Consider the following 57,671-nt stretch of genomic DNA (forward strand, 5'->3'; position numbering starts at 1 on the left):
CGTCGGCGAGGGCGAAAGCCTGGAGGAGGGCGAACACGTCACCTTCGTCGACGTCATCACCAAAGTCGATCTGCGGTGGACCAACCGCACTCCCAAGCGCGAGTACATGGTCGTCACACTCGGGAACCGCAAGCCGAAGGTCACCGCGACGTTCTTCAACGTGAAGTACCTGAAGAAGTCGTTGACCGAAGGCGTTCGGGTGATGCTGTCCGGTGAGGTCGGATACTTCAAAGGCACATTGCAGCTGACTCACCCCGGTTACCTCGTTCTGCACGAGGGCGGCAAGGTGAGCGGCAGCAAGTCGCTCAAGACCATCGCGACGGCGTCAGGCGCATCCGGCGACGAGTTGTTGGCGGAGTTCGAGCGGGAGTTCTTCCCGATCTACCCTGCCAGCAAGAAGGTGCAGAGCTGGGACATCTACGCGTGTGTGCGACAGGTGCTCGCCGTACTGGATCCGGTCGAGGATCCGCTCCCGGAATCGTTTCTGCGCGAACACAATCTGATCTCCGAGGACCGTGCGCTGCGGGCCATCCACACCGCAGAGAAGGCCGCCGACCGCGATGCCGCGATCGCCCGTCTGACCTACGACGAGGCGCTGGGCCTGCAATGGGCTTTGGTGCGAAGGAGATTCAGCGACCGCAGCGAGTCCGGTCCTGTCGCCCTGCCGAGAGGCGACGGCCTGGTCGCGGCGATGCGTGGGCAGTTGCCGTTCGAGTTGACCGACGGGCAGAAGGACGTCCTGGATGTCTTGACCACCGAGTTGGCTGCCAGCAGGCCGATGAATCGGATGCTGCAGGGCGAAGTCGGTTCCGGCAAGACCATCGTCTCGGTGATGGCGATGCTGCAAATGGTCGACGCCGGCTATCAGTGCGCACTGCTGGCGCCCACGGAAGTCCTTGCCGCGCAACATGCCCGATCAGTGCGTGACGTTCTCGGGCCGCTGGCGATGGCGGGCCAGCTCGGAGGTAGTGACAGCGGCACCAGGATCGCGCTGTTGACCGGATCCATGTCGGCTGCGCAGAAGCGCGCGGTGCGCGAAGAAGTGGCCGGCGGCGAGGCGGGCATCGTCATCGGCACACATGCGCTGCTGCAGGACGCCGTCGAGTTCCACCGCCTCGGCATGGTCGTCGTCGACGAACAACACCGGTTCGGTGTCGAACAACGAGATCGGTTGCGCAGCAAGGCTCCCGACGGCGTGACACCCCATCTGTTGGTGATGACCGCGACGCCGATACCGCGCACCGTGGCGCTCACCCATTACGGGGACCTGGAGACCTCGGTACTTCGCGAACTGCCGAGGGGACGGCAGCCCATCGCCACCAACACGATCTTCTTGAACGAGAAACCCGCCTGGCTCGAGCGGGCGTGGCAGCGCATCACCGAAGAGGTCCGCGACGGCAGGCAGGCCTACGTCGTGGCGTCGCGCATCGACGAGAACGACAAGACCAAGGACGACAAGAACAACGGCGGTCCGCCGGCGACGACGGTCGTCGAATTGTTCGATCACCTCAGGTCGGGGGTGTTCCCGCGGCTACGGCTCGGCCTCATGCACGGGCGGCTGCCCAGCGACGAGAAGGACGCGGTGATGGCCGCGTTCCGCGCCGGAGACATCGACGTGCTCGTGTGCACCACGGTGATCGAGGTCGGCGTCGACGTGCCGAACGCGACGGTGATGTTTGTGATGGACGCCGACCGGTTCGGTGTCAGCCAGTTACACCAGTTGCGCGGACGCATCGGCCGCGGACAGCACCCCAGCCTGTGTCTGCTGGCCACGAAACTGCCGGAGAGCTCGAAGGCGGGAGCGCGGCTCAAGGCGGTCGCCTCGACCCTGGACGGCTTCAAGCTCGCCGACCTCGACCTCCTGGAACGTCGTGAGGGCGATGTGCTGGGCTACAGCCAGTCCGGCCGGCCGATCACGCTGCGATTCCTGTCGCTGTTCTCCCATCTCGACGTGCTATTGGCCGCACGCGAGTTGTGCGAAACGCTCTACGAGTCGGATCCGGCGCGCCCGGGGATGGCGATGCTGGCAGCGCCGTTCACCGACACCGATCGCGTCGACTATTTGGACAAGGCATGACCCATAAGCGGATCTATTGGCTGGCGGCGTTCGTGGTGCTGGCAGTTCTGGTCGCGGTGCAGGTGGTCACCACCTCCGCCGACCGGTTCGTTGCCAGTGCCGATATGCCCACCGTCGCACCGGGTGTCGACGTGCTGGCGGGTATCGCCGTGGTGCCGTTGCGCATTCGGGCCTACGACTACCGCAGAGATGCGTTCGGGGAATCGTGGACCGACGACAACTCGGCGCCGGGCGGCCGCAACGGCTGTGACACGCGCAACGACATCCTCGACCGCGACCTGGTCGACAAGACATACGTGTCGATCAAGCGGTGCCCCAGCGCCGTTGCCACCGGAACCCTGTACGACCCGTACACCAACGCCGTCATCCCGTTCACCCGCGGCAACCAGGTCGGCGCGGCCGTACAGATCGACCACATCGTGCCGTTGGCGCTCGCCTGGGATCTCGGGGCGCGGAACTGGACAGACGAGTTGAGGGTGCGGTTCGCCAACGACCCGGCCAACCTGCTGGCCGTCGCCGGTCATGTCAACCAGGACAAAGGTGATGACGAACCGGCGACCTGGTTGCCGCCCAACGCGGCGTTCCACTGCCAGTACGCCGTGCAGTTCGTCGCGGTGCTGCGCGGGTACGCGTTGCCCGTCGACGCTCCGTCCGCCGATGCGCTGCGTCGTGCCGCCGCGACATGCCCCGCTGCCTGAACCTCGTCGGCGCAACGCGGCACGCGACGCTCAAGCGTGGCACTGGCACGACGATCGCCGGTCAGAGTCCGTCTCGGCGTGCGATGCCACACGGTCGGCGTGCGGGCTCCATTCGAAGGGGAAGTGCTTACTGGATCCACCCACATGCTCGTGCGACCAATCGAACCCGACCGCGTGGTCGCGCTTGACCACACCCCACGTCGCGATCTGCCCCGGACCGACTTCGGCGCCGGGAGCGTTCGTCGTCGTGACGCGCCGGGCCGGATCCGACGTCGGCCCGGTCAGTGCCTCTACCCGCAGATCGACCTTGCCCGGGATCTCGGCGCGCCAGTACGCGAGGTCATCGGCCGCGTCGAAGGTGATCGGTGCGTACTCGATGCCGCGCAGATCGTCGATCAGGCTGGCGAACTCGGCCGGCCAGCCGCCCTCCTTCCCGGTGAAGATGCGTTCCAACGCTTGACGTTGGTCGGCATCGGCACCTGCGTCGATGTAGAACATCAGCTTCATCGTCGCGTTCGGATCGCCGATCCACATGTTGCCGGCGAACTCACCCAGCGCCACGACGGACAGTCCGGTCAGATCGACGTCGCCGTAGTGTCCTTCGCGCACGTGCCACACCAGCGTGAACAAGCAGTCGCCGTGCGTCGGTTCCTGCGCGAAGCTGCAGGGGCAGGGCAACTTGCAGCTACACACGTCGAACCAGTCGCCGCGCAACTGCCAATCGTTGGCCGTCATGGTGGTCATCCGTCCTCCTTCATATACCCCGGGGGGGTACCCGGTAGGGCGACGGTAGCACCGGCACGGCGATCGATCAAGTACCCCCGGGGGGTATAAATTCTGGTGCGGCTTCAATCGCCGCCGTCGAAGGCGCGCGGGGGCGACACCACTGGCGCGGTGCCGACTCCTAGGTGCCGGTGTAGGTTTCCGGGTCCGGACGGAACCGTTTGTCCTCGTCGAGTCCGTTGAGTGCGGCCATCTCGTCGTCACTGAGCTCGAAGTCGAACACGTCGAGGTTGGACGTGATCCGCTCAGCGGACTTCGAACGCGGGATCACGACATTGCCCAACTGGATGCTCCACCGGATGAGCACCTGTGCCGGCGTCTTGTTGTGCGCCTCGGCGATAGGAGTGACGGCGACGTGGTCCAGCAGCCTGCCGACACCGAGCGGGCCGTAAGCCTCGGTGACGATGCCGTATCCGGCGTTGATCTCGCGCAGCTCGGCCTGGTTCAACAGCGGGTGCAATTCGATCTGGTTGATCGCCGGGGTGAAGAACGACAGGTCGATGATGTTGGCCAGGTGCTCGGCATGGAAATTGCAGACGCCGATCGACTTCGCTTCGCCGACCTCTTTGACCTTCATCAGGCCGCCCCAGGTGTCGACGTACTTGCCCTGCTCGCCAGCCGGCCAGTGAATCAGGTAAAGGTCGACGTAATCCAGGCCCAGCCGCTCGAGGCTCTTCTTGCAGGCGTCCTGCGACGACTGGAAGCCCAGATCCGGAGTGGCCAGTTTCGTGGTGACGAAGATGTCCTCGCGCGGTACGCCGGACGCCTTGACGGCCCGACCGACGGCCTCCTCATTGCCGTATGCAGCCGCGGTGTCGATCAGGCGGTAGCCGGCGGCCAACGCCGCCGACACCGCCGCCTCGGTCTCGGAATCGGACAGTTCGCCGACGCCGAGGCCGATCACCGGCATCGTGTTTCCGTCGTTGAGAGTGACGGTGGGAATCGCTGCCGCGCCGGTCATTTCACCTACCCTGTGAAGTTGAATGTTCGGGGATCGGGACCCAACCGCGTGCCGTCGCCGAGTGAGGAAACGGACGCCATGTCCTGCTCGCTCAGCTCGAAATCGAACACGTCGAAGTTGCTCACAATTCGTTCGGGGGTCACCGACTTCGGGATGACTATATTGCCGAGCTGGATATGCCACCTAATCAGTACCTGTGCCGGTGTCTTGCCGTGCGCGCTCGCGATCTCGGCCACTGTCGCGTTCTGCAGCAGCGAGCCCTGCCCGAGCGGGCTCCACGCCTCCGTCGCCACGCCGAGCTGAGCGTGTGCTTCGCGCAATTCCTGCTGCTGCAGCAGCGGATGCAGCTCGACCTGATTGACGGCGGGAACGATCCCCGTGGCGTCGATCAGCGCGCGCAGATGCTCGGGCTCGAAATTACTGACCCCGATGCTGCGGACCCGGCCCTGGTCGCGAAGCTCTACGAAGGCTTTGAACGTGTCGACGAAGGTGTTCTTCTCGGGCATCGGCCAGTGGATGAGATACAGGTCGACGTAGTCCACGCCCAGGCGCTCGACGCTGGCATCGAACGCGGCGAGCGTGCTGTCATAGCCCTGGTCGGCGTTCCACAGCTTGGTCACCAGGTAGACGTCCTCGCGCGCAACAGACGAGTTGGCGATGGCGCGACCCACTTCGGTCTCGTTGCCGTACGCTGCCGCGGTGTCGATGTGTCGGTAGCCGGCGTCCAGCGCCGTGGCCACCGCGCGTTCGGTGTCCTCCGGAGGGGTCTGCCAGACACCGAGTCCGACCTGGGGTACCGAGTTGCCGTCGTTGAGCGTGATCGAGGGAGTCGCCATGGCGTCGAGTCTGCCAAAAGAGCCGGCGAAGGCTCCTGCCCGCAGGGAGGCGATGGTCAACGCCGCCGCGGGCATGTCGCTGCGTGCGATGCCGCGCATCCCCGACCCGGTCAAGCGCCTGCTGCTGGGCGGTCGGTCACTCACCATCGACGGAAATACCCTGGACACCACGCTGCATCTGATGCTCACCGCACAGAAGGTCGCCGGGCTCGACGGCTTGGTGGGTAGCGACGATGTCGGCACTGCGCGGGCGCAACTGGAGGCGCTGTCGGCGGGCTTCAAGCAGAACATCGCGGTCGGCGCGGTGACGAATCTCTCCATCCTGGGACCCGCCGGCGACATCCGTGCCCGGCATTACCGGCCGCCGCACGACGCACACCGGGGACGCGAGCGCGGCACGGACCCCCTGCTGGTGTTCTTCCACGGCGGCGGCCAAGTCATCGGAAGCATCGAAACCCACGACGACTTGTGCAGGCAGATCTGTCGTACAGGCGGCATGCACGTGCTGTCGGTGGACTACCGGTTGGCGCCCGAGCACAAGGCACCCGCGGGTTCGGCGGACGCCTTCGCCGCGTACCTGTGGGCCCTCGAGAACGCCGCCGCGTTGGGGGCGGATCCCTCACGGGTCGGCGTGGGCGGTGACAGCGCGGGCGCCAACCAGGCGGCACTGGTCGCCCACCGGGCCCGCGACGAAGGCGCGCAACGCCCAGCGCTGCAACTGCTCCTCTATCCGGTCACCAATTACCGCGACGAGACGCGCTCGCAGACGCTGTTCGCCGAGGGCTTCTTCCTCACCAAGCGCGATCTGAACTGGTTCCGTGACCACTATCTCGGCGGCGCCGAGGTGGACGCGTCCGACCCGGCGGTCTCGCCGCTGCTGGCAGACGACCTGTCCGGGTTGGCTCCGGCGATGGTGGTCACGGCCGGGTTCGACCCACTGCGCGACGAGGGCGAGCAGTACGCCAGGGCCATGCGGTCGGCAGGGGTGACCGTCGACTACCGGGAGTTCGGGTCGTTGGTCCATGGATTCGCCAATTTCTTTCCGCTCGGCGGTGGCAGCGCCACGGCGATGGCTCAGGTGATCTCTGCGCTGCGTGCCCATCTGTGCCGCGGCTAGCAATGCGACCCCGATGACCGGGCGGGCCGCCGGTACCCTGTATGCCGTGGCCACCAAACCGAAGAAGCAGGCGAAGTACGACCTGAGGGCAGCTGACCGCAAGCGCAATCTGGCGATCCAGATCGGACTGACCGCGGTCGTCGTGGTGTTCGCCGCCGCTCTGGTTCTCTACATCGTGATGTCGGCGGAAGACCCGGTCGGTGAGGGCGAGGCGAGAGCCATTCGGGTGACGTCGAACTCGCTGATCACCCAGGAGGGCAACACCGAGCCCAAGGCGGTGCTGTCGCTCTACGAGGACTTCCTGTGCCCCGCGTGCGGCAACTTCGAGAAGCAGTTCGGGCCGACGATCAACAAGCTGATCGACAGCGGCGCGGTGGCCGCCGACTACTACATGGTCGCCATCCTGGACCGCCAGGGCGACGGCTACTCGTCGCGGTCGTCGAACGCGGCGTACTGCGTGGCTGATGAGAACAAGGACGCGTTCCGTCGCTTCCACGCCGCGCTCTACGCCCAGCAGCCTGAAGAGGGCGTAGGCCCGTTCCCGGACAACAAGCGACTGATCGAGGTGGCGCGGCTGGCCGGCGTCACCGGGGGCGTGCCCGAGTGCATCAACAGCGGCAAGTACGAGGAGATGGCCAAGGGGATGGCCGCCGCCGCGGAGGTGAACTCCACACCGACCATTCGCATCAACGGCGAGGACTACACGCCCTCGACACCGGACGCGCTGATCACCAAGGTCGAAGAGATCGTCGGTAACGTGCCCGCCCTCGACGCAGGGGCGCCTGCACCGTCATGACCGTGACCGCGCCGCAGGCCGTTGAGCCCGGCGAACCCGCAACCGAGCAGCCGGCGGAGGTCGCTCGGCTCAGCGCGGTGTGGGTGCTGATCGCGGGCATCGTCGGCCTGGCCGCGGCGGTCACGCTGACCGTCGAGAAGATCGCCATCCTGATCAACCCCGACTACGTGCCGTCGTGCAGCCTCAACCCGGTGCTGTCCTGCGGGTCGGTGATGATCACCCCGCAGGCCTCGGCGTTTGGCTTCCCCAATCCGCTGATCGGCGTGGTGTCGTTCACGATCGTCGTGGTGACCGGGGTACTGGCGCTGGCCAGGGTGCGGCTGCCACGGTGGTACTGGAGCGGCTTGGCCGTCGGCACGCTGCTGGGTGTGGTGTTCATCCACTGGCTGATCTTCGAGAGCCTCTACCGCATCGGCGCGCTGTGCCCCTACTGCATGGTGGTGTGGGCGGTGACCGTCCCGCTGCTGGTGGTGGTGGCGTCGATCGCCGTGCAGCCGCAGACGTCCAACGGCGCCGTACGCTTACTGCACACGTGGCGGTGGTCGCTGGTCACGCTGTGGTTCACCGCACTGGTTCTGATGATTCTTGTGCGTTTCTGGAGCTACTGGTCCACGCTCGTCTGAGCGAGACACGTCCAGCGGCGGATAGGGTACGCGGGTGATTTCCAAGGTCCTCGTTGCCAATCGCGGAGAGATCGCGATCCGGGCGTTCCGTGCCGCCTACGAGATGGGCATCGCCACGGTCGCGGTGTATCCGTACGAGGACCGCAACTCGCTGCACCGGCTCAAGGCCGACGAGTCCTATCAGATCGGCGAGACCGGGCATCCGGTGCGCGCTTACCTCAGTGTCGACGAGATCATCCGGGTGGCACAGCACGCTGGTGCCGACGCGGTGTACCCGGGTTACGGCTTCCTGTCGGAGAATCCGCGACTGGCCGCGGCCTGCGCCGAGGCGGGCATCACGTTCGTCGGACCGAACGCCGAGGTGCTCGAGCTGACGGGTAACAAGTCGCGTGCGGTGGCGGCCGCGCGTGCGGCGGGTCTCCCGGTGCTGTCGTCCTCGGCGCCGTCGGCCTCGGTGGACGAACTGTTGGCCGCCGCCGACAGCATGTCGTTTCCGTTGTTCGTCAAGGCGGTGTCGGGTGGCGGTGGCCGCGGTATGCGGCGGGTGAGCGAGCACAGTGCGCTGGCCGAAGCGATCGAGGCAGCCAGCCGGGAAGCCGAGTCGGCGTTCGGCGACCCCACGGTGTACCTCGAACAGGCGGTGATCAACCCGCGTCACATCGAGGTGCAGATCCTGGCCGACACCCACGGCGAGGTGATGCATCTGTTCGAGCGGGACTGCAGTGTGCAACGCCGGCACCAGAAGGTCATCGAACTGGCGCCCGCGCCGAACCTGCCCGAAGAGTTGCGGCAGCGCATGTGCGCCGACGCGGTCGCGTTCGCCCGCCAGATCGACTACACCTACGCCGGCACCGTGGAGTTCCTTCTCGACGAACGTGGCAACTACGTGTTCATCGAGATGAATCCGCGCATCCAGGTCGAGCACACGGTGACCGAGGAGATCACCGACGTCGACCTGGTCGCCAGCCAGATGCGTATCGCCGACGGTGATAGCTTGGAAAGCCTTGGGCTGAGTCAGGATTCGTTGACCGCACGCGGTGCTGCGCTGCAGTGCCGGATCACCACCGAGGATCCCGCCAACGGTTTCCGGCCCGACACGGGGCGTATCACCGCCTACCGATCGCCGGGCGGTGCGGGTATCCGACTCGACGGTGGCTCCCACCTGGGTGCGGAGATCAGCGCGCATTTCGACTCGATGCTGGTCAAGCTGACCTGCCGCGGACGCGACTTCTCCACGGCGGTGGCCAGGGCCCGCCGAGCGCTGGCCGAGTTCCGGGTGCGCGGGGTGTCGACGAACATCCCGTTCCTGCAGGCGGTGGTCAACGACGCCGATTTCCGCGCCGGGCGGGTCACCACGTCGTTCATCGAACAACGCCCCTACCTGCTGACCGCGCGCACGCCTGCCGACCGCGGCACCAAGATCCTCAACTACCTCGCCGACGTGACGGTCAACAAGCCGCACGGCGAGCGGCCGTCGACGGTGTACCCCCACGACAAGCTGCCCGAAATCGATGTAGAGTCAATGCCGCCGCGCGGGTCCAAGCACCTGTTGGCCGATTTGGGTCCAGAGGGGTTCGCGCGGTGGCTGCGCGAGTCCAAGGCGGTCGGCGTCACCGATACGACGTTCCGCGACGCGCATCAGTCCCTGCTGGCAACCCGGGTGCGCACCACCGGCCTGCTGGCGGTTGCGCCGTACGTCGCCCGCATGACGCCGCAGCTGCTGTCGGTCGAATGCTGGGGCGGGGCGACATACGATGTGGCACTTCGATTTCTGAAGGAAGACCCGTGGGAGCGGCTGGCCGCGCTGCGTGAGGCCATGCCGAATATCTGCTTGCAGATGCTGCTGCGCGGGCGCAACACCGTCGGCTATACGCCGTACCCCGAGATCGTCGCGAAGGCGTTCGTGGAAGAGGCCACGGCGACCGGGATCGACATCTACCGAATCTTCGATGCCCTCAACAACGTCGAGTCGATGCGGCCTGCGATCGACGCGGTGCGTGAAACCGGTACGGCTGTAGCAGAAGTCGCGATGAGCTACACCGGTGACCTGTCCGATCCGGGCGAGAATCTGTACACGCTGGACTACTACTTGCGCCTGGCCGAGCAGATCGTCGACGCGGGTGCGCACGTGCTCGCCATCAAGGACATGGCCGGGCTGCTGCGCCCGCAGGCGGCGCACCTGCTGGTCTCCGCGTTGCGGTCGCGGTTCGACCTGCCGGTGCATGTGCACAGCCACGACACACCGGGCGGCCAGTTGGCCACCTATCTGGCCGCCTGGCAGGCCGGTGCCAGTGCCGTCGACGGGGCCGCCGCGCCGCTGGCGGGCACCACCAGCCAGCCCGCATTGAGTTCGATCGTGGCCGCGGCGGCGCACACCGAATACGACACCGGGCTATCCCTGGCGGCGGTGTGTGACCTCGAGCCCTATTGGGAGGCGCTGCGAAAGGTCTACGCGCCGTTCGACGTTGCAGCATCCGGCCCTCCTTTCCCGACTGGGCGGGTGTACCACCACGAGATTCCGGGCGGGCAGCTGTCGAACCTGCGCCAGCAGGCCATCGCCCTGGGATTGGGCGACCGGTTCGAAGACGTCGAGAACGCCTACGCAGGCGCCGACCGGATCCTGGGCCGGCTGGTCAAGGTCACCCCGTCGTCGAAGGTGGTGGGGGACCTGGCGCTGGCGCTTGTCGGCGCCGGGATATCAGCCGAGGAATTTGCCGCCGACCCAGCGCGATTCGACATCCCGGACTCGGTCATCGGGTTCCTGCGCGGCGAACTCGGCGACCCACCGGGCGGGTGGCCGGAGCCGTTGCGCAGCAAGGCGCTCGACGGTAGACCCCCGGCCAAACCCGAACCCCAACTGTCCACGGAGGACGAGGCGGTGCTCGCCCAGTCCGGACCCAAGCGCCAGGCTGCGCTCAACCGGCTATTGTTCCCCGGCCCCACCAAGGAATTCGATGCCCACCGCGAGGAGTACGGCGACACGTCGAGCCTGTCGGCCAATCAATTCCTCTACGGGCTGCGCTCCGGCGACGAGCACCGCGTGCAACTCGAACGCGGCGTCGAACTGCTGATCGGGCTGGAGGCGGTGTCCGAACCCGACGAGCGCGGCATGCGCACGGTGATGTGCATCATCAACGGTCAACTGCGACCGGTCACCGTACGCGACCGCAGCATCGCGAGTGAGGTGCCGACCGCTGAGAAGGCTGATCGAACCAATCCCGACCATGTCGCCGCACCCTTCGCCGGGGTCGTGACGGTCAACGTCGCCGCCGATGACGACGTAGAGGCCGGACAGATGATCGCCACGATCGAGGCCATGAAGATGGAGGCGGCTATCACCGCGCCCAAGGCCGGCAAGGTCAGCCGCGTGGCGGTGTCGCAGACCGCGCAGGTCGAGGGTGGCGACCTGCTGGTGGTGGTCAGCTGACCCGCATCGTCGCCGGAACACTGGGCGGGCGGCGAATTACGGTGCCGCGCACCGGGACCCGTCCGACCACCGACCGGGTCCGCGAGTCGTTGTTCAATGTGCTGGCCGCGCGGATCGACCTCGCCGGCCTCCGGGTGCTCGACCTGTACGCGGGCTCGGGCGCGCTCGGCCTCGAGGCGTTGTCGCGCGGCGCCGTTTCGGCGGTGTTCGTCGAATCGGATCAACGAGCGGCGGGCGTCATCGCGCAGAACATCGCCGCACTCGGTGTGGCAGGCGCGAAGGTGCGGCGTGGCGCGGTCGCCGCCGTGCTGGCCTCGGGCAGTGCGCAGCCGGTCGACCTGGTGCTGGCCGACCCGCCGTACGACGTCGAGTCGCGCGAGATGGAGAGCCTGCTCGGCGCGCTGACCGACGGCGGATGGACGACCACCGGCACCGTCGCGGTGGTGGAACGCGCAGCGTCGAGTCCGCCTCTTGCGTGGCCGGACGGTTGGCAGGCGTGGCCGTCGCGGACTTACGGCGACACCCGTTTGGAATTGGCCGAATTCGACGTGGCCGCCGCTGCGGCGCCGAATTCGGCGGAACTGCCCTGATAGCGTCATCGACCATGAGCGGCGCGGTATGCCCGGGTTCCTTCGATCCGGTGACCCTCGGCCATATCGACGTCTTCGAGCGCGCGGCGTCGCAGTTCGACGAGCTCGTCGTCGCGGTGCTGGTCAACCCGAACAAGAAGGGCATGTTCAGCCCCGACGAGCGGATCGCGATGATCGAGGAGTCCACGACGCATCTGCCGAACCTGCGGGTCGAGTCCGGGCAGGGGCTGGTCGTCGACTTCGTCAAGGCGCGCGGCTTCACCGCGATCGTCAAGGGCCTGCGCACGGGCACCGATTTCGAGTACGAACTGCAGATGGCGCAGATGAACAAGCACATCGCCGGTGTCGACACCTTCTTCGTCGCGACCACGCCGACGTACTCCTTCGTGTCGTCGTCGCTGGCCAAGGAAGTCGCGTCGCTGGGCGGCGATGTCTCGGCACTGTTGCCCGAGGCGGTCAACGCCAGGCTGCAGGTCAAGCTGCATCAGGGTTGATACTGCAGCTCAGCGGGTAGTCCTGTGGTTGGCGCACAGCCCATCGCGCCCAAAACCATTGTCGATAACACGGAGGTATCCCCGTGGCCGAAACGTTCGTTCAATCAACCGACGACGTCGTGCGGTTCCTGAAGGACCAGCACAATCTGATCAAGGACATGTTCGACGAGGTGTTCTCGGCGACGTCCGACGAGGCGCGCCGCAAGGCCTTCACCGAACTGCGCCAACTCCTGGCCGTGCACGAGACCGCCGAGGAGATGGTGGTGCACCCGAGGGTCCGCAACGAGGTGGACGGCGGCGACATCATCGTCGACGCGCGTCTGAAGGAGGAGCACGATGCCAAGGAACACCTCTCGGCGCTCGAGGCGATGGACATCGGATCCAAGGAATTCCTCGACGAACTGACGCTGTTCAAGGGCTCGGTGATCGACCACGCCGAGCGCGAAGAGACCGAGGAATTCAACAAGCTGCAGCGTGAACTCGACCCCGACGACCTCGGCCGGATGGCCAAGGCCGTCGTCGCCGCCCAGGCGATTGCGCCCACCCGGCCGCACCCCGGGGTGGAGTCGGCCAAGGCGAACTTCGCCGTCGGTCCGTTCGCGTCGATGCTCGACCGCGCGCGCGACCTCATCACCGCAGCGCTTCGCTGACTCGACCCCGGCCCAACCAGGTGAAGTCGCCGCGCGGACGGGTCAGACACGTTGACATAATGCGAGTGCGTGGTGCCTGACGTGACCGCGTTGGCGACACACCGGCGGCAAAGTCGAGTCACAGACGTAACACCAGGCACACTGGTAACTGTCACTACGCCTGGAGGGTGTTGCCGTGTACCGAGTTTTTGAGGCGCTCGATGAGTTGGGCGCAATCGTTGAAGAAGCCCGAGGCGTGCCGATGACGGCAGGCTGCGTGGTGCCGCGCGGCGATGTCCTCGAGTTGATCGACGACATCAAGGACGCCATCCCCGGCGAACTCGATGACGCCCAGGATGTGCTCGACGCCCGCGACGGGTTGCTGCGCGAGGCGAAGGAGCATTCCGACTCGATGGTGTCGACGGCCACCACCGAAGCCGACTCGATGCTCAACCATGCCCGCGCCGAAGCCGACCGCCTGCTCGCCGATGCGAAGGCCCAGGCCGACCGCATGGTCGCCGAGGCGCGTCAGCACAGCGAGCAGATGGTCGGCAAAGCCCGTGAGGAAGCCGAGCGCCTCGCCGCCACCGCGCGGCGCGAATACGAGGCCAACACCGGCCGCGCCAAGACCGAGGCCGATCGCCTCATCGAAAGCGGAAATCTCGCCTACGAGAGGGCCGTTCAGGAAGGCATCAAGGAGCAGCAGCGGCTGGTGTCGCAGACCGAGATCGTCTCGACGGCGACCTCCGAGGCGACCCGGCTGATCGACTCGGCGCACGCGGAGGCCGACCGGCTGCGTGGCGAATGCGACATCTACGTCGACAGCAAGCTGGCCGAGTTCGAAGATTTCCTCAACGGAACCCTGCGTTCGGTCGGGCGGGGGCGCCACCAGCTGCGCACGGCAGCCGGCACGCACGACTACGCGGCCCGTTAACCGCTTGGCAGCATCGCCGTAGGATTGACCTCTATGGCGACGCATGCAAAGGCGGCGGCGCACCGCGCGTCACGGTCACCGCTAGTGATCGACATCTCCCGGCTCGGCCGGCGACCGGGCGCGATGATGACTCTGGTCCAGAGCGTGCCGAGCCCATCGCGGATCGGGCTCGATCTGATCGCGATCGACGAAGGCGTACCGCTGCAGCTAGATCTGCGGATCGAGTCGGTCTCGGAAGGGGTGCTGGTCAGCGGCACCGTGTCCGCGCCGACCGCGGGGGAGTGCGCGCGCTGCCTCCAACCGATCACCGGCGATGTCGAGATCGACCTCACCGAATTGTTCGCGTACCCCGACAGCACGACCGAGGCCACCACTGAGGCCGACGAAGTGGGGCACGTCGTCGATCAGACGATCGACCTGCACCAGCCCATCGTCGACGCCGTCGGGCTTGCACTGCCCTTCGCGCCGCTGTGCGGGCCGGACTGCGCCGGGCTGTGCCCGGAGTGCGGCATATCGATGGCCGCCGCCGAGCCGGGACATCACCACGAGCAGATCGACCCACGCTGGTCGAAGCTGGCGGGCCTGCTCGACGAGGAACCGCGTGAGTGACCGAGCGTCGCTGCTGGCGGCGCTGGGCGTGCACCTGCCCGACGAACTGCTCACCATGGCACTCACGCACCGCAGCTACTCCTACGAGAACGGCGGCCTGCCGACCAACGAGCGGCTGGAGTTCCTCGGCGACGCGGTGCTCGGGCTGACGATCACCGAGGAGCTGTATCACCGTCATCCCGACCGCTCCGAGGGTGATCTGGCCAAGCTGAGAGCGAGCATCGTCAACACGCACGCGCTGGCCGACGTCGGCCGCGTCCTGTCCGACGACGGGTTGGGCGCCCACCTGTTGCTCGGCAAGGGTGAGGAGAACTCCGGAGGGGCGGACAAGTCCAGCATTCTGGCCGACGGTGTCGAATCTCTGCTCGGGGCAATCTATTTGGAGCACGGCATCACCGTCGCGCGGGAGGTGATCCTGCGGCTGTTCAGCGCGCTGTTGGACACCGCGCCGACGCTGGGCGCCGGTCTGGACTGGAAGAGCAGCCTGCAGGAGTTGACCGCGTCGCGCGGCATGGGCGCACCGTCATACCAGGTGACCTCCACCGGACCCGACCACGACAAGGAGTTCACCGCCGTCGTGGTCGTCACCGAGACCGAGTACGGCAGGGGCGTCGGCCGGACCAAGAAGGAGGCCGAACTGAAGGCGGCCGCGGCGGCGTGGAACGCACTTTCCACTCCTGGCGTAGATGCCTGAGCTTCCCGAAGTCGAGGTCGTACGGCGCGGGCTGGACGCCCACATCGCGGGTAGGACGATCACCGCGGTGCGCGTACACCATCCGCGGGCGGTGCGCCGTCACGAGGCGGGTCCCGCCGATCTGACCGCGCGACTGCTCGACACCCGGATCACCGGCACGGGACGCCGTGGCAAGTACCTGTGGTTGACGCTCGACGATGGCGCGGCGTTGGTCGTACACCTCGGGATGAGCGGACAAATGCTGCTCGGGCCGGTGCCGAACGAGAATCATCTGCGCATCGCGGCGCTGCTCGACGACGGCACCACGCTCAGCTTCGTCGACCAGCGCACGTTCGGCGGCTGGATGCTCACCGATCTGGTCACCGTCGACGGGACCGACGTGCCCGCGCCCGTCGCCCACATCGCGCGCGATCCGTTGGATCCGCAGTTCAACCGCGATGGTGTCGTAACGGTGTTGCGGCGCAAGCATTCCGAGATCAAGCGCCAGCTGCTGGACCAGACCGTGGTGTCGGGTATCGGCAACATCTACGCCGACGAGGCGCTGTGGCGCGCGCGCATCAACGGCGCCCGGCTCGCATCGTCGTTGACGCGCAAGGCGCTCGGTGAACTGCTCGACGCCGCCGCCGAGGTGATGAGGGAGGCACTGGGGCAGGGCGGCACGTCGTTCGACTCGCTGTACGTCAATGTCAACGGCGAGTCCGGCTACTTCGACCGGTCGCTGGACGCATACGGCCGCGACGGCGAGCCCTGCCGGCGCTGCGGAACGGTGATGCGTCGGGAGAAGTTCATGAACCGGTCGTCGTTCTACTGCCCCAAATGCCAGCCCCGCCCGCGCGTCCGCCGCTCCTAGTTGCGCCGAAATGGAATTCCCGGCTAGTAAGTTGCGCTGTTGGTAGCCGGGAATTCCATTTCGGCGAGGATGGGACGCATGACGGAATTGTGGGTGGAGCGCACCGGCGTGCGCCGCTACACCGGGCGCAGCTCACGCGGCGCGGAGGTCCTCGTCGGCGGCGAGGACGTCGAGGGCGTCTTCACCCCGGGCGAGCTGATGAAGATCGCGCTCGCGGCGTGCAGTGGCATGGCCAGCGACGTCCCGCTGCAGCGCAGGCTCGGCGAGGACTACTCGACGACCATCGAGGTGTCCGGCGCAGCGGACCGCGAGCAGGAGCGCTACCCGCTGCTCACCGAACGCATGAAACTGGACCTGTCCGGGCTGTCGGAAAACGAGGTGTCGCGGGTACTCACGGTGGTCGAGCGGGCGATCGACCAGGTCTGCACCGTCGGACGCACGCTCAAGTCCGGTACCAAAGTGACGTTTGAGGTCAGTGATGCAGGAGTTAGCTGAGGTACGACTGACTGCGTGGGTGCACGGCCATGTCCAAGGCGTGGGCTTCCGCTGGTGGACGCGGTCGCGCGCACTGGAACTGGGGCTGACCGGATACGCCTCCAACAGGCCCGACGGCCGCGTCCAAGTGGTCGCGCAGGGGCCGCGAGACGCCTGCGAAACGCTTCTTGAGCTGCTGCAAAGCGGCAACACGCCCGGCCGGGTCGACAACGTCGTGGCGGATTGGACAGAACCTCGCGACTCGCTCGAAGGCTTCACCGAACGTTAGCCTGCGCGACGGTAGTGTGGCACGTCGTGCACCTCAAGAGTCTGACGCTGAAGGGCTTCAAGTCGTTTGCCTCGCCGACGACTCTGCGCTTCGAGCCAGGCATCACCTGCGTCGTGGGGCCCAACGGGTCGGGTAAGTCGAACGTGGTCGACGCACTCACCTGGGTCATGGGTGAACAGGGCGCCAAAACCTTGCGCGGCGGCAAGATGGAGGACGTCATTTTCGCCGGCACGTCATCTCGTGCCCCGTTGGGCCGCGCCGAGGTGACGGTGACGATCGACAACTCCGACAACTCGCTGCCGATCGAGTACAACGAGGTCTCGATCACCCGACGGATGTTCCGCGACGGCGGCAGTGAGTATGAGATCAACGGCAGCAGTTGCCGATTGATGGACGTGCAGGAACTGTTGTCCGACTCCGGCATCGGCCGCGAGATGCACGTCATCGTCGGCCAGGGCAAGCTGAGCGAGATCCTCGAGTCGCGCCCGGAGGACCGCCGGGCGTTCATCGAGGAAGCCGCTGGCGTGCTCAAGCACCGCAAGCGCAAGGAAAAAGCGGTGCGCAAGCTGGACTCGATGTCGGCCAACCTGGCCCGGCTGACCGACCTGACCACCGAACTGCGCCGTCAGCTCAAACCGCTTGGCCGCCAAGCCGAGATGGCCCGCCGCGCGCAGACCATCCAGGCCGACCTTCGCGACGCCCGGCTGCGCCTGGCCGCCGACGACCTGGTCACCCGGCGCACCGAGTTCGACAACACCAACCAGACCGAGACCACGCTGCGTCGCGAGCACGACGAACTCGCAGCCCGGCTGGAAACCGCTGCGGCAGAGCTGAATTCACACGAGACCGCAGTCGGCACCTTGAGCGAACGGGCGGACGCCGCGCAGCAGACGTGGTTTTCGCTCTCGGCCCTTGCCGAGCGGGTGAGCGCCACGGTGCGCATCGCCAGCGAGCGGGCCCAGCATCTGGACTCCGAACCGGAGGCGTCGACCGGACCGGATCCCGAACAACTTGAGGCGCAGGCCGAAGAGGTCGCCCAGCAGGAACGGCAACTGCTCGGCGAGCTGGACGAATCCCGGGCCAAGTTGGAGGCCGCGCGCGCCGAGCTGAGCGAATGCGACCGCCTTGCCGCCGAGGCTGAACGCGCCCATCTGGCCGCCGCGCGCGCCGAAGCCGACAGGCGGGAGGGCCTGGCGAGGCTGGCCGGTCAGGTCGACACCATGCGCACCCGCGTCGAGTCGATTGACGAGACCGTGGCCCGGCTGACGGTGGGTATCGAGGACGCGGCCGCCAAGGCTCAGCAGATGCAGGCCGAGTTCGAGACCGTTCAGAGCCGGGTCGGCGAACTCGACCAGGGCGAGGTCGGACTCGACGATCACCACGATCGCACCGTGGCCGCCCTGCGCCTTGCCGACGAGCGCGTGGCCGAACTGCAGGCCGCCGAGCGCGCCGCAGAACGTCAGGTCGCCTCCCTGCGCGCCCGCATCGAGGCGCTGTCGGTCGGGCTCGACCGCAAGGACGGCGCCGCCTGGCTGCAGAAGAACCACGGTGGCGCAGGACTTCTCGGCTCGATCGCCAACATGCTCAAGGTTCGCGCGGGCCACGAGGTGGCGGTAGCCGCGGTTCTCGGGGCAGCCGCGGACGCGGTGGCCGCCGACAGTTCCGGCGCGGCCCGGTCGGCTGTCGCAGCACTCAAGGCAGGCGATGGCGGCCGCGCGGCCATTGTGCTCGGGGACTGGCCGCAACACCATGCGCCGCCGGCCGGCCCGCCGCCCGCAGGCGCGCAGTGGGCCGTTGAGCTCGTCGGCGCGCCGCCGCGACTGCAGGGCGCGGTGAGCGCCATGCTCGCCGATGTCGTGGTGGTCTCCGACCTCTCGGCGGCGCTGGACGTCGTCGCCGCCCACCCGCATCTGAGGGCGGTAACCGCCGACGGGGACCTGGTCGGCGCGGGTTGGGTCAACGGCGGTTCCGACCGAAGGCCCAGCACGCTGGAGATCACGTCGGAGGTAGAGAAGGCCCGCACGGAGCTGGCCGCGGCCGAGAAGCAGACCGGCGAGCTGTCGGCCGCGCTGGCGGGTGCCCTCACCGAGCAGGCCAACCGGCAGGACGCCGCCGAACAGGCGCTGGCGGCGCTCAACGAATCCGACGCCGCAATCTCGGCGATCTACGAGCAGCTCGGCCGCCTCGGGCAGGACGCCCGCGCCGCCGACGACGAGTGGCAGCGGCTCATTCAGCAGCGCGATGATCTCGAGGCGGGCCGCAACAAGACCGTCGCCGAGCTCGCCGACCTCGAACAGCGACTGCACAACGCCCAGCAGGAGCCGACGTTCGAAGCCGAACCGGTCAACCGGCAGCAGACCATGGCCGCCGCCGAGGTCGCCCGCGCCGCCGAAGTCGAGGCGCGGCTGACGGTGCGCACGGCCGAAGAGCGCGCCAACGCCGTTCGTGGACGGGCGGATTCGCTACGACGGGCCGCTGCGGCCGAACGCGAGGCGCGGCTGCGTGCCCAACGCGCGCGGGAGGCCCGGCTGCACGCCGCCGCAGTCGCGGGCGCGGTCGCGGCATCCGGGCGCTTGGTGGCGCAGCGGCTCAGCGCGGCGGTGGCCGTCGCGTCGCGAGCCCGCGACGAGGTCGCCGCCGAACGCCAGCACCGCGCAGGCGCGCTCACCCGGGCACGCGAAGAAGTGAACGCGCTGAACGCGAAGATTTCGGCGATCACCGACTCGTTGCATCGCGACGAAGTGGCCAAAGCGCAAGCGGCACTTCGCATCGAGCAGCTCGAGGAGCAGGTGCTCGAGCAATTCGGCATGGCGAGCGCAGATCTGATCGCCGAGTACGGACCCGATGTCGCCCTGCCGCCCTCCGAACTCGAGATGGCCGAGTACGAACAGGCCAAGGAACGCGGTGAGCAGGTGACCGCGCCCGCGCCGATGCCGTTCGACCGGCCCACCCAGGAGCGGCGCGCGAAGAAGGCCGAACGCGAACTCAACGAACTCGGCCGGGTCAATCCGCTGGCGCTGGAGGAGTTCGCCGCGCTTGAGGAGCGCTACAACTTCCTGTCCACTCAACTCGAGGACGTCAAGGCCGCGCGCAAGGATCTGCTCGATGTGATCGAGGACGTGGACGAGCGCATCCTGCAGGTGTTCGCCGAGGCCTTCGTCGACGTGGAACGCGAATTCCGGACGGTGTTCTCGTCGTTGTTCCCCGGCGGTGAGGGCCGTCTGCTGCTGACCAATCCCGATGACATGCTCACGACCGGCATCGAGGTCGAGGCCCGCCCGCCGGGCAAGAAGGTCAAGCGGCTGTCGCTGCTGTCCGGTGGCGAGAAGTCACTGACCGCCGTGGCGATGTTGGTGGCGATCTTCCGTGCCAGGCCGTCGCCGTTCTATGTGATGGACGAGGTCGAGGCCGCACTCGACGACGTGAACCTGCGCCGGCTGATCGGATTGTTCGAGCAGTTGCGGGCCCAGTCGCAGCTGATCGTCATCACCCACCAGAAGCCGACGATGGAGGTCGCCGACGCCCTGTACGGCGTGACGATGCGCGACGACGGCATCACGACCGTGATCAGCCAGCGGATGCGGGGCCAGGAACTCGTCGCGGCGACCAATTAGGCGCGACGGTCGACCACGTCGACCATCAACCCCGGGAGCGGTCGCAGCGCCGCGAAGTTCCGGGCCCGGATCCGTTGCGCGGGCAGCCGCAACGTCGTTCTCGCTACGAGCCGGGCCAACACCACCGTCATCTCCGCGACCGCGAACGCCGACCCGATGCAGCGGTGCTGTCCGCCGCTGAACGGGATGAACTCGTGCGGCGCGGGCCGCCGGTAGCTGGAGGCGGCCGGATCCCACCGCTGTGGCCGAAATCGTCGAGGCTCCGGCCACAGCGACGGATCACGATGTGTCACATACGGACTGAAGATCAGCATGCGCCCGGCGCGGATGCGGTGCCCGTCGAACTCCAGATTGCGGATGACTTTTCGCGCAGAGACCACGCCGGGGGTGTACAGCCGCAGCGTCTCGTTGACGACACCGTTGAGGTACGTCAGCGCGGGCAGGTGTGCTGCCGTGGGCGGATCACCATCGAGCACGCGGCGGACTTCCTCCGCGGCGATCGACCACGCACCCGGCACAGTCAGCAGGGCGTAAACGGCCCACGCCATCGCGCCGCTGGTGGTTTCGTAGCCGTCCGCGATCAGCGAGACAACCAGATCACGGATCTCGTTGTCACTCAATGGTTGACCGTCGTCGGGTAGGGCGTTGATCAATCCAGTCAATAATCGGTCGTCGTGACGCGGGGCGCGGCGCGCATCGGCGATCTCCGCATAGATCAGGTCGTCGACTCGTCGCTGCGCCTCGCGCGCCCGCCGCCACGCCGGGGTATCGAGGCGCTGTCGGAGCCGCAGAACTTCCGGAGGCGCGTGCGTCAGGTCGAGCTGCGGCTGGAGCAGTTCGCCGAGCATGTCCGCATGGCCGGCCATCCGCGAACCGTAGAGGCACTCGGCAACGCTGCGCCGCAGCGTCGATCGAAGGTGCGGGAAGACATCGACTCGCTGCCCCGGCCGCCACGTGCTGATCGTTGCGTCGGCATTGGCCACCATCGTCTGCACGTAGTCCTCGACCTTGTGGTGACTCAGCGCAGGCGCGACCACACCGCGTCGCCGTCGATGCGCGGGTCCGTCGCTGACGATCAACGCATTGGGGCCGTCCACGGGCGCCAGGATCTCGAATGTCTGCGCCCAGCTGAACGCATCGGCGTTGGCGAACACGAACCGGTTCGCCTCGGGGCCTAGAAGGAAGGTGAACCCGCTCGCGCCGATGCCCACGTCGATGACGGGTCCCCACGCCCGGTATGCCGCGAGCAGCGCTTCACCCGGGGGGTAGGGCACGGTCCGATCCGTCACCACCATTACTACGCATCGTAGTAGTGCCGTGGCGGATGGGGAAGCCTCGTGCTGAGACAATGTCGGCGTGACAGAAGGTCTGTGGATCGCGATCGCGGTCATCGCCGTTCTGCTGGTAGCCGCGCTCGTGGTCGGCCTGCTGCTCTACCGGCGCCGCCGGATCAAGCTGCAGGCTCCGGATTCCACTACGGCAGTCGACCGCTCGGGCGGTTACACGGCCTCGTCAGGCATTACGTTCGCGCAGTCGACACCCACCAAGACCGCTGAACCCGTCGAACGCATCGACACCAGCGGACTGCCCGCAGTAGGTGATGACGCGACGATCCCGCGCGACGCCCCGAAACGTCCGATCGCCGATGTGCGCCTTCCCGAACCTCCGCTGAAGGAGGCGCCGCCCGCTGCGCCTGTCCGGGGAACACCGCCGGAGCCGGCGGCCGAACCCGAAACCCGAATCGATGAGATCGCTCCTGCCGAAGGCAGGCTCGAGAAGCTGCGCGGCCGGCTGGCCAAGTCGCAGAACACCCTGGGCCGCAGCATGCTCGGCCTGCTCGGCGGCGGCGACCTCGACGAGGACTCGTGGCAGGACGTCGAGGACACGTTGCTGATCGCCGACCTCGGCCCTGTCGTCACCGAGTCCGTGGTCACCGCGCTGCGGTCGCGGATGGCCAGCGCCAACGTCCGCACCGAGGCCGATGCGCGCGCCGTCTTGCGCGACGTGCTCATCAACGAGCTCTCGCCGAACCTGGATCGCAGCATCAAGGCTCTTCCGCACGACGACAAGCCGTCGGTGCTGTTGGTGGTCGGAGTGAACGGCACGGGCAAGACGACGACGGTGGGCAAGCTCGCGCGCGTCCTGGTTGCCGACGGGCGCCGCGTGGTGCTCGGCGCCGCTGACACGTTCCGCGCCGCCGCGGCCGACCAGCTGCAGAGCTGGGCGTCGCGCGTCGGCGCGCACGTCGTGCGGGGTGCCGAGGGCGCTGACCCCGCGTCGGTGGCGTTCGACGCCGTCGACAAGGGCATCGTGGACGGCGCGGACGTCGTCGTCATCGACACGGCGGGGCGCCTGCACACCAAGACCGGCCTGATGGACGAGCTCGGCAAGGTCAAACGCGTCGTGAGCCGCCGGGCCCAGGTCGACGAGGTCCTGCTGGTGCTCGACGCCACGATCGGGCAGAACAGCCTGCCGCAGGCCCGGGTCTTCGCCGAGGTCGTCGACATCACCGGGGTGGTGCTGACGAAACTGGACGGCACCGCCAAGGGCGGGATCGTGTTCCGCGTGCAGCAGGAACTCGGCGTGCCGGTCAAACTCGTAGGCCTCGGCGAGGGGCCCGATGATCTTGCTCCGTTCGAGCCCGCGGCGTTCGTCGACGCCCTCCTCGGTTGACACACCGCCGCACAAAAGCCGTGATGTAACGCAGGCGAAACCTCGCCCGCGCATCCGTTCACACGAGCGAAACACCGCTGCGTCTTAGCCGAAACAACCACTGCGCAAAGTCTTGGACCAGGTCAATGGTCGTAAATCGTTGCGGCCGTGGCATGTCGAAGGAGGATGCGAGTGGAAGGCTTCCCAACCCTCGGTATACCGGACACCGGTGATACCGCATGGATGCTGGTGAGCGCAGCCATGGTGCTACTGATGACGCCAGGACTGGCGTTCTTCTACGGTGGCATGGTGCGCGCCAAGAGCGTGCTCAACATGATCATGATGAGCGTCAGCGCCATGGGTGTGGTGACGGTGCTGTGGGTGCTGTACGGCTACTCGCTGGCATTCGGCAACGACGTGTCCAACCTGTTCGGCGACCCGACCCAGTTCTTCGGACTCAAGGGCCTCATCGGCGGTAACGCCGCGGCCGAGGTGATCGCCGACCCGGCCGCCGGTATCGAAGCCGCGGAGGCGACGAACATCCCGCTGGTGTTCACCTTCCCCGCCACCGTGTTCGTCGCGTTCCAGTTGATGTTCGCGATCCTCACCGTCGCGCTGATCTCAGGCGCGGTCGCCGACCGAATCAAGTTCGGCGGCTGGCTGCTGTTCTCCGCGCTGTGGGCGACGGTCGTCTACTTCCCGGTCGCGCACTGGGTGTTTTCGTTCGACGGCGGCACCGCCGAGACTGGCGGATGGATCGCCAACAAGCTCGGGGCCATCGACTTCGCCGGCGGCACCGCTGTGCACATCAACGCCGGTACCGCGGCACTGGTCCTCGTGATCATCCTCGGCAAGCGCAGGGGGTGGCCGACCACTCCGATGCGTCCGCACAACCTCCCGTTCGTGATGCTCGGCGCCGGTCTGTTGTGGTTCGGCTGGTACGGCTTCAACGCCGGTTCGGCGACGGCCTCCAACGGCACCGCGGGCTCGACCTTCGTCACCACGACGGTCGCCACCGCTGCGGCGATGTTGGCCTGGCTGCTGACCGAACGCATTCGGGACGGCAAGGCGACGTCACTGGGCGCGGCGTCGGGCATCGTGGCAGGTCTGGTGGCCATCACCCCGGCTTGTGGAGCGGTGAACGTGTTGGGCGCACTGGTGATCGGCACCGTGGCGGGCGTGCTGTGCGCACTGGCGGTCGGCCTGAAATACAAACTGGGATACGACGACTCGCTCGACGTCGTCGGCGTCCACCTGGTCGGCGGCTTGATCGGCACGCTGATGATCGGTCTGGTCGCGGCGCCGGAGACCTACAACGGTGTGGCCGGGCTGTTCTACGGCGGCGGATTCGACCAACTGTGGCGCCAGGCGATCGGTGCCGGGGCGGTTCTGATCTATTGCGCGGTCGCTACCGCTATCTTGGCTCTGATAGTGAAGTTCACTGTGGGGCTGCGACTCAATGAGGAAGAAGAATCGACCGGACCCGACGAAGCCGAGCACGCCGAGACCGGCTACGACTTCGCGGCTGTCGGAGCGGGCTCGACTCTTGGCCGTCATCCGGGTGTGGAGGGATAAGGGAACATGAAGCTGATTACTGCGATCGTCAAGCCGTTCACGCTCGAAGACGTCAAGACCGGTCTGGAGCAGACGGGCATCCTCGGGATGACCGTCAGCGAGGTGCAGGGCTACGGCAGGCAGAAGGGCCACACGGAGGTCTACCGGGGCGCTGAGTACTCGGTCGACTTCGTTCCGAAGGTCCGGGTCGAGGTCGTGGTCGATGACTCCGCTGTCGACAAGGTGGTCGATGTCATCGTCCAGGCTGCGCGGACGGGAAAGATCGGCGACGGCAAGGTGTGGGTCAGCCCGGTCGACACCGTGGTGCGGGTCCGCACCGGCGAGCGCGGGTCCGACGCCCTTTGAGCCGCGTCTGAGTCAAAGGTCGTCTCCCGGCCATGCACCCTGAGCGTTTGATTTCACCGGATGGCCGGGTGAGGACACGAAAATGACAGAGCAGCAACCGAATTCCGCCGCCGGCGCTCCCCATGCATGGGCCCACCCGAAAGCTGGGGACAATGGGCCCACCCGATGGGAAGCTCCGGCGGCGGGTTCGTCTCGTCCCGCGACCGACCTCAAGATCGCGCTCGAGAAACTGCTGGCCGGTGGGGCACGCCAATTGGATTCGGCGGCTCTGCGCGACGCTCTGCTGGATCTGCACGAATTCTGGCTGACCACCAAGGCGGCCGAGATCGGCATCACGCCGACAAGCGGCTTCGCGATCGTCGCGACCGGCGGTCTGGGCCGCGGAGAACTGGTCCCACATTCCGATCTGGACCTGACCCTGGTTCACGACAACATGCCACAGGAGATCGTCGGCCAGGTCGCCGAACTGCTATGGTATCCGTTGTGGGACGCCAACATTCGCATCGACCACAGCGTTCGCACCGTCCCCGAGGCGTTGAAAGTGGCCGGCGAGGACATCTCCGCGGGCCTGGCGATGCTCGAAGCCCGTCACATCGCCGGTGATGCGGACCTGTCGGCACTGCTGATCGGGGGAGCGCGGCGGCAGTGGCGCATTGGAATCGCCTCGCGTTTCGCCGAACTGGTCGAGCACGCCGAGGCCCGTTGGGAACGCAGCGGTCAGATCGCCCACCGCGCCGAGCCTGATCTGAAATGCGGCCGTGGCGGTCTGCGCGACGTGCAACTGCTCAATGCGTTGGCCATCGCACAATTGGCCGACGGCTATCCCAGCCGCTCCTCGGCTTCGCCGACCGAGACACTCGGCGAAGCCCACCTGGCACTGCTCAATGTGCGCACCGAACTGCATCGGGTGTCGGGCCGCGGCCGTGAACAGCTGCTGGCCCAGCACGCCGACGAAATCGGCGCCGCACTGCAGATCGGGGACCGATTCGACTTGGCGCGCATGCTGTCCGACGCTGCGCGCACCATCAGCTTCTATGTCGACTCCGGGCTGCGCACGGCGGCGAATGCGTTGCCGCGTCGTGGATTTGCCGCGTTGCGGCGTCCCACTCGACGCCCACTCGACGAGGGCGTCATCGAATTCGCGGGCGAAGTGATCCTGGCCCGCGACGCGCGGCCTGCGCGTGATCCCGGATTGATCCTGCGGGTCGCCGCGGCCTCGGCGACGACCGGGCTGCCGATGGCCGCGTCCACTCTGGCGAGGCTGGCCGAGACCGCGCCCGAACTCCGCACGCCATGGCCGCGCCCGGCGCTCAAGGACCTGCTGGTGATGCTCGCAGCGGGCCCCGCCGCAGTAGCCACCATCGAGGCACTGGACCGAACAGGGCTGTGGGGGCGGCTGTTCCCCGAGTGGGGCGCGGTACGAGACCTGCCACCCCGCGACGTCGTCCACATCTGGACCGTCGACCGCCACCTGGTCGAAACAGTGTCGCGCGCAGCCGCCTTCACTACCCGGGTTTTGCGTCCGGACTTGCTGATGCTCGGAGCGCTGTGCCATGACATCGGCAAGGGCCGCGGGGGCGACCACAGCGTGATCGGTGCCGAACTGGCTACTCAGATCGGCACGCGGCTGGGTCTGTGGCCGTCGGACGTCGAGATCCTGTCGAAAGTGGTACGCCACCATCTGTTGTTGCCGCACACGGCGACACGGCGGGACCTACAGGATCCGAACACGATCGCCGCGGTGGTCGAGGCGCTCGACGGCGACTCGGTGCTGCTGGAGATTTTGCACGTTCTGGCCGAAGCCGACTCGCTGGCCACAGGTCCCGGCGTGTGGGGTGACTGGAAGGCGTCGCTCATCGGCGACCTGGTTCGCCGCTGCAGGCTCGTGATGGCCGGTGAACCGCTGCCGCGGCCCGATCCGATTGACCCGCGGTATCTTTCGCTGGCCGCCGAGGTCAGTGTGCACGTGGAAATGACTCCCTCGGACAGCCCGCACATCTACAACGTCACGATGATCGCCCCGGACCGGCGAGGGTTGCTGTCGAAGGCCGCGGGGGTGTTGGCCCTCAATTCACTGCGGGTGCACTCCGCTTCGGTCAACGGCCATGAGGGATCGGCGATCAACACGTTCGTGGTCTCACCGCATTTCGGTTCTCCACCAGCGGCCGAGCTTCTGCGCCAGCAGCTTGTGCTCGCACTCGACGGCGAGCTCGATGCGCTGGCGTCGTTGGACCGCCGCGACCGAGAGACCGCGCACTACGGCACCGCGCGCGCGGGGGAGACGCCGGCCGCCGTACCAATCAGCCAATTCGTCGCGCCACCGCGGATTCTGTGGTCCGAGGGTTCGGCGCCGGGTGAGCTGGTCGTGCAGATCCGCAGCACCGACCGCGCCGGCCTGCTCGCGCGGCTGACCGCGGTGTTCGAGCGTGACGGTGTCGATGTCGCGTGGGCGAAGGTGACCACGCTCGGATCGTCGGTCGTCGATGTCTTCGGCATCACCACCGCCGGCGACCACACCGCCGTGCGCGACGAACTCGAACGCGACCTGTACGCGGTGTTGCCCGCCCCGCCGCCGCGCAAGCCGGTCTCGGAAGCCAGCTAGTCCGCATTCGCACGACCGGTTCACGTGCGGTGGTTCCTGCGCGCCCTGCCGAACATGCTGGTCGTCGCCGCGTGGGGCCTCGATCGGTGCTTTCGTGGTGGGCTGACTGATCTGCTGGGCTTTCGACCGGATTGGTTGGGCGACCCGGCCGCCGGAAGCACCTAGTAGGAGAAGTTAGGCTGGTCGGCGTGTTTGAATCGCTGTCCGACCGGTTGACCGGCGCCCTGCAGGGGCTGCGCGGCAAGGGGCGGCTGACCGACGCCGATATCGATGCCACCACCCGCGAGATCCGGCTGGCGCTGCTGGAAGCCGACGTATCGCTTCCGGTTGTGCGCGCCTTCGTCGCCCGCATCAAGGACCGCGCCAAGGGCGCCGAGGTCTCCGGCGCGCTCAACCCCGCCCAGCAGGTCGTCAAGATCGTCAACGACGAACTGGTCGGGATCCTCGGCGGGGAGACTCGCCAGCTGGCGTTCGCCAAAACCCCGCCGACGGTGATCATGCTGGCCGGTCTGCAGGGTTCGGGTAAGACGACTCTCGCCGGAAAGCTCGCGAAATGGCTTCGCGGTCAGGGGCATACGCCACTTCTCGTGGCGTGCGACCTACAGCGACCGGGGGCGGTCAACCAGCTGCAGATCGTCGGTCAGCGGGCCGAGGTCGCGGTCTTCGCACCGCATCCGGGCGTCTCCGCCGAGGGCTCGGCGGATGCCGCGCCCGGTGATCCGGTCGCAGTCGCCGCCGCAGGTCTGGCCGAAGCCAAGGCCAAGCACTATGACGTCGTCGTCGTGGACACCGCGGGCCGGCTCGGTATCGACGATGAGTTGATGGGCCAGGCCGCGGCGATCCGCGCTGCCGTCGACCCCGACGAGGTGATCTTCGTCCTCGACGCGATGATCGGCCAGGACGCGGTCACCACCGCTGAGGCGTTCCGCGAGGGTGTGGGCTTCACCGGCGTGGTCCTGACCAAGCTCGACGGCGACGCCCGCGGTGGCGCGGCGCTTTCGGTCCGCGAGATCACCGGCGTCCCGATTCTGTTCGCCTCCAGTGGGGAGAAGCTCGAGGACTTCGACGTCTTCCACCCCGACCGGATGGCCAGTCGCATCCTCGGCATGGGCGACGTGCTGTCGCTCATCGAGCAGGCCGAGCAGGTCTTCGACGCCCAGCAGGCCGAGGAGGCCGCGGCCAAGATCGGCAGCGGCGAGCTGACGCTGGAGGACTTCCTCGAGCAGATGTTGGCCATCCGCAAGATGGGTCCGATCGGCAACCTGCTGGGCATGCTGCCAGGAGCCGGCCAGATGAAGGATGCGCTGGCCGCCGTCGACGACAGCTCACTCGACCGCCTGCAGGCGATCATCCGCGGCATGACGCCCGAGGAGCGGGCCGATCCGAAGATCATCAACGGTTCGCGTCGCCTGCGGATCGCCAACGGCTCGGGCGTGACGGTCGGCGAGGTCAATCAGCTGGTCGAGCGGTTCTTCGAGGCCCGCAAGATGATGTCGCAGATGGCCGGACAGATGGGTATGCCGTTCGGTCGCAAGGGGTCCAACCGCAAGAGCGCCAAGAACAAGAAGAAGGGCAAGAAGGGCGGCAAGGGACCGACGCCGCCGAAGACGCGCAGCCCATTCGGTCCCGGTGCACCCGCCGGCTTCCCGGACCTGTCGAACATGCCCAAGGGGCTGGACGAACTGCCGCCCGGCCTGGCCGACATCGACCTGTCGAAGTTGAAGTTCCCGGGCCAGAAGTAGCGTGCGCCACTCCGCTCTTCACGTCCGCGGTCGCACGCTGCCCGACGAGCAGCCCGTTCAGTGGTGGATCGTCGACGGCGTGCTAAGCGCCGAGCCTGTCAGGGGCGCGGAGACCGTCTTCGACGGCGGCTGGATACTGCCCGGCCTCGTCGACGCGCACTGCCACGTCGGTCTCGGCGAACACGGTCCGCTCAACAACCTCGATGACTGCGTCGAGCAGGGCCGCGTCGAGCGCGACGCGGGCGCGCTGCTGCTGCGCGACTGCGGATCGCCCATCGACACCCGCAGTCTCGACGACCACGCCGACCTGCCCGAGATCATCCGTGCGGGAAGACATTTGGCCAGGCCGAAGCGCTATCAACGCGGGTTTGCCGTCGAATTGGAGGACGAGTCGCAGTTGCCCGCGGCCGTCGCGGAACAGGCGCGCGCGGGCGACGGCTGGGTGAAGCTGGTCGGCGACTGGATCGACCGCGAGGTGGGCGATCTTGCGCCGCTGTGGTCCGACGACATCCTCAAAGCGGCGATCGATGCGGCACACGACAACGGCGCGCGGGTCACCGCGCACGTGTTCAGTGAGGACGCGCTGCCCGGTCTGATCAACGCGGGCATCGACTGCATCGAGCACGGCACCGGACTGACCGACGAAACCATCGACTTGATGGTCGCGCAGGGGACCGCTCTGGTGCCGACGCTGATCAACATCGAGAACTTTCCGGGGATCGCCGACGGCGCGGCCAAGTATCCGGCGTATGCGCGGCACATGCGCGATCTGTACGAGCGCAGCCCGGCGCGTATCGGCGCCGCCCGCGAGGCCGGCGTGCCGATCTACGCGGGCACCGACGCGGGCAGCATGGTCGCCCACGGACGCATCGCCGACGAGATCGACGCGCTCAAAGGCATCGGGATGACGCCGACCGAAGCGCTGGGCGCCGCGTCGTGGCAGGCCCGGTCGTGGTTGGGCCGGCCGGGTCTCGAGCACGGCGCCCGCGCGGATCTGGTGTGCTTCGCCGACGACCCGCGCACGGGTGCGGCCGTCGTCAACCATCCCGACCTGGTGATCCTGCGCGGCAGGGCGTTCTAGCGGGACTACTGGCCGAAGCCCCAGTCGAAGAGGCGGATCGCCTGGCCGTAGAGGTCGCCGGTGCCGTACAGCTGCGCCACCACCAGCCGCCTGCCGTTGCGCTGCGCTGCCGCCACATAGGTGTTGCGGGCGAGGTTCGTATAGCCGGTCTTGCCCACCAGCGTGCCGGGGTAGCGCTCCAGCAACTCGTTCTGGTTGACGATCTTGCGGGGCCCGTCGTCGGTCGGGAACAGCGACGAGGGTTGGCGCACAATGGCCGCGAACACCGGATACCGCAGCGCCGCACGGTAGATCACCGCGAGGTCGTACGGCGTGGTGATCGACTCCATACCCGGGCCGTCAAGGCCCGACGGGGAGTTGGCTCGGGTGTTGCGCGCGCCCACCGAGGCGGCCTTGGCGTTCATCTTCGCCACGGCCGCGCGATAACCGCCGAGCCCGTCGGCCAGCGTGTTCGCCGCGTCGTTGCCCGACACCAGCATCAGCCCGTCGAGGAGTTGGCGCACGGTGTATGCCCGGCCCGCCTTGATACCGGCGCATGAGCATTCCACGTCGGCAGCGGCCGGGCTCGCGGCGATGACACCGCCCAGTGGCAGGTGGTCGAGCACCACCATCGCCAGCAGCGCCTTGATGGTGCTCGCCGGCGCATGCGGCTCATAGGGGTTGCGTGAGGCCAGGATTCGCCCGGAGTCGAGATCGGCGAGCAGCCACGCCTGTGCCGGTCCGTCCGGCAGCGCGACGGCGCCGGCAGGCTCGACGGCGGGTTCAGCTGCGACGTTCGGCGCGACCGTGATGGCCGTGTTGGCCATGGACAGCGTGATCACGCACGCGGCCAACAACTTTCGCACAGCCGCCGAGAGTAACCGCCGTGATCACCAATCCGGGTCTCGAATGCGTTGCGATTGCGCAACTCACAACGTGCCGATACTGGCGCTCGGGTCGAGCGCGAAACCCCAGTCGAGCAGGCTCGCGGCCTGGTCCCAGTACGTGGGTGCCCCTGGCCGGTCCCTGCCGAACATCAGCGCGATGACCAGTCGTCGTCCGTTGCGCTCGGCCGCGCCGACGAAGGTCTTCTGGGCGAGGTCGGTGAACCCGGTTTTGCCGCCGAGCGTGCCGGGGTAGCGCTTGAGCAGCTCGTCCTGGTTGACCAGTACCTTCTCGCCGGTCTTGGTGGGGAAGACCGCGGTCGGCTGCGCGGTGATCTGGGCGAATACCGGATTGGTCATCGCGGCGCGGAAGATCACCGCGAGATCGTGCGGCGAGGACCACATGTCGATGCCGGGCCCATCGAGACCAGATGGCGACCCGACATTGGTGCCATAGGCACCGAGCAGCGCGGCCTTGCCGTTCATCTTCATCACCGCGACGTCACGCCCGCCGAGCATCGTGGCCAGGGTGTTGGCGGCGTCGTTGCCCGACACGAGCAGCAGCGCCTCGAGCAGTTGGCGCGCGGTGTAGGTCATACCGGGCGCCACCCCGGCGCAGTTGCACTCGACCTTGGTGTCGGCCTCGTTGGCCACGACCGTGGCATCGAGCGGCAGTTCCTCCAGCACGGTCAGCGCCAGCAGCACCTTGATGGTGCTGGCGGGTGCGTACTGGCCATATTCGTCGCGTGCCGCGAGTACGGCGCCACTGTTCATGTCGGCGACGATCCACGCCTGTGCCGGTCCCTCGGGGATCGGTATCGAGCCCGACGGCTGGATGACGCCTACGGGGGCGGCCGCCGCGGATGGGGCGAGGGCCATCAGGACGCACACGATTACCGCCCCGAAGGCGGAGACAAGCTTCCGCATGGGCAACGAGCCTAACCTCAAGGCGGGCCCTCCCGGGCGGGCTCAGCGCAGGACTGTCACCGGCAGATGCAACCAGCCGGCCACCGTCGGTGTGTTCACCCGTTCACTGTTGTCCCAGTCGACCTGGAACTCGGGCATGAAGTCGAGCAGATGCTCGAGCGCGATGGCGGTCTCCATCCTCGCCAGAGCAGCGCCGAGGCAGGTGTGCGGACCGTATCCGAGCGCGAGCTGCGGCGCCTCGGTGTGATCGCGCTCGATGTCGAACGTATCGGGGTCGGTGAACGCGTCCGGGTCACGATTGGCCGACAGCCCGCACAGCAGCACCGGCTTACCCGCGGGGATCGTAACTCCGTGCAGGGTAACCTCTTTGACTGTTTTCCGGATGTTGTAGAGCACCGGACTGTCGTATCTCATCACCTCCTCGACTGCCGCGGGGACCTTGCTGCGGTCATCGAGCAGTTTTCGCCATTGGTCGGGGTGCTTGGCGAATGCGGCGACGGCGTTGGCGATCAGCTTGGTAACCGTCTCGGATCCTGCGCCGGTGAGCACCATCGCGAAGAACACGATCTCGTCGTCGCTAAGGCGCGCAGTCTCGCGGTCGCCGCGTTGCATCTCGGCCGCAATGAGCGCGCTGAGCATGTCGTCCTGCGGCTGGGCATGACGCTGCCTGACGAGCTCGTAGCAGTACGCGGCGATTTTCAGCAGAACCTCCAGCGTCATCTCGCTGGGTTCGATCTGCCCCGGCTCGTAGCGGAATCCTTCGTCGACCCACTCCCGGAACTGCTGCCTGCGGTCTTCGGGCACTCCGACCAGGGCGCCGATGATCTCCGCGGGAAAGATCGCGGCGAATTCCTGCACCACGTCGAATCGGCCGGGGTCGACCACAGCGAGGCACCGCTGCACCAGGTCGGTGACCGTTTCTCGCTGCGCGGCTATGGCGCGAGCAGTGAATGCCTTGGTCACCAGGCCCCGCATGCGCCCGTGTTCGGGCGGGTCCATGTACAGGATGGTCTTCGGCGGTGGATCGCCGCGCTTCATCATCGCCAGGTCCAGACCTGCCGTCGACGAGAACGTGCGGAAGTCCCGGTACGCCGCGGCCACGTCCTCGTGTCGGGTGAGCGCGTAGAAGTCGAGGTCTTCGTGGTGGTACACCGGCGCCTCGGCCCGCAGCCGGCGATAGATCCCGTGTGGGTCCGCGTAGAACTGCTCAGAGTACGGATCGAACACCAACTGCGACGACGTGGTCATTTCCCCCCTTTGGGCAGCGAGAACCGGCCCGGACCCGTAACAAGATCAAGCTTAAGTGGGCTGGGCAGAGCCCAGTTGCAGCAATTCATCGCCGCCGGCGCGGAGTCACCGTGAAGCCGCGCGGCTTGAGTGTGAACGACTCGGCGATCCGCAGCCGATAACCGTCGTCGGCCCTCAGTTCATAGCGGTGCAGGACAAGCCCGAGCGCGAGAACGGCTTCGTGCAGGCCGAACTGCCGACCGATGCACGCGCGTGGACCGGTTCCGAACGGGCGGTAGGCGAAGGCAGGGCGATGCTTGGCCTGTCCGGCCAAAAACCGGCCGGGGTCGAAGCGGTCCGGGTCGGGCCACACCCGGGGATCGCGATGAAGCAGCGGCAGAAGGATCATCGCCCAGTCGCCTCCCTTCATCCGGTACTTGCCGCCGAGCACGGTTTCGGCCCGGGCTTCGCGCAGGTACGCGGGCGCGGTGGGCCACAGCCGCAGGGCCTCGTCCACCACCGCGCGCAGGTATCGCAGCCTGGCAACGTCGGTGAAGCTGGGCTCGATGTCATCGCTGTCGCCCCAGACGGCATCCACTTCCGCCTGCGCCCTTGCCAGACAATCGGCGTCTCGGGTCAGGTAGTACAGCGCGAACGACAAAGCGCCGGACGTTGTCTCGCGCCCGGCCACGATGAATGACACGATCTGCTGCCGGATGTTCACACGATCCAGGCGGCGCCCGGATTCGGCGTGCGTGCTGCTCAGCATCCGGCCGAGCAGGTCCGGTGCCTCGGCGGCGGTCCCGTCGAGCCGCGCTTGCAGAATGTCATCGACGGTCCGCTCCACGGTGGCGATATCAGCGCGATGCTGACGAGCGGAACCGGCCATGAGCCGGCGCATCACGATCGACCGTGGACCCGCCGAAAGGTTGGCGTAGCGCGCCGTCCGGGCCAGGGCGGCGATGAACGGGTGCGTCCGGTCGCTGTCGAACGAGCCGAAGCCATAACCGAACCCGGCGCGCGCGATGGTCTCCAACGTGAGTCGGGTCATGTCGGTAGTGACGTCGACGGGCTGTTGCCGCTCGGCCATCGTGTCCCAGCGGGCCAGCAGATCCCGTGCGACTCCCACCATGATGTGGTGGTAGCCGGCCATCGCGTCACGCGTGAACCCCGGCGCCAGGATATCGTGCGCTAGCTGCCAATTCGGGTCTTCGTTGAGGACTGTGAAGAGGGAGTCGCCCATGATCTCTCGCAGCGAATACATAATGGGGCCTGCGTGTTTGGCGAACCGCGTCTCATCGTTCAACTCGGCCACCAGGTCAGCGCCGTTGACGATGACAATCTCGGTGCTGAGCACCTTTTGAACCGAGATCGGTCCCAGGTCGCGGACCCGCCGAACCAGTGAGGTGACCGGGGCCCGGGGGTCGATCCCGGTGACGTCGCCAAGAATCGGCACCCGATGGGGTGGATGCGGTATCCCTGCGGTGTCCATGTCGGGTCCCTCAGCTGGCGGAGATATCGGCGCTCTGAGTCGAGGCGTCGAGCAATTCCTCGAGTGCGCCAGGTATTTCGTCGGCCACCTCCCAGAGATCGGGCAGCAGGTCGGGGCAAGCGACCAGGCCGATGTCGAGGTTGCCGCCCTGTGACATGACGATGATCATGAGTCCGGACCCGTGGAAGATTGGACCGAAGGCATACCTGGCTCGCACCGCTGAACCCAGGAGATAGGTCTGTTCTTCCGGACCCCGAACGTTGGAGAACGTCAGGTTGTAGCGGGGACGGCGGGTGGCCTGCCCGGACAGCCGGTACAGCCGCGCCATGAGGGCCAGCAGGCCGGGTGCGCACTGCATCCAGTCCTGCAGGAGGGTCGGCCCGATGGTCGAGATGCGGCTTTTGGCGGCCGCGCTGGCGGCGCTGATGGACTTGAGCCGCTGTGCAGGGTCTGCGATGTCGGTGCACAGACTGGAGTCCATGGAGGACAACTGGTTTCGGCCGGACCGGTTTGCATCGAAAACCGATATCGGCATCGCCGCGACCAATGGGAATGCGGGCAGGGCACGGCGGTTGAGCAGGTACTGCCGAAGCGCCCCCGCCGCGAGCGCCGCCGTCACGTCGTTGACGGTGACGCCGAAGCTGTCCTTCACGGCCCGGACATCCTGGAGGTCGAGCTGAACGTAGGCCACGTTGCGACGTTCGGTGACGTCGCCGTTGAAGAGGGTCCTGGGAGCCGTGAACAGTGCTGAGGTGGTCGCACGCCGTCGTGCCCTGATCACGCCGGCGACTGTCGCGGGCAGCACCTTGGACATCAGGACCCACGGCCTCGAGGCGAGGCGGACCAATCCGTCGAGCGCGATCTCGCGCCTGGTGGTGGTCCCGACGCCGTCACGGGCCGCCGGCGCCGGCGCGTCGGCCTGCGTGGAGCACAGCCGCGAGAAGATATCGAGCGCGGTCGCGCCGTCGGCCATGACGTGGTGCATCCGCAGCAGGACCGCGACGGATCCACTGAAGCGGGAGTCGGTTGTCGAGACGCCTTCGATCACCCACATGTCCCACAGCGAGCGGCTTCGATCCAGCCGCCCGGCGACCAGACGCCCGACAAGCTCCGAGAGTTCACGCCTGCCTCCGGGTGCGGGCAGCGTCACGTGGTGAAGATGCTGGTCGAGGTCGAAGTCGGGGTCGTCCACCCACACCGGCATGTCCAAGTTGAACACGTTGTCCGCGAGCTTCATTCGGAATTCCGGCAGTGCCGCAACGCGTGCGCGCAGCGTGTCGCGGAAGTTCTCGAAGCTGTATCCGCCTGGCATCGTCGTCGTGTCCAGGTCGAACAGGCCGCACCCGGTCATCGGCTGGGTCGGCGCTTCGAGTGTGAGCAGGCTCGTGTCGAAGCCGGTGAGCCGGTTGATTGTCACTGCAGAACCTCCACGGCAGCCTTTTCTCTCAGAGGGATATCGATACGTCCTCGCCGCGGCGGCCGGCTGGACCGCGGGCCCCACCAATTCCACCGGCCGAGCAGCGTCATGCTCGCGGGAAGCAGCACGATCCGGATGACGGTGGCGTCCAGCAGAATCGCCAGGGTCAGGCCCACGCCGAACATGCGCATCAGTGGCACTTGCGAAGCGATCAGCGCAGCGAAATTGATGATCATGATCACGGCCGCGGCCGTGACAACCCGCCCGGTGCTTGCGAGGCCCAGCATGACGGCCTCGTCGTTGGCGGCCCTGGTCCGGTCAGACGCCAGCCAGCACTCGCGGATCCGGGAGATCAAGAACACCTCGTAGTCCATCGACAAGCCGAAGGTGATGCAGAACATCAGCACCGGGACGATTGCGAACAGCGAACCGGCGGCGTTGGTGCCGAGCCCGCCCAGATGTCCCTCCTGGAACACCCACACCATGGCTCCGAAGGTGGCAGACAGTGAAAGGAGGTTCAGCAGCAGCGCTTTCACGGGAACAACGACGCTGCCGGTCATGATGAACAGCAGCATCAGCATGACCGCTGCGATGGCGGCGAGTACCAACGGCAGCCGGTCGACGATGCCGGCGATGCTGTCTCTATTGGTCTGTTCCAGCCCCCCGAACCACACAGTTGCCGGCGGCGGAACCGCGCGCAGATCGTCCAGCAAGGCGGCGGATTCACTGCTCAGTGGTGTCACCCGGGTGGCGACCGTCAACAGAACGTTTCCGTCACCACTTGTGCTGGACGATTCGCGGGCGGGACCGGCGGCTGTTCCACTCGTAAACGTCTGACTTCCAGTGTCGACAGCGACGACTTCTGGCAGTGCGGACAATTCGGCTGCATAGGAGTTCAGCGCGACCTCACCGAGATGCTCCGTCGCGGGTACAACGATGTGGACTGTCGCCGCCAGATCCTGATTGAAGTTCTCGTGGATCTGGTCGCCGACCTGGCGAGCGGCGAAACTCGACGGCAGAATACGCTCGTCCGGTAATCCGATCTTCGCATCCAGGACGGGGGAGGCGATGGTCAGCAGCGGGACCATGGTGCCCAGCAACGCAATCCACGGATGACGCATGACCGTTCTTGCCCATCGATGCCACACACCGGCCGGTGAACGGTGGCGGCCGCGGCGCTTCGCGATCCGCTTGGAAGTCACCAGAATGGCCGCCGGTGCCACCACGAGAGACGCCAGCGCAGCGAAGGCCACGACGGCTACGCCCCCATAGGCCAGCGAGCGCAGCGCGTACATCGGGAACAGTGCCATTGGTGCCAGACACAGCCCGACGGTGACGGCAGAGAACACGACCGTGCGCCCCGCGGTTTGCATCGTGCGCCTGATCGCGACCTCAGCGCCGGCGCCGGCGCGGAGTTCCTCGCGCCACCGGCTGACGATGAGTAGTGAATAGTCGATAGCCAGCGCAAGTCCGATCCCTGCCGCGACGTTCAGGGCGAATACGGAGACGTCGGTGAACGTGGCGATCATCCGCAGAATCGCCATCGACCCCACGATCGCCGTGCACCCCACCGACAGCGGGATCGCCGCAGCAAGCAATCCGCCGAAGACCCACACCAGCACGGTGAAGCTGAGCGGAATGGCGATCGCCTCGCTGATCTCCAGGTCGCGCCGGGTCTGCTCGTTGATCTCGGCGCTTGCGATACCGGTGCCGCCCGCCGCTACGGTGAAGCCCCCGGCATGGTCGCCGCGAAAACGCGCACCGAGTTCGGCAGCGTTGACCGCCGACTGTGTTTCGCCGCCTTCGATTCCGGCGGTGACGATCACCGAGTGTCGGTCGCGGCTCATCGTGCCGGCGGCGACGGGGTCGAGGGAGTCCCACGGGGACGCCACGGTCGCGACGTGCTCTGCGGCGCGCAGTTCTGTGACGAGGCCGTCGACGAACGCGCGGCCCGTCGGGGTGTCGATGCCGTCTTCTGCCCGGACGAGCAGCACCAGCTGGCTATCTCCGAGTCCGAAGCTCTCTGACAGCGCGTGGACCACCTTGGTTGATTCCGCGCCTGGGTCCGCCAGCCCTGCGGTGGAGAGCTTTTGAGAAACCGGCGCGCCGATCACCGCAAGCGCGCCGACGATCACCAGCGATGTGGCGAGCACCCATCTAGGCGCCGCTACGACAAGGCGTGCTAGGGCGTCGAGCACAGTCGATCGGATTAGTTCTGCGCGGCCAGTAGCTGCTTGAGCGCGGCGGGTAGCGAGTCGGCCAGCTCCCACACGTCAGGTACCAGGTCAGGGCACGACACCAAACCGATGTCGAGTTTGTCGTTCAACGACATCGCCACCAATGACAGTCCGTTCCCATGGAGGATTGGGCCGAACGAATAGCGGGCCCGTACCGCCGATCCCAAGAGATAGGTCTGTTCTTGCGGGCCCGGCACATTGGAGGTGGTCAAGTTGTAGACAGGCTTGCGCTTGGTGCGCCCAGACCACCGGTACAGTCGCATGGCCAGTGCCAAAAGTCCCGGGGCGAATTGCATCCAGTCCTGTTGGTGGGTAGGTCCGAGGGCCGAAATATCCTCTTTGGCAGCGGCACTCGCCTGTGCGATGGCTTTCAGTCGATCGGCCGGGTCGGCGATGTCGGTACACAGGCTGGTCACCATCAGGGCTACCTGGTTGCGGCCCTCGCGGTTCGGGTCGAAAACCGACACCGGCACCATCGTGAGCAGTGGAGCGTCGGGCAGTGCGGCTCGATCGAGCAGGTAGCGGCGCAACGCGTCCGACACCATGGCCAGCAGCACATCGTTCAACGTGACGGCGAACTTGTCTTTGACGGCCTTGACCTCCTGCAAGTCGAGTTGGATGAACGAGGCTGTGCGGCGTTCGGTGATGTTGCCGTTGAGGGGTGTGCACGGTGCTGTAAACGCATCGGCCATGCGTTGACCGCGGTTGCGGCGTCGGGACTTCGCCGTGGCCACGGCCGTGGGTAGAAGTTCGGTGACCAGGTACCGCGGCCGGGAGGCGAAGCGCTTGAACCCGTCGAGGGCGATCGCGCGAGTGCTGACGGTGCCCACGCCGTCTAAAGCCTTGGGCGGGGGAGGGTCGGCTTCGGTGGTGGTCAAGCGGGACAGCATGTCCAGGGCGGTCACCCCGTCGGCGAGCACGTGGTGAAACCGGTGCATCACCGCGACCTTGCCGCCGAAGTGCTCGTCGTCCCCGGACAGGCCCTCGATCACCCACATTTCCCACAGCGGGCGGCTGCGGTCCATCCGTTCGGCGATGCGGGCCGCCACGAAATCGGCCAACTCGCGCCGTCCCCCGGGGGCGGGTAGGTGTGCCAGATGCAGGTGCTGGTCGGGGTCGAATCTCGGATCGTCGACCCACACGGGTGTGTCGAGGTTCAGCGCACTGTCCGCCAATTTCATCCGAAACTCCGGCAAAGCGACCAAACGGCGGAGGAGCATGTCGCGAAACCGTTCGAAGGAAAAGCCACCCGGCATCGTCGAGGTGTCGAGTTCCCACAGCGCACACCCCGTCAGCGGCTGCGATGGCCCCTCGAGGGCCAGCATCCCGGCGTCGAATCCGGTGAGACGGTACATATCTGCGCCCTACCCCCGAGTTTCGGTTGCGTAAATAATGCTGGTGAGCCAGCAAAATCAAACCTAACCGCTGCTGGAGGGTGCTGAGTACGCCAATCTGGTGGCTAGGAAGCGGGCTTCATCCGCGAAGCCGGAACCATGCGCAGCAACTGGATCATCGGGGCCCAGGGCCACCAGGGCGCCACGGCTCGGCCAGGTTCCCTCTCGATGGCATCAACCAGCGCCCCGGCCCCGGTTTGGTTGTCTCTCATGAACATTGGACGCTTGATGTGAGCGGTCATCTCCGACTCGATGTACCCCGCGTGAATCACCGACACGTTGATCGGCCCGTCGGCGTGCTCAGCACGTAGCGATTCGCCCAACGAACGCAATCCGGCCTTGCTCGCGGAGTACGCGGCCCACGAGCCAGGTATCCCCTTGGCGCTGGCCACCGAGGAGATCAGTACCAGATGACCGGAGCCGGCGCCGCTGAACATCTCCAACGCCGTTTCAATCTGTACGAGGGCGGCCACCAAATTGGTTCGGAGCACCCTCTTATTGGCCTGCATTCCGCCCGAACCCAACGCAGCGCCCTCGCCGACGCCCGCGTTGACCAGGACCCGGTCGATTCCGCCCAGCTGAACGGCGAGCTCAGCGAAGACTCGCGGCACCTGATCGTGGTCGTTGACGTCGAGCGGGGCGACGGCGATGTTGAGGTCCGGGTAATCGGCTGTGAGCTCTGCCTTCAGTTGTTCGAGTCGGTCAAGTCGCCTGGCGCATAGTGCAAGATCGCGACCTTTGGCAGCGAAAACCCGGGCCATCCCGGCGCCAAGGCCGGCGCTCGCACCGGTGATGAGGATCCTGCGGCGGATCATCCGAGCAGCATAGCCAGGGCCCGACGATTGCGGCTGTGCAAGTCCGGCCAGATGCCGACGCGACAGAAACCTTGGGAGCGAACGGATCCGCACGGACGCCCGGCTCCTTGTGTTTGATGTAACCCATGATGACCCTGGGTGAGATCTCCGACCGGCTGGAGATCCAGCAGCTGCTGATCGACTACTCGACGGCTATCGACCAGAAGCGGTTCGACGACCTGGACGGGGTCTTCACCGCCGACGCCTACATCGACTACACCGTCACCGGCGGCATCGAGGGCCGCTTTCCTGACGTCAAGGCGTGGTTGAAAGACGTGCTGCCGAACTTCCCGGCGTACTACCACATGCTGGGCAACATAGACATCCGGATCGACGGTGACTCGGCGTCATCGCGGGCCATCTGCTTCAACCCGATGGTGATGGGCGGGAATGTCGACGGGGGAACGAGCCAGATCTACTTTGTCGGAATCTGGTACGTCGACGAGTTCGTCCGCACGCCCGTCGGCTGGCGGATGAACAAGCGCGTCGAAGAGAAGTGCTACGACAAGCTGCTCTAGGGTCGCAGGCCGACGAACACGTACCGGGGCATCGGCTTGTCCTCGATGCGGCGCTGCTCGACGGTCAGCCCGGTTTTCGTTAGGGCGGCAGCGATATCGGTGACCGGCCGCAACGTGAACCCGAAGCGGGTGAAGGGCGCGCGCCGCATGACCTCGGGGTCGCCGATGCCGACGACGACGCGCCCGCCCGGCCGGAGCACCCGGGCCAGTTCGGCGCAGGCGGCGTCGAGGTCGCTGATGAAGTACACGGTGTTGAGCGTGATGACCGTGTCGAGCGAGGCGTCGGGGAACGGCAGTCCGGTCAACGAGCCTTCCGAGAGCCGCAGCCGGCCCGACTGCACGTCGTGTCGAAGTGCCGAGCGTGCGCGGCGCAGCATGGCCTCGGCGATCTCGACGCCGTGCACGTTTCCGTTGTCGCCGACCCGGTCGAGCAGAAGGCGCAACCCGATGCCGCCGCCGAACCCGACGTCGGCGGCGCTCGACCCGGGCTGAACGTGTGCGGCGTCGACAGCGTCGGCGATCGCCTTGCCGTTGCCGCGGTTGAGCACTCTGGCGACCAGCGGTCCCAAAAGGCCGTGAGGCCGACCCAACTGGCCGGCGATTGCGGACAACAGCCTGTGTCGTATCGGCGTCACGTGAAGATGATGCAGGTTCACTTCACGACGCGGCGCGCCGCCTTGCCGATCACGCTCCGCAGGCGAGGGGAGATATACACCGAGATCAGCAGGTTGAAGATGTCCTCGCGCAGCCGCGTCAGTTTGGAGCTGGTGATGCGCCACCGGCCGTCGATCTTCTCGTAGGTCTCGCTGTAGTGACCGTAGCCACGCAGGTTCACCGCGGGGGCCAGGCGCACCACGTCCTCGAGCGCCCACACGGCGCGTGCGGTGGTCGCCGACGTCAGCTCGATCTCGGGGGCGTGCACCTGATGCACGGTGGCGTTGTCGCCGAGGCTCTTGCGGGTGAATGCGACGAATTCGTCAGCCCCGACGATGACCTTGCCGCCGGCCTCGGACGTGTCGCTGAGAAAGTCATCGGAGAAGATGGTGCGCCACGCGTCCCAGTCTTTGGTGTCGAGCAATCGGCAGTAGCGAGCCTTCAACTGCTTGATCGCCTCGATCTCCAGCAGCGCCGTCGTGTCGTCCATGACCGTGAGGGTAACCGCGGGATTTTTGCCGGTGGGCGCTGTTCTGGCACAATAGGCGGCTGTCTGCCGCGGGACCACGGCCCCGCGGCGGTCACACACGGAAGGCAAAACCGGATTCGGGCAACCCGCCCGCGATCGCTGAATTGCCGGCGTGGCAATCACAGGAGAACCGCTTACTCATGGCTGTCAAGATCAAGCTGACTCGGCTTGGCAAGATCCGCAATCCCCAGTACCGCATCGCCGTCGCTGACGCGCGCACCCGCCGCGACGGCCGCTCCATCGAGGTCATCGGCCGGTACCACCCCAAGGAAGACCCCAGCCTCATCGAGATCGACTCGGAGCGCGCGCAGTACTGGCTCGGCGTCGGCGCCCAGCCCACCGAGCCCGTCCTGCAGCTGCTCAAGATCACGGGTGACTGGCAGAAGTTCAAGGGTCTCCCCGGTGCAGAGGGCACGCTGAAGGTCAAGGAGCCCAAGCCGTCCAAGCTCGACCTCTTCAACGCCGCGCTGGCCGAGGCCGAGGGCGGCCCGAGCACCGAGGCCACCCAGCCCAAGAAGAAGAAGGCCCCCGCGAAGAAGGCCGCCGACGCCACCGAGGTGCAGGCCGAGGCGGCCCCCGTCAAGGACGAGTCGGAGCCCGCAGCTGAGGGAGCCGACGCCACCACCTCGCCCGAGTCGTCGGACGAGCCCTCGTCGACCGAGAGCTGAGTGCGGCCGTGAGCTCTGTCGTCGTCGACGCCGTCGAGCACCTGGTGCGAGGCATCGTGGACAACCCCGACGATGTGCGGGTTGACATGGTGACCAACCGGCGCGGACGCACCGTCGAGGTGCACGTGAACCCCGAGGATCTCGGCAAGGTCATCGGCCGGGGCGGCCGCACCGCGACCGCGTTGCGCACGCTGGTGGCCGGTATCGGCGGCCGGGGGATCCGCGTCGACGTGGTGGACACCGACCAGTAGAGGTCGCAGTGGACCTCGTTGTCGGACGGGTCGTCAAGGCGCATGGCATCGCCGGCGAGCTCGTCGTCGATGTCCGCACCGACGATCCCGACGGCCGCTTCGCGCCCGGCACCGTCCTGCGCGGCCGCGCCAGGAACGGGCCCGAACGGCGCTACACCGTCGAGTCCGCGCGCGCACACAGCGGACGACTGCTGGTACGCCTGGACGGGGTCACCGACCGCGCCGAGGCCGAGGCGATGCGCGGCACTCTGTTCGTGGTCGACTCCGCGGATCTTCCGCCGATCGACGACCCGGACGAGTACTACGACCACCAACTCGAAGGCCTGCAGGTTCGGACCACCGAGGGTGTGCAGGTGGGTACCGTCGCCGAGGTGCTGCACACCGCGGCGGGAGAATTGCTTTCGGTGCGCGCCGCCGAGCGCGAGATCCTGGTGCCCTTCGTGAGCGCCATCGTGACGTCGGTGTCGCTGGCTGAGCAGACGATCGAGATCGACCCGCCCGAGGGTCTGCTGGAGCTGGACTGAGACATGCGCATCGACGTGCTGACGATTTTCCCGGAGTACCTCAACCCGTTGCGACAGTCGTTGCCGGGCAAGGCGATCGACGCCGGCATCGTCACGCTGGCGGTGCACGATCTGCGACGCTGGACCCACGATGTGCACAGGTCGGTGGACGACGCACCGTACGGTGGCGGTCCCGGCATGGTGATGAAGGCGCCGGTGTGGGGCGAGGCGCTGGACGAGATCTGCTCCGAGGGAACACTTCTCGTGGTGCCGACGCCTGCGGGCCGGTTGTTCAGGCAGGCCGATGCGCAGCGGTGGAGCGCCGAGAAACACATCGTATTCGCCTGTGGCCGCTACGAGGGCATCGACCAACGCGTCGTCGATGATGCCGCGGGCCGCATGCGGGTCGAGGAGGTGTCGATCGGCGATTACGTGCTGCCCGGCGGTGAGGCGGCGGCGTTGGTGATGATCGAAGCCGTCGTGCGACTGCTGCCCGATGTACTCGGCAATCCCGTGTCGCACCAGGATGATTCGCACTCCGACGGCGTTCTCGAGGGGCCGAGCTACACCCGTCCGCCCAGCTGGCGGGGGCTCGACGTACCGCAGGTGTTGTTGTCGGGCGACCACGCCAAGGTGGCCGCGTGGCGCCGTGAGCAGGGGTTGGCGCGCACTCGCGAGCGCAGGCCCGATCTTCTCGACTAGATGTGCCCGCCGGGGAACATCGTCTTCACGGCTTGGGTGATGGTGGTGCGCGCGGTGGCGTCGTCGGCGGGGTGCATGGAGCCGATGGCCATGACGTACCGACGGTCCGGTCCGACGACGCCTGTCGACAGGTGGACCCAGTTGCCGCCGTTCCAGCAGCAGAACCAGCCCTGTTTGACAGCGACCGGTTCGGCGTAGAACCCCTCAGGGATGCCGAACCGCTGCGGGTACACACCGCCGGGAACCGTCCCGTCGGGGGCGGTCGGTGTCGACGCGGCGAGGTTGGACAAGATGATGTCGGCTTTCTCCGGCGGCAATCCGCCGCTGCCGGCGAGCAGCTTGTCGTAGTACCGGACGAGATCACCGGTGGTGCTCAAGGTGTTGAACCAGCGCCCGTTGTAGGGCGTCTCGGTGGCATCCAGGCTGTAACGGGCGGTGACACGCTCGATGATGGCGCTGCCACCGCTGCGGTTCCAGAAGACCTCGGCTGCGCTGTCGTCAGAGGCCCGCAACATGAAGTCGAGCGCCTTACGGTCCTCGGCAGAGAGTCGGGTCCGTCCCTGCGCTTCCTGCAGCAGCAGATCGTCGGCGATGAAGAGCTTCACCACCGAGGCGATGGGCATCTGCATGTTGTTGCCGTTGGAGACGGTCTGACCGGTGTTGCGATCCAGCACGACCGTCGTGATCTCGGCGCCTGCCTTCGCGGCGTCGGCGGTGGCCTGCTTGGCCCTGGCGGCCAGGCCGGCGAAGCTGGCGGCGGGCTCGTCGGGAGGGGCCTCGGGCAGCGGAGCCATGCGGCCCTGCGGAGCGATGACAGTGAGCTGCGGGCCCGAGGGTTCGGGCGGCATCCCGTATACGCTGGCCTCGCAGCCGGTGCCGATCGGCACCAGGATTGCGACGGCCGCGGTAGCCGTTATCAGCTTTGACGGCCCCCGGCGCATGACCCTCCCTCAGCAGTTTGGAAGATTTCGGGATCAGGCTTGCCGCATCGCCACGCCCGTGTTGTCCAGCGTAACCGCCGCGAGGCCGCACCGTGTAGTTAGGCCGTCTCGGCGTTCGTCGGTTCGGCAGCAGCGACGTTCGGCCGGATTTCACTGGATGAGGGCCTGTCTGGCACAATTGAGCAGTTGTCTGTGCAGTACCCGGGGTCGTGCTCGGGGACGGGCAGGTCCGCCCGCTGCGAGATACACCCGATACGCCCGATAGACCGGCTCGGCGACGCATCAGTTTGCGATGGCGCGCCCACAGCCACCAACAGCAAGGAAGTGTCACCGATGAACACGCTGGACTTCGTCGATCAGACGTCGCTGCGCGACGACATCCCGGCCTTCGGCCCCGGCGACACGGTCAACGTGCACGTGAAGGTGATCGAGGGCTCCAAGGAACGCATCCAGGTCTTCAAGGGCGCGGTCATCCGCCGTCAGGGTGGCGGGATCCGGGAGACGTTCACGGTGCGCAAGGAGAGCTACGGGGTCGGCGTCGAGCGGACGTTCCCGGTGCACTCACCCAATATCGACCACATCGACGTCGTCACCCGCGGTGACGTTCGTCGCGCGAAGCTGTACTACCTGCGTGAGCTCCGCGGCAAGAAGGCGAAGATCAAGGAAAAGCGCTGACGTCGCCCGGTGGCGATGACCACCGCGCTGGCTACCCTGATGCGGTGACCGACTCCGCCGGCCCAGACGCCTCGTCCACCGATCCGGACGCCGACTCCGAACCCGAGAAGAAGAAGCGCGGCGCACTGCGCGAAGGCGCCATTCTCATCACGATCGCGCTGGTCCTGTATTACGTCATGCTGACGTTCATCGCGCGGCCGTACCTCATTCCGTCGGAATCGATGGAACCGACCCTGCACGGCTGCCCGGGCTGCACCGGCGACCGGATCATGGTCGACAAGCTGACTTACGACTTCTCGTCGCCGGAGCCCGGTGATGTCGTGGTGTTCAAGGGCCCGCCGAACTGGAATGTCGGCTACAAGTCGATCCGCTCGGACAACACCGCGATCCGGTGGGTCCAGAACGCGCTGTCGTTCATCGGCTTCGTCCCACCGGACGAGAACGATCTGGTGAAACGGGTCATCGCGGTGGGCGGGCAGACCGTCGAGTGCCGGGCGACCACCGGACTGACGGTCGACGGCAAGCGCCTCGACGAGCCGTATCTGGACTCGACGACGATGATGGCCGACATCAAGATCTACCCATGCCTGGGCAGCGAGTTCGGCCCGGTGAAGGTCCCCGAGGACAGGCTGTGGGTGATGGGCGACAACCGTACGCATTCGGCGGATTCCCGGGCGCACTGCGGTAAGACGCCCGCCGATGTGCAACGCGGACTGATGTGCACCGGTGACCCCGTGCTCGGCACCATCCCGGTGGACAATGTCATCGGGAAGGCACGGTTCATCGCCTGGCCGCCCTCGCGATGGGGCGGAGTGGGCAGCCTCAACCCACAGGTGAATCCGCAGACCGAATCCCAAGCCCAATAGGAGGGTTTGAGCTTGCCGGCGACATGGCCTCCGCGAACGGTGATCCGGAAGTCTTCTGGCCTGCGCACACTGGAGTCCGCGCTGTATCGCGGCGGGCTGGGCCCGGTCGCGGGTGTCGACGAGGTGGGCCGCGGGGCGTGCGCGGGCCCGCTCGTCGTGGCCGCGTGTGTACTCGGACCCAACCGACTCGAGAGTCTGGCCGCGCTCGATGACTCCAAGAAGCTCAACGCCAAGGAGCGGGAGCGGCTGTTTCCGTTGATCCGCCGGTATGCGCTTGCCTACCACGTGGTGTTCATCCCGTCGGCGGAGGTGGATCGGCGTGGCGTCCACGTCGCCAACATCGAGGGCATGCGGCGGGCGGTTGCGGGGCTGCCTTTACGCCCTGGTTATGTGCTGTCCGACGGCTTCCGCGTGCCCGGTCTGCCGATGCCCTCGCTGCCTGTGGTCGGCGGAGACGCGGCGGCGGCGTGCATCGCCGCGGCCAGTGTGCTCGCCAAGGTGAGCCGTGACCGGCTGATGGTCAAAATGGAATCCGAACACCCGGGGTACGGGTTCGCCGAGCATAAGGGATACAGCACGCCCGCGCATAGCGCCGCCCTCGCCGCGCTCGGCCCGTGCACGCAGCATCGGTACTCGTTCATCAACGTGCGCCGACTCGTGCCGGTGGACGGGGAACTGGTTCCCGCGAACGATCTGGATTGGGAACCCGAGCAGCAGAGCCAACTGGGGTAGGGGAAGATGTGCAAGTAGACGATGTGAAGGACAGCTGAGCCGATGAGTGCCGAAGATCTCGAGAAGTACGAAACCGAGATGGAGCTCTCGCTCTACCGCGAATACAAGGACATCGTCGGACAGTTCAGCTACGTCGTGGAGACCGAGCGGCGCTTCTACCTGGCCAACAGTGTCGAGTTGGTGCCGCGTAACTCCGACGGCGAGGTGTACTTCGAACTGCGGCTGGCCGACGCGTGGGTGTGGGACATGTATCGGCCCGCTCGGTTCGTCAAGCAGGTCCGCGTGATCACGTTCAAGGACGTCAACATCGAAGAGGTCGAGAAGCCGGAGCTACGGCTTCCCGAATAGGGGCATTGTCGCTGCGACGCAGCATATTTCGCGTCCTCACCGCGCAGGGCCCAGCCGTGATTGCTGCGGCGTTGGGCGCACTCGTCAGTGGGGACCCGACCCGGGCGCGACGGCGCCGAACTTGTCTATCTTTATAAAAATTGCCATTTTCATTTTTTCGCGCGTCGGGCGCGCCATCATTGGACGAAACCGGTGCGATCGGCACTGCGGCGTCGATAGCTCATGATCGTCGCCACCTAATAGTTGGTCCGATATGTCAAAGACAGCGCAGCTGCGGGACACGGTAGGCTTGAGCGTTCCGCGCACTGGACAGATAATCCAGCTTTGTCTCATTTTTGCCTATTGAACTGCACTGAACTGTGTGGGAATCTTGCACAGCAAACCAAAGTGTCCGCACAGCGGCCAGCCAATCGAGGTCCCGAAGACGCAACGTCCGCCCACCATCAACGGAGTGATTAACCCAAAAATATGTTCCAGCGTAATGTGCTGCGCCGTCCTCGAACGCATGTTGAGGGTGGATCGCGCGTGCCACGACGGGCCGCGGAGCGCCATTCCGGTCGCCGCGTGCGCGGAGGACTACGGTGAAGCGCTATCTCTTGCGTCCGCTGGTCGGCCTCGCCACCGTCGCGTCCATAGTCGCGGTCTTCATCTTGGCGGCGAATCTGTTCCGGGACGGTTTCGCGCAGAGCGCGCCCGTCACCGTGATATCCGAACGTGCCGGCCTCGTGATGAATCCGGACGCGAAAGTGCAGATCCGCGGGGTCCAAGTGGGCAAAGTCGCGTCGATCGAGGCGCTGGCTGACGGCCGAGCGGCGATCCATCTGGCGATCGATCCCGCACGCCTCGAAGCGATCCCGGCCAACGCGCTTGTCGAGATCGCTTCGCCGACGGTATTCGGCGCCAAGCAGGTCCAGTTCGTCTTTCCTGACAAACCGTCAGCGGAATCGCTGCGCGCCGGTCAGGTCATCGATGCCCAGCACGTCATGGTCGAGGTGAACACCGTCTTCGAGCAGTTGACGTCGGTGCTGTCGACGATCGATCCGGCCAAGCTCAACGAGACTCTCGGGGCGATCTCTTCAGCGATGTCCGGGCGCGGCGAGAAGTTCGGCCAGATGTTGGCCGACCTCGACGCCTACCTGGCCAGGCTCGAACCGACTCTGCCCGCCCTGCGTCGTGATCTGGAAGCCGCGCCGCACGTGCTGCGGGCCTACGCCGACGCGGCCGACGACTTCGTCTCGATCGCCGACAACACCTCACGGATCAGCGACACCCTGGTCGACCAGCAGGACAGCCTCGACGCAGCGCTCGTCAGCGTGATCGGCTTGGCGGACATCGGCGATCAGGTGCTCGGCGAGAATCGGCAACCGCTGACGGACGTCCTTCGGTTGCTCGTGCCGACCACTGATTTGCTCAACGAATACAACGAGGCGCTGTGGTGTTCGCTCGCCGGCATGGTCAACGCGTCAGAGCGTCCGCCGCTGAAGGAGCCGGGCGTCGTTGTACTCGCCGGCTTCCTGTGGGGGCAGGAGCGCTACCGGTACCCGGGCGATCTGCCCAAGGCGGGTGGGGAGGGCGGCCCGCAGTGCACGGGCTTGCCGAATATGCCGTTCGAGGGGGTGGCGCCGTATGTCGTCGCCGACACCGGAACCAACCCGTGGCGCCGCACGTACCCCGGCATTGTCCTCAACGCCGACATCATCAAACAGATCATGTTCGGCGACACCGAGGTTGACGGTCCGCCACGCAACACCGCGCAGATCGGACAGCCCGGATGAGGCGCTCGCTGCGACCGACGCTCGTCAAATTCGGCATCTTCGGCGTCGTGATGACGCTACTGACGATGTCATTGTTCTTCATCTTCGGCCAGTACCAGACCGGCTCGACCAAGGACTATTCAGCGGTGTTCGCCGACGCGTCGCGACTGAAGACGGGGGAGTCGGTGCGCGTGGCCGGTATGCGCGTCGGCACCGTAAGCAGCGTAAAACTACGACGCGACAAAACGGTGCTCGTCACTTTCGATGCGGATCCGCAGGTGCGTATGACGACCGGAACCAGGGCGGCGGTGCGCTATCTCAATCTCGTCGGCGACCGGTATCTGGAACTCATCGAGGGGCCTGACTCCACGCCGCTGCCACCGGGCTCTCAGATCCCCGCAGAACGCACGGAGCCGGCCCTGGACCTCGACCTGTTGCTCGGAGGGCTCAAGCCCGTTATCCGGGGCCTCAACCCGCAGGACGTCAATGCGCTGTCCGCGTCACTGATCCAGATCTTCCAGGGGCAGGGCGGGACGTTGCAGTCCCTGCTCTCCAACACCTCGGGCTTCACGACGGCGCTGGCCGAGCACAACCAGACCATCCAGGCACTGATCGACAACCTGCGAACGCTGCTGGCCACGCTGTCCAGGGAAGGTGACAAGTTCTCCGGCACGATAGATCGGCTGGAGAAACTCGTGACCGAGCTTGCCGCGGAAAGAGATCCAATCGGCGAAGCGATCGAGTCCTTGAACAACGGCACAGCGTCGGTGGCGGACCTGCTGACCGAAGCCAGGGCCCCGCTGGCCGGGACGGTGGACCAACTCAGCCGGCTCGCGACAAACCTGGACCTGCAGAAGGACAGGGTTGACACCAGCCTGGCGAAGGCGCCGGAGAACTACCGCAAGCTGATCCGCACGGGGTCGTACGGCAGCTTCTTCAACTACTACATCTGCGAACTGAAGTGGCGAGTGACCGACCTACAAGGGCGCACCGCAGTCTTCCCGTGGATCAAGCAGGAAAACGGGAGGTGCACCGAGCCCTGATGTTGAAATACCAAGGAAGACACCTCATCCGCTCGGGATTCATGGGCGTGGTATTGGTCGTTCTCGTCATCGCCGTCGGGCTCGCGCCCGAGCGGTTGGTGGCGCTGGCCACGCAAATTCGGTACCAGGCTCTGTTCGCCGACGCCGGCGGCGTCGCCGTGGGTAACGACGTGGTGGTCTCTGGGACCAAGGTCGGCAACGTCTCGGGCATCGCGCTGCAGGGTCGCAATGCCCTCGTGACGTTCACGATCGACGGCACGGTCGAGCTCGGATCGGACACGACCGCCCACGTTCGCACCGGCACACTGCTGGGCGAACGCGTCCTGACGCTGGAATCCGAGGGTGACGGCACGATGAGCCCGCTTGACGTCATCCCTGTGACGCGCACCGCGTCGCCGTACTCACTCACCGAGGCAGTCAGCGAGCTCACCGCGAACACGGCGGGCACCGACACGTCCTCGCTGAACCAGTCACTGGATACGCTGTCGGCGACGCTCGATCAAGTTGCGCCGCAACTGGGTCCGACGTTCGAGGGGATCACCCGGTTGTCGCAGGCGATCAACGACCGCGACGACACACTGGGGGAACTGCTCGAGAACGGCGCTGATGTCACGAAGATTCTGTCGGACCGCAGCGCCCAGGTGAACACCCTCATCCTCAACGCCAACGACCTGGTGTCGGTGCTATCAGCACGTCGCTATGCGATCGTCGAACTTCTTGCGCACACCTCGGCGTTGTCCCAACAGTTGTCCGGCCTCATTCGCGACAACGAGCAGGAGCTTGCGCCCACGCTGGACAAACTCAACGCGGTGACGGCCGTCCTGGAGAAGAACCGGGACAACATCGCCAAGGCGCTTCCGGGGTTGGCGAAGTTTCAGACCACTCTCGGCGAGACGATCGGTAATGGCCCGTACTACCAGGCCTACATCCCCAACCTCATTTTCGGTCAGCTGATGCAGCCGTTCCTGGACTACGCGTTCGGGTTCCGCAGAGGCGTCAACGCCGGTCAGCCACCCGACAACGCAGGCCCGCGTGCCGAGCTTCCGTTCCCCTACAACGGAATTCCCGGACCGGGAGAACATTGGGGCGAGCCTCCACGATGACACGTAACCGAGCGTCGAGAATCGCGCTGGCTGTCGTGCTGGCCATAACTCTGGCGGGTGGGCTGGCTGTCGCCGTCCGACAGGCTTTCTTCAAGCCGACGACGATCACCGCGTACTTCACCACCGCCACCGCGATCTACCCGGGCGACGAGGTCCGCGTCGCCGGGGTCAGGGTGGGCAGCATCGAGTCGATCCGGCCCGCAGGCACTCGGGCCGAAATGACCCTGCACGTCGACGATGGCATTCGGGTACCCGCTGATGCGAAGGCGGTCATCGTCGCGCAGAACCTGGTATCGGCGCGCTACGTCCAACTCACGCCAGGGTATGAGTCCGGCCCTGCGCTGGACGACGGTGGGGTGATTCCGGTCGAGCGCACTGCGGTGCCGGTCGAGTGGAATGAAGTCAAGGAGCAATTGACACGTCTGGCAACCGAATTGGGTCCGCAAAACGGCATGTCGACCGGCTCGGTGGGCCGGTTCATCGACAGCGCGGCCGCTGCGCTCGACGGCAACGGCGACAAGCTGCGTCAGACGCTGGCGCAGTTGTCGGGCGTCGGACGCATCCTGGCCGAGGGCAGTGGCGACATCGTCGACACGATCAGCAACCTGCAGACCTTCGTCACCGCCTTGCGTGACAGCAATGAGCAGATCGTGCAGTTTCAGGACCGGTTCGCGACGTTGACCAGCGTGGTCGACGACAGCAGATCAGACCTCGACGCGGCGCTGACGAACCTGTCCGAGGTCGTGGGCGAGACCACCCGCTTCATCGAGGGCACCAGAGACAAAACGGCCGAGCAGATCCAGCGATTGGCCAACGTCACCCAGACCCTGGCTGACCACCGCCTCGATCTGGAGAACGTGCTGCACATCGCGCCGCATTCAATCGCCAACGCAGTCAACATGTTCGATCCGCGCACCGGCGCGGCAAGTGGTGTGTTCGTCCTGAACAACATGTCGAATCCGGAGTGGTTCATCTGCGGAATGATCGGCGCTCTCGAGAACACGACTGCGCCGACGACATCCAAGTTGTGTTCGCAGTATCTCGGTCCCGGCCTGCGCACCGTAAATTTCAACAATCTGCCATTTCCTGTCAGCCCGTTCCTGTCCTCGAACCCACCGCCCCACATGCTGCGGTACTCGGAGCCCAGCCTGATGCCCGGCGCCGCCGGCGCGGAGCCGGACCCTGCAGAGGTCCCGCCGGTGGTGTCTGCGTACACCGGTATGGGCGACGTGCCGGCGCCCCCCGGGTTCGGGTCGCCGCCCGGGCCTGCGCCGGGGGCCGTACCCCCCGCGCCCGGTCCGCCGAGTCTGCAGGACATGCTGCTGCCCGCCGAGACGCCGCCCGTGCCGCCTGATATCGCCGCAACCCCGCCACCACCCGTCGACGGGACACCGCCGTGACCGCCCGCAATATTGGCCGTCGGATGGCGGCCGGTGCCTGCTGCGCCCTGCTGACCCTGACCGGATGTTCGTTCCAGGGGGTGAACTCCTTACCGCTGCCCGGTGCGGTGGGACGTGGCACCGATGCAAGCGTCTATCACGTCGAGCTCGCGAATGTCGGCACACTCGAGCCGAATTCGCCGGTGATGATCGACGATGTCGTGGTCGGCAGCGTCGGGAAGATGACTTTGCACGGCTGGCACGTCGACCTCGAGGTTTCGGTGAAGCCGGAGGTGGCAGTGCCGGCCAACGCGGTGGCGACGGTCGGGCAGACCTCACTGTTGGGGTCGATGCACGTCGCGCTCGACCCGCTGCCCGGCGAGGCGCCGAGGGGCCGCCTGCGCCGCGGCGCGACCATCGGACTGAACAATTCGTCGACCTACCCGTCCACCGAACAGACGCTGTCGTCACTGGCGGCCGTCGTCAACGGCGGGGGACTAGGGCAGGTCGGAGAAATCGTTCACAACTTCAACATCGCACTGTCGGGACGCCGGGAGGCCGTGCGCAGCTTGATCACCCGGCTGGACACCTTCGTAGGCACGCTCTATCAGCAACGTGACAACATCCTCGCGACGATCGACGAATTGAACCGTTTCTCGCAGCGCCTGGCCAGCCAGCAGGAAGTGCTCACCAGGGCGTTGAACAAGATTCCGCCCGCGCTGGACGTCCTGCTGCGGGAGCGGCCGAGGATAACGACGGCGCTGGAAAAGCTTGGCATGTTCAGCGACACCGTCTCCGGCCTGGTCAACGACACGCAGGCGGACCTGGTGAAGAACCTGCAGAACCTCGAGCCGACGATGCGTGCGCTCGCCGACGTCGGCCCCCAGATCGACAACGCAATCGCGTACTTACCCACTTTCCCGCTCACCCAGAACCTCATCGACAGGGGTGTGCGCGGAGATTACGTGAATCTGTTCGTCACCGTTGATCTCACGAATCCCCGGATGAAACGAGGGCTGCTGCTCGGCACCCGCTTGGGACAAGACCGCGCGTCGTTGATCCCAGCACCAGGCGACCCGGGCTATGACGCTTACTACACCAAATTCCCGATGGGCGTGGGCACCTCGCCACCGTTCGGTCCGATTCCGAATGCCGCTCCCGCGCCGTGGGATCCGGGAGGTGGCGGCTGATGCTGCCCCGCTTCGTCCGAATCCAGCTCGTGATCTTCGCGATCGCGTCCGTTGTCGGCGTTCTGGTGATGGTGTTCGGGTATATGCAAGTGCCGACGCTGCTCGGGATCGGCAAGATCACCGTGACGCTCGAGCTTCCCGCGTCGGGCGGTCTGTACCGTTTCGCCAACGTCACTTACCGGGGGGTGCAGGTGGGCAAGGTGATCGAAATGGACGTGTCACGCAGCCAGGCGACGGCGACGCTGCGGCTGGACACCTCACCGAAGATTCCGGCAGACCTACAAGCCGAGGTGCGCAGCGTGTCTGCGGTCGGAGAGCAGTATGTGGAACTGTTGCCGCGCACGGACTCCGGGCCGTATCTGCAGGACGGGTCGGTGATCCCGGCCGCCGATACGAAGCTCCCACAACCGGTCAGCCCGATGGTCGGCCAGCTCAGCAACCTGCTCGAGACCATCCCCAAGGACACACTTCGCCAATTGATCGACGAGTCCCACGCGGCGTTCGGCGGATCCGGATACGACATCGGCTCGCTAATCGACTCGTCGGCGACGATTTCCGGTGACCTCAACCGGGAGGCCGACCGTTCAGCCCAACTCATCGAGGACTCCGGGCCCCTTCTCGATTCGCAGGCGCAGACCACCGACGCGTTGCGGTTATGGGCACGAAGTCTGGCAGGCATCACGGGCCAGGTCGTGGACAACGACGCGCAGGTGAGGAATCTGCTGCAGCGGGGACCCGCTGCAGCAGACGAGGTGTCGCGACTACTCACCCAGATCAGACCGACCCTTCCGGTGTTGCTGGCCAACATGACCACGCTCGGTCAGGTCGCGGTGACGTACCGCCCGTCGCTCGAACAGGTGCTGGTACTGCTGCCGCCATTCGTCGCCAACATCCTGTCCTCGGCTCCCGAGAACAACCCGACGGGTATCCCGCTGGGCGACTTCCGGATTCAGATCGCCGACCCCAACCCCTGCACGGTTGGTTTCCTGCCGCCGTCGCAATGGCGAAGCCCAGCGGACCTGACCACCATCGATACTCCCGACGGGTTGTACTGCAAGCTGCCGCAGGACTCACCGATCGTCGTGCGTGGCGCGCGCAACGCGCCGTGTATGGGTGTGCCCGGCAAGCGTGCCCCGACGGCCGAGCAATGTTATAGCGACAAGCCCTATCAGCCGCTCGCGATGCGGCAGCATACTCTCGGCCCGTACCCGATCGATCCGAACCTCATCGCGCAGGGCATCCCACCCGATGATCGGGTCAACTACCAGGACAACATCTTCGCGCCCGCTGAGGGGACTCCGCCGCCTCCGGCGGGAATGCCCCCGGTTGTCCCTCCACCGCCCGTCGCAACACCACCACCCGACTCGTCGGGCGCGGCACCTGCGACCCCGAACGCATTCCATGGCACCGGATCCGCGCCCGGCCCATCGGTGGCGGTTGCCCACTACGATCCACAAAGCGGCCAGTATTCGGCACCCGACGGCACGGTCGGTCAGCAGACGGACCTCGTCGACCCGCCGACGACATGGCAAGAGTTGATCTTCAAGGCAGCACCGTGATGTCCGCGCGGGCGCTGTGCAGCGTCGCCGTGGCGATCGGTCTGGCGGTGTCCGTGGCGCCGCGCGCGGATGCGCAAGACGACGTGGCGATCAACGGCACGTTCACCGCATTCTCCGACGGCCAGTGGGCGAGAACCAACGACTCCTATCACATCGAGAGAAGCGTCACTCAGAGGTGGACGATCACATCGACGTGCCGGACGTTCCAGGACTGCACCGGCAGGGTCTCCAGCGACCAAGGCTGGAGCGCAGATTTGATTTACATGAGCGGTCGATGGAAAACCGGTCGCACGGTTGAGAATTGGGAACCCTGTGCCGACGGCACCGCATATCCGGGAAAGCAGGCGTGGGTGTTCTGGCACGGCTACCCCCAGGACAAGAATCAGTATATCGGTTGGGACAAAACCGAAGGGCCGAGCGGCGCCTGCGGGTTCAACAAGGTACTCGACGTCGAAATGCCCTTCAAACTGACCCGGGTGAGCTGAACGCGCCGTGCGGAATCGTCGGCGGCAGATCGACCAAGCTGAGCAGACCCGGTTGCGCAGCAACCACATACGGAACCGCGGTCACGACTCGCATCGCGGTCGCGACCATCGCCCCCGCCCCTGACGTCAGACTCTCGATGCCGGCCTCCTTGCGATCACACAGTGTCGCCGACATCGTGCAGTCGATGTCCGGCTGGCCGGTGATCACGACGCGGTAGCCGAGAGCGCCCGGCAGTGTGGGCCACTCGGGTGCCACATGCGCTAGTGCGGATACCGGCTTGAGAATAGTAATCACTATTATCGTGCGCACGGAACAAAATTTAGGTTAGAGTCCGTCGTCGTGACCACTTCGACTGCGCGTCGGCGCTGATGTTCACGTTGCGCTTCGACATGCGCGCACCGCACTTCGGTGCTCCACCGACCGATCTCTACGCGGCGACGCTCGACATGTGCGAGTGGGCGGAAACGCGCGGCGCCGTCGTCGCGGTGCTCTCCGAGCATCATGCGACCGACGATGCGCATCTTCCGGCGCCGCAGATTCTCGCCTCTGCGATCGCCGCGCGGACCACGCACCTGGCCATTCTGTTGGCGGCGGTGCCGATCACGTTGTGGGATCCGGTGCGTCTTGCCGAGGAGATCAGTGTCCTCGACATCATCAGTAAGGGGCGGGTCTCCTACGCCTTCGGAATCGGCCACCGCGCTGAGGAATACGACCACTTCGGTGTCGCCTTGAGCAAGCGGGGCGAACGTGCGGACGAGGCGCTGGCGCTGCTGCGGCGTCTTCTGCGGGGTCGGCCGGTGGAATGCAGCGGGCGTCGTATCCATGTGACCCCCGAGCCCGCGACGGCTGGCGGTCCGCCGATGTTCG

At 66.5% G+C, this 57,671-nt stretch carries 54 protein-coding genes and 1 pseudogene (2 of these 55 only partly in view); 39 read left to right on the top strand and 16 right to left on the bottom strand.

Translation table 11 applies throughout. The features are described from left to right. Both recG and N4S67_RS12430 read left to right on the top strand, forming a co-directional pair. Positions 1 to 2,077: the 3' portion of an ATP-dependent DNA helicase RecG gene (gene recG / locus N4S67_RS12425; RefSeq protein WP_260993288.1), read on the top strand. Its footprint begins 137 nt before the window's first position; the window shows 2,077 of its 2,214 coding nt (coding positions 138-2,214); the start codon falls outside the window, past its left edge; it ends in the stop codon at positions 2,075 to 2,077. Beyond that, positions 2,074 to 2,775: an HNH endonuclease family protein gene (locus N4S67_RS12430; RefSeq protein ID WP_260993289.1), complete on the top strand. Its 702-nt coding sequence runs from the start codon at positions 2,074 to 2,076 to the stop codon at positions 2,773 to 2,775. The genes recG and N4S67_RS12430 overlap by 4 nt, the downstream gene beginning before the upstream one ends. Before the next feature lie 30 nt (positions 2,776 to 2,805). Here N4S67_RS12430 and N4S67_RS12435 read toward each other — a convergent pair whose 3' ends face one another. The 3 genes from N4S67_RS12435 to N4S67_RS12445 form a co-directional block, all read right to left on the bottom strand. Beyond that, positions 2,806 to 3,519, bottom strand: coding sequence for a DUF1326 domain-containing protein (locus N4S67_RS12435; RefSeq protein WP_313959943.1), 714 nt, complete (start codon positions 3,517 to 3,519; stop codon positions 2,806 to 2,808). Positions 3,520 to 3,679: 160 nt separating this feature from the next. Continuing rightward, positions 3,680 to 4,519: an aldo/keto reductase gene (locus tag N4S67_RS12440; RefSeq protein WP_260993290.1), complete on the bottom strand. Its 840-nt coding sequence runs from the start codon at positions 4,517 to 4,519 to the stop codon at positions 3,680 to 3,682. A 5-nt stretch (positions 4,520 to 4,524) separates the two neighbouring features. Then, positions 4,525 to 5,355, bottom strand: a complete 831-nt coding sequence (locus N4S67_RS12445; RefSeq protein ID WP_260993291.1) for an aldo/keto reductase — start codon at positions 5,353 to 5,355, stop codon at positions 4,525 to 4,527. Here N4S67_RS12445 and N4S67_RS12450 point away from each other — a divergent pair. The 14 genes from N4S67_RS12450 to smc all read left to right on the top strand — a co-directional run bounded on the left by N4S67_RS12450 (position 5,354) and on the right by smc (position 20,495). Beyond that, positions 5,354 to 6,472: an alpha/beta hydrolase gene (locus N4S67_RS12450; protein ID WP_260993292.1), complete on the top strand. Its 1,119-nt coding sequence runs from the start codon at positions 5,354 to 5,356 to the stop codon at positions 6,470 to 6,472. The genes N4S67_RS12445 and N4S67_RS12450 overlap by 2 nt on opposite strands. A 46-nt stretch (positions 6,473 to 6,518) precedes the next feature. Next, positions 6,519 to 7,268, top strand: coding sequence for a DsbA family protein (locus N4S67_RS12455; RefSeq protein WP_260993293.1), 750 nt, complete (start codon positions 6,519 to 6,521; stop codon positions 7,266 to 7,268). Then, entirely contained in the window at positions 7,265 to 7,891 is a 627-nt protein-coding gene (locus N4S67_RS12460; protein ID WP_260993294.1) for a vitamin K epoxide reductase family protein, read from the top strand. Before N4S67_RS12455 ends, N4S67_RS12460 begins: the two co-directional genes overlap by 4 nt. A 34-nt stretch (positions 7,892 to 7,925) precedes the next feature. Then, positions 7,926 to 11,318: a pyruvate carboxylase gene (locus N4S67_RS12465; protein WP_260993295.1), complete on the top strand. Its 3,393-nt coding sequence runs from the start codon at positions 7,926 to 7,928 to the stop codon at positions 11,316 to 11,318. After that, complete coding sequence (gene rsmD / locus N4S67_RS12470) at positions 11,315 to 11,908, top strand: 16S rRNA (guanine(966)-N(2))-methyltransferase RsmD (RefSeq protein WP_260994015.1); 594 nt, start codon at positions 11,315 to 11,317, stop codon at positions 11,906 to 11,908. The genes N4S67_RS12465 and rsmD overlap by 4 nt, the downstream gene beginning before the upstream one ends. Before the next feature lie 14 nt (positions 11,909 to 11,922). Further along, entirely contained in the window at positions 11,923 to 12,402 is a 480-nt protein-coding gene (gene coaD / locus N4S67_RS12475) for a pantetheine-phosphate adenylyltransferase (protein ID WP_260993296.1), read from the top strand. A gap of 83 nt (positions 12,403 to 12,485) precedes the next feature. Continuing rightward, the gene (locus tag N4S67_RS12480; RefSeq protein WP_260993297.1) at positions 12,486 to 13,052 is read left to right on the top strand and encodes a hemerythrin domain-containing protein; all 567 of its coding nucleotides are present in this window, start codon (positions 12,486 to 12,488) and stop codon (positions 13,050 to 13,052) included. 175 nt (positions 13,053 to 13,227) lie between these two features. Beyond that, on the top strand, positions 13,228 to 13,965 hold the full coding sequence (gene sepIVA, locus N4S67_RS12485) for a cell division protein SepIVA (protein WP_260993298.1): 738 nt from the start codon (positions 13,228 to 13,230) through the stop codon (positions 13,963 to 13,965). A 33-nt stretch (positions 13,966 to 13,998) separates the two neighbouring features. Then, on the top strand, positions 13,999 to 14,574 hold the full coding sequence (locus tag N4S67_RS12490) for a YceD family protein (RefSeq protein WP_260993299.1): 576 nt from the start codon (positions 13,999 to 14,001) through the stop codon (positions 14,572 to 14,574). After that, on the top strand, positions 14,567 to 15,268 hold the full coding sequence (gene rnc / locus N4S67_RS12495; RefSeq protein ID WP_260993300.1) for a ribonuclease III: 702 nt from the start codon (positions 14,567 to 14,569) through the stop codon (positions 15,266 to 15,268). Before N4S67_RS12490 ends, rnc begins: the two co-directional genes overlap by 8 nt. Continuing rightward, positions 15,261 to 16,118, top strand: coding sequence for a DNA-formamidopyrimidine glycosylase (gene mutM, locus N4S67_RS12500; protein WP_260993301.1), 858 nt, complete (start codon positions 15,261 to 15,263; stop codon positions 16,116 to 16,118). Before rnc ends, mutM begins: the two co-directional genes overlap by 8 nt. A 78-nt stretch (positions 16,119 to 16,196) precedes the next feature. Further along, the gene (locus N4S67_RS12505; protein ID WP_260993302.1) at positions 16,197 to 16,613 is read left to right on the top strand and encodes an OsmC family protein; all 417 of its coding nucleotides are present in this window, start codon (positions 16,197 to 16,199) and stop codon (positions 16,611 to 16,613) included. Further along, entirely contained in the window at positions 16,597 to 16,881 is a 285-nt protein-coding gene (locus N4S67_RS12510; protein ID WP_260993303.1) for an acylphosphatase, read from the top strand. The genes N4S67_RS12505 and N4S67_RS12510 overlap by 17 nt, the downstream gene beginning before the upstream one ends. 26 nt (positions 16,882 to 16,907) lie before the next feature. After that, entirely contained in the window at positions 16,908 to 20,495 is a 3,588-nt protein-coding gene (smc, locus tag N4S67_RS12515; protein ID WP_260993304.1) for a chromosome segregation protein SMC, read from the top strand. Here smc and N4S67_RS12520 read toward each other — a convergent pair. Beyond that, positions 20,492 to 21,769, bottom strand: coding sequence for a cytochrome P450 (locus tag N4S67_RS12520; protein WP_260994016.1), 1,278 nt, complete (start codon positions 21,767 to 21,769; stop codon positions 20,492 to 20,494). The genes smc and N4S67_RS12520 overlap by 4 nt on opposite strands. 82 nt (positions 21,770 to 21,851) lie before the next feature. On the opposite strand from N4S67_RS12520, the gene ftsY reads away from it, so the two are divergent. From ftsY to N4S67_RS12550, 6 genes are all read left to right on the top strand, one after another. Then, on the top strand, positions 21,852 to 23,168 hold the full coding sequence (gene ftsY, locus N4S67_RS12525; protein ID WP_260993305.1) for a signal recognition particle-docking protein FtsY: 1,317 nt from the start codon (positions 21,852 to 21,854) through the stop codon (positions 23,166 to 23,168). Between the two features lie 165 nt (positions 23,169 to 23,333). Continuing rightward, positions 23,334 to 24,722, top strand: a complete 1,389-nt coding sequence (locus tag N4S67_RS12530) for an ammonium transporter (RefSeq protein WP_390893343.1) — start codon at positions 23,334 to 23,336, stop codon at positions 24,720 to 24,722. A gap of 6 nt (positions 24,723 to 24,728) precedes the next feature. Continuing rightward, positions 24,729 to 25,067, top strand: a complete 339-nt coding sequence (locus tag N4S67_RS12535) for a P-II family nitrogen regulator (protein WP_102142927.1) — start codon at positions 24,729 to 24,731, stop codon at positions 25,065 to 25,067. 82 nt (positions 25,068 to 25,149) lie between these two features. Further along, the gene (locus N4S67_RS12540; protein WP_260993307.1) at positions 25,150 to 27,669 is read left to right on the top strand and encodes a [protein-PII] uridylyltransferase; all 2,520 of its coding nucleotides are present in this window, start codon (positions 25,150 to 25,152) and stop codon (positions 27,667 to 27,669) included. A gap of 188 nt (positions 27,670 to 27,857) precedes the next feature. Continuing rightward, positions 27,858 to 29,411: a signal recognition particle protein gene (gene ffh / locus N4S67_RS12545; protein WP_260993308.1), complete on the top strand. Its 1,554-nt coding sequence runs from the start codon at positions 27,858 to 27,860 to the stop codon at positions 29,409 to 29,411. 1 nt (position 29,412) lies between these two features. After that, complete coding sequence (locus tag N4S67_RS12550; RefSeq protein WP_260993309.1) at positions 29,413 to 30,492, top strand: metal-dependent hydrolase family protein; 1,080 nt, start codon at positions 29,413 to 29,415, stop codon at positions 30,490 to 30,492. A 5-nt stretch (positions 30,493 to 30,497) separates the two neighbouring features. Here N4S67_RS12550 and N4S67_RS12555 read toward each other — a convergent pair whose 3' ends face one another. From N4S67_RS12555 to N4S67_RS12590, 8 genes are all read right to left on the bottom strand, one after another. Further along, positions 30,498 to 31,337 (bottom strand): D-alanyl-D-alanine carboxypeptidase family protein, encoded by an 840-nt coding sequence (locus tag N4S67_RS12555; RefSeq protein WP_390893344.1) that lies wholly within the window; start codon positions 31,335 to 31,337, stop codon positions 30,498 to 30,500. Between the two features lie 63 nt (positions 31,338 to 31,400). Beyond that, complete coding sequence (locus tag N4S67_RS12560; RefSeq protein WP_260993310.1) at positions 31,401 to 32,282, bottom strand: D-alanyl-D-alanine carboxypeptidase family protein; 882 nt, start codon at positions 32,280 to 32,282, stop codon at positions 31,401 to 31,403. A 42-nt stretch (positions 32,283 to 32,324) separates the two neighbouring features. Further along, positions 32,325 to 33,530: a cytochrome P450 gene (locus tag N4S67_RS12565; protein ID WP_260993311.1), complete on the bottom strand. Its 1,206-nt coding sequence runs from the start codon at positions 33,528 to 33,530 to the stop codon at positions 32,325 to 32,327. Positions 33,531 to 33,615: 85 nt separating this feature from the next. After that, a complete protein-coding gene (locus N4S67_RS12570) occupies positions 33,616 to 35,001 on the bottom strand; it encodes a cytochrome P450 (RefSeq protein WP_260993312.1) in 1,386 nt (461 codons plus the stop codon). A gap of 10 nt (positions 35,002 to 35,011) precedes the next feature. Then, positions 35,012 to 36,418 (bottom strand): WS/DGAT/MGAT family O-acyltransferase, encoded by a 1,407-nt coding sequence (locus N4S67_RS12575; RefSeq protein WP_313959944.1) that lies wholly within the window; start codon positions 36,416 to 36,418, stop codon positions 35,012 to 35,014. Next, positions 36,415 to 38,571, bottom strand: a complete 2,157-nt coding sequence (locus N4S67_RS12580) for an MMPL family transporter (protein WP_260993313.1) — start codon at positions 38,569 to 38,571, stop codon at positions 36,415 to 36,417. The genes N4S67_RS12575 and N4S67_RS12580 overlap by 4 nt, the downstream gene beginning before the upstream one ends. Before the next feature lie 56 nt (positions 38,572 to 38,627). After that, positions 38,628 to 40,010 (bottom strand): WS/DGAT/MGAT family O-acyltransferase, encoded by a 1,383-nt coding sequence (locus N4S67_RS12585; protein WP_260993314.1) that lies wholly within the window; start codon positions 40,008 to 40,010, stop codon positions 38,628 to 38,630. Between the two features lie 104 nt (positions 40,011 to 40,114). Beyond that, positions 40,115 to 40,864 (bottom strand): SDR family oxidoreductase, encoded by a 750-nt coding sequence (locus tag N4S67_RS12590; RefSeq protein WP_260993315.1) that lies wholly within the window; start codon positions 40,862 to 40,864, stop codon positions 40,115 to 40,117. 125 nt (positions 40,865 to 40,989) lie between these two features. Between N4S67_RS12590 and N4S67_RS12595 the strand changes: the two genes are divergently transcribed. Continuing rightward, positions 40,990 to 41,421, top strand: coding sequence for a nuclear transport factor 2 family protein (locus tag N4S67_RS12595; protein ID WP_260993316.1), 432 nt, complete (start codon positions 40,990 to 40,992; stop codon positions 41,419 to 41,421). Here N4S67_RS12595 and N4S67_RS12600 read toward each other — a convergent pair. Both N4S67_RS12600 and N4S67_RS12605 read right to left on the bottom strand, forming a co-directional pair. Beyond that, entirely contained in the window at positions 41,418 to 42,056 is a 639-nt protein-coding gene (locus N4S67_RS12600; protein ID WP_260993317.1) for a methyltransferase domain-containing protein, read from the bottom strand. The genes N4S67_RS12595 and N4S67_RS12600 overlap by 4 nt on opposite strands. Before the next feature lie 17 nt (positions 42,057 to 42,073). After that, positions 42,074 to 42,565 (bottom strand): nuclear transport factor 2 family protein, encoded by a 492-nt coding sequence (locus N4S67_RS12605; protein ID WP_260993318.1) that lies wholly within the window; start codon positions 42,563 to 42,565, stop codon positions 42,074 to 42,076. 179 nt (positions 42,566 to 42,744) lie between these two features. Here N4S67_RS12605 and rpsP point away from each other — a divergent pair, with 179 nt between their 5' ends. Genes rpsP through trmD form a run of 4 tightly spaced genes read left to right on the top strand, consistent with a single transcriptional unit; the run spans position 42,745 to position 44,728 of the window. After that, positions 42,745 to 43,272 carry a 30S ribosomal protein S16 gene (gene rpsP, locus N4S67_RS12610; protein ID WP_260993319.1) on the top strand — a complete coding sequence of 176 codons (528 nt, stop codon included), beginning with the start codon at positions 42,745 to 42,747 and terminating at the stop codon, positions 43,270 to 43,272. An 8-nt stretch (positions 43,273 to 43,280) separates the two neighbouring features. Continuing rightward, positions 43,281 to 43,523, top strand: coding sequence for an RNA-binding protein (locus tag N4S67_RS12615; protein WP_260993320.1), 243 nt, complete (start codon positions 43,281 to 43,283; stop codon positions 43,521 to 43,523). A gap of 8 nt (positions 43,524 to 43,531) precedes the next feature. After that, positions 43,532 to 44,047, top strand: a complete 516-nt coding sequence (rimM, locus tag N4S67_RS12620; RefSeq protein ID WP_260993321.1) for a ribosome maturation factor RimM — start codon at positions 43,532 to 43,534, stop codon at positions 44,045 to 44,047. 3 nt (positions 44,048 to 44,050) lie between these two features. Next, a complete protein-coding gene (gene trmD, locus N4S67_RS12625; RefSeq protein WP_260993322.1) occupies positions 44,051 to 44,728 on the top strand; it encodes a tRNA (guanosine(37)-N1)-methyltransferase TrmD in 678 nt (225 codons plus the stop codon). On the opposite strand, the gene N4S67_RS12630 is transcribed toward trmD, so the two are convergent. Further along, entirely contained in the window at positions 44,725 to 45,669 is a 945-nt protein-coding gene (locus tag N4S67_RS12630) for a class A beta-lactamase-related serine hydrolase (RefSeq protein WP_260993323.1), read from the bottom strand. The two genes, trmD and N4S67_RS12630, sit on opposite strands and share 4 nt — an antisense overlap. 333 nt (positions 45,670 to 46,002) lie before the next feature. On the opposite strand from N4S67_RS12630, the gene rplS reads away from it, so the two are divergent. From rplS to N4S67_RS12685, 11 genes are all read left to right on the top strand, one after another. Beyond that, positions 46,003 to 46,344, top strand: a complete 342-nt coding sequence (rplS, locus tag N4S67_RS12635; RefSeq protein WP_260993324.1) for a 50S ribosomal protein L19 — start codon at positions 46,003 to 46,005, stop codon at positions 46,342 to 46,344. Continuing rightward, positions 46,341 to 47,210 (top strand): signal peptidase I, encoded by an 870-nt coding sequence (lepB, locus tag N4S67_RS12640; protein ID WP_390893389.1) that lies wholly within the window; start codon positions 46,341 to 46,343, stop codon positions 47,208 to 47,210. Before rplS ends, lepB begins: the two co-directional genes overlap by 4 nt. Before the next feature lie 12 nt (positions 47,211 to 47,222). Further along, on the top strand, positions 47,223 to 47,942 hold the full coding sequence (locus N4S67_RS12645; protein ID WP_260993326.1) for a ribonuclease HII: 720 nt from the start codon (positions 47,223 to 47,225) through the stop codon (positions 47,940 to 47,942). Between the two features lie 42 nt (positions 47,943 to 47,984). Continuing rightward, positions 47,985 to 48,290, top strand: a complete 306-nt coding sequence (locus tag N4S67_RS12650) for a DUF2469 domain-containing protein (protein WP_064398671.1) — start codon at positions 47,985 to 47,987, stop codon at positions 48,288 to 48,290. A 518-nt stretch (positions 48,291 to 48,808) separates the two neighbouring features. Next, positions 48,809 to 50,065 (top strand): MCE family protein, encoded by a 1,257-nt coding sequence (locus N4S67_RS12655; RefSeq protein WP_390893390.1) that lies wholly within the window; start codon positions 48,809 to 48,811, stop codon positions 50,063 to 50,065. Beyond that, positions 50,062 to 51,087 carry an MCE family protein gene (locus N4S67_RS12660; protein ID WP_260993328.1) on the top strand — a complete coding sequence of 342 codons (1,026 nt, stop codon included), beginning with the start codon at positions 50,062 to 50,064 and terminating at the stop codon, positions 51,085 to 51,087. The genes N4S67_RS12655 and N4S67_RS12660 overlap by 4 nt, the downstream gene beginning before the upstream one ends. Continuing rightward, entirely contained in the window at positions 51,087 to 52,190 is a 1,104-nt protein-coding gene (locus tag N4S67_RS12665; protein WP_260993329.1) for an MCE family protein, read from the top strand. The genes N4S67_RS12660 and N4S67_RS12665 overlap by 1 nt, the downstream gene beginning before the upstream one ends. Then, positions 52,187 to 53,590 (top strand): MCE family protein, encoded by a 1,404-nt coding sequence (locus tag N4S67_RS12670; protein ID WP_260993330.1) that lies wholly within the window; start codon positions 52,187 to 52,189, stop codon positions 53,588 to 53,590. The genes N4S67_RS12665 and N4S67_RS12670 overlap by 4 nt, the downstream gene beginning before the upstream one ends. Positions 53,591 to 53,613: 23 nt before the next feature. Continuing rightward, positions 53,614 to 54,759, top strand: coding sequence for an MCE family protein (locus N4S67_RS12675; RefSeq protein WP_260994019.1), 1,146 nt, complete (start codon positions 53,614 to 53,616; stop codon positions 54,757 to 54,759). Continuing rightward, positions 54,759 to 56,318, top strand: a complete 1,560-nt coding sequence (locus N4S67_RS12680) for an MCE family protein (RefSeq protein WP_260993331.1) — start codon at positions 54,759 to 54,761, stop codon at positions 56,316 to 56,318. The genes N4S67_RS12675 and N4S67_RS12680 overlap by 1 nt, the downstream gene beginning before the upstream one ends. Next, positions 56,318 to 56,803 (top strand): Rv2253/PknI dimerization domain-containing protein, encoded by a 486-nt coding sequence (locus N4S67_RS12685; RefSeq protein ID WP_260994020.1) that lies wholly within the window; start codon positions 56,318 to 56,320, stop codon positions 56,801 to 56,803. The genes N4S67_RS12680 and N4S67_RS12685 overlap by 1 nt, the downstream gene beginning before the upstream one ends. Here N4S67_RS12685 and N4S67_RS12690 read toward each other — a convergent pair. Further along, a pseudogene (locus N4S67_RS12690) lies at positions 56,781 to 57,077 on the bottom strand (dihydrodipicolinate reductase); the annotation flags it as partial. The gene N4S67_RS12685 and the pseudogene N4S67_RS12690 overlap by 23 nt on opposite strands. 95 nt (positions 57,078 to 57,172) lie before the next feature. On the opposite strand from N4S67_RS12690, the gene N4S67_RS12695 reads away from it, so the two are divergent. Continuing rightward, on the top strand, positions 57,173 to 57,671 hold the 5' portion of the coding sequence (locus tag N4S67_RS12695; RefSeq protein ID WP_260993332.1) for an LLM class flavin-dependent oxidoreductase. The gene runs 470 nt beyond the window's last position; only the first 499 of its 969 coding nucleotides appear in the window; its start codon is at positions 57,173 to 57,175; its stop codon lies beyond the right edge, outside the window.

It is taken from the genome of Mycobacterium deserti (genome assembly GCF_025345615.1).
Lineage (GTDB): Bacteria > Actinomycetota > Actinomycetes > Mycobacteriales > Mycobacteriaceae > Mycobacterium > Mycobacterium deserti.

Bases quoted from the DNA above. Each gene is read 5' to 3' on its own strand.
- N4S67_RS12430 (WP_260993289.1), top strand. From the start codon at position 2,074: ATGACCCATAAGCGGATCTATTGGCTGGCGGCGTTCGTGGTGCTGGCA.
- N4S67_RS12435 (WP_313959943.1), bottom strand. From the start codon at position 3,519: ATGACCACCATGACGGCCAACGATTGGCAGTTGCGCGGCGACTGGTTC.
- N4S67_RS12440 (WP_260993290.1), bottom strand. From the start codon at position 4,519: ATGACCGGCGCGGCAGCGATTCCCACCGTCACTCTCAACGACGGAAAC.
- N4S67_RS12450 (WP_260993292.1), top strand. From the start codon at position 5,354: ATGGCGTCGAGTCTGCCAAAAGAGCCGGCGAAGGCTCCTGCCCGCAGG.
- N4S67_RS12445 (WP_260993291.1), bottom strand. From the start codon at position 5,355: ATGGCGACTCCCTCGATCACGCTCAACGACGGCAACTCGGTACCCCAG.
- N4S67_RS12460 (WP_260993294.1), top strand. From the start codon at position 7,265: ATGACCGTGACCGCGCCGCAGGCCGTTGAGCCCGGCGAACCCGCAACC.
- coaD (WP_260993296.1), top strand. From the start codon at position 11,923: ATGAGCGGCGCGGTATGCCCGGGTTCCTTCGATCCGGTGACCCTCGGC.
- N4S67_RS12490 (WP_260993299.1), top strand. From the start codon at position 13,999: ATGGCGACGCATGCAAAGGCGGCGGCGCACCGCGCGTCACGGTCACCG.
- mutM (WP_260993301.1), top strand. From the start codon at position 15,261: ATGCCTGAGCTTCCCGAAGTCGAGGTCGTACGGCGCGGGCTGGACGCC.
- N4S67_RS12505 (WP_260993302.1), top strand. From the start codon at position 16,197: ATGACGGAATTGTGGGTGGAGCGCACCGGCGTGCGCCGCTACACCGGG.
- N4S67_RS12510 (WP_260993303.1), top strand. From the start codon at position 16,597: ATGCAGGAGTTAGCTGAGGTACGACTGACTGCGTGGGTGCACGGCCAT.
- N4S67_RS12530 (WP_390893343.1), top strand. From the start codon at position 23,334: ATGCGAGTGGAAGGCTTCCCAACCCTCGGTATACCGGACACCGGTGAT.
- N4S67_RS12535 (WP_102142927.1), top strand. From the start codon at position 24,729: ATGAAGCTGATTACTGCGATCGTCAAGCCGTTCACGCTCGAAGACGTC.
- N4S67_RS12540 (WP_260993307.1), top strand. From the start codon at position 25,150: ATGACAGAGCAGCAACCGAATTCCGCCGCCGGCGCTCCCCATGCATGG.
- N4S67_RS12560 (WP_260993310.1), bottom strand. From the start codon at position 32,282: ATGCGGAAGCTTGTCTCCGCCTTCGGGGCGGTAATCGTGTGCGTCCTG.
- N4S67_RS12565 (WP_260993311.1), bottom strand. From the start codon at position 33,530: ATGACCACGTCGTCGCAGTTGGTGTTCGATCCGTACTCTGAGCAGTTC.
- N4S67_RS12570 (WP_260993312.1), bottom strand. From the start codon at position 35,001: ATGGACACCGCAGGGATACCGCATCCACCCCATCGGGTGCCGATTCTT.
- N4S67_RS12585 (WP_260993314.1), bottom strand. From the start codon at position 40,010: ATGTACCGTCTCACCGGATTCGACGCCGGGATGCTGGCCCTCGAGGGG.
- N4S67_RS12590 (WP_260993315.1), bottom strand. From the start codon at position 40,864: ATGATCCGCCGCAGGATCCTCATCACCGGTGCGAGCGCCGGCCTTGGC.
- N4S67_RS12595 (WP_260993316.1), top strand. From the start codon at position 40,990: ATGATGACCCTGGGTGAGATCTCCGACCGGCTGGAGATCCAGCAGCTG.
- N4S67_RS12605 (WP_260993318.1), bottom strand. From the start codon at position 42,565: ATGGACGACACGACGGCGCTGCTGGAGATCGAGGCGATCAAGCAGTTG.
- rpsP (WP_260993319.1), top strand. From the start codon at position 42,745: ATGGCTGTCAAGATCAAGCTGACTCGGCTTGGCAAGATCCGCAATCCC.
- trmD (WP_260993322.1), top strand. From the start codon at position 44,051: ATGCGCATCGACGTGCTGACGATTTTCCCGGAGTACCTCAACCCGTTG.
- N4S67_RS12630 (WP_260993323.1), bottom strand. From the start codon at position 45,669: ATGCGCCGGGGGCCGTCAAAGCTGATAACGGCTACCGCGGCCGTCGCA.
- rplS (WP_260993324.1), top strand. From the start codon at position 46,003: ATGAACACGCTGGACTTCGTCGATCAGACGTCGCTGCGCGACGACATC.
- N4S67_RS12650 (WP_064398671.1), top strand. From the start codon at position 47,985: ATGAGTGCCGAAGATCTCGAGAAGTACGAAACCGAGATGGAGCTCTCG.
- N4S67_RS12660 (WP_260993328.1), top strand. From the start codon at position 50,062: ATGAGGCGCTCGCTGCGACCGACGCTCGTCAAATTCGGCATCTTCGGC.
- N4S67_RS12665 (WP_260993329.1), top strand. From the start codon at position 51,087: ATGTTGAAATACCAAGGAAGACACCTCATCCGCTCGGGATTCATGGGC.
- N4S67_RS12670 (WP_260993330.1), top strand. From the start codon at position 52,187: ATGACACGTAACCGAGCGTCGAGAATCGCGCTGGCTGTCGTGCTGGCC.
- N4S67_RS12675 (WP_260994019.1), top strand. From the start codon at position 53,614: ATGGCGGCCGGTGCCTGCTGCGCCCTGCTGACCCTGACCGGATGTTCG.
- N4S67_RS12680 (WP_260993331.1), top strand. From the start codon at position 54,759: ATGCTGCCCCGCTTCGTCCGAATCCAGCTCGTGATCTTCGCGATCGCG.
- N4S67_RS12685 (WP_260994020.1), top strand. From the start codon at position 56,318: ATGTCCGCGCGGGCGCTGTGCAGCGTCGCCGTGGCGATCGGTCTGGCG.